Origin of the sequence: Labrys methylaminiphilus subsp. lupini (genome assembly GCF_051161885.1) — a bacterium.
Lineage (GTDB): Bacteria > Pseudomonadota > Alphaproteobacteria > Rhizobiales > Labraceae > Labrys.
Window position 1 is genome coordinate 172464 of the sequence record NZ_JBMDIH010000001.1, and the last position, 57121, is coordinate 229584.

Below are 57121 nucleotides of genomic sequence, written 5' to 3' on the forward strand. Positions count from 1 at the left end.
AGAGTACGAGGGTCGCCTATGAGAAGGCCCGTAACGCTGAAGGGGTCTTCGACATCAAGGAGGAGAGCAAGAATCTGGGCACGCTTCTGACCCAGATCGAGGGCCAACTGTTGAAGATGCAGTCGGAATATGCGACCCGTTCGGCCTATATCGCAGCCGACGCGCCCCAGATGCGCCTGGCCGCCCAGCGGATCGCCTCGCTCAAGGAGCAGGTGAAGGGCATGCAGGGCCGTATCACCACGATGCAGCAGCAGGGCGACGAGGGTGCCCTGTCCCAGAAGCTCAGCCGCTTCGCCAATCTCGAGCTCGAGCAGAAGATCGCGGAAAGACGCTATGCCCAGGCCTCGATCAGCCTGAACATGGCGCGCATCTACAGCGAACGGAAGATGCTGTATCTGCATCCCGTCGAAATGCCGGCCGAGGCCGAGGAACCCCGCTATCCGCGTCGCTGGCTCAATATTGGCCTGGTCTTGCTGGGCTCGATCCTGGCTTGGTTCACCTGTATCGGCCTGGTGGGTGTCATTCGTCGCCGTCTGGCCTGAGCGGGCCCGATCCGCTGCGCTCAGCGCTGCGCGATGGTACGATAGAGATCAGCCAATTCCCGGCCCTGGTCAGCCGACTGACGCAGGGGGCCTTGCGCTGGGGAGGATCCGGCGCGCCACGCCTCGGGATTTGCGTTCATGGCACCCAGAATATCGCTGAGCGCCGCATCGCTGGAGACGTCGATGATCGCGCCTTGCTCGGGCACCCGGATGCACTCGCCGATCGCTCCCCTGTCGGAAGCCACCACACGCAGGCCCAGTGAAAGCGCCTCTCGGGCCACCAAGCCGAAGCTCTCCGGCCAAATCGAAGGCGCCAGCACCGCGTCGAGTTCCCCATAGAGTGTCGCGACCTCGGCGGAGCGACAAGGCCCGCGCAGCTGAACCGGCGTGGCGCCCCAGCAGGTGGACCGGCGTTCATCCGGCGCGAGAGTGTGGTCGATCATGGTTAGAGCCAGCCGCTCGAAACGGCCTTTGCGCAGGGCCGCCTCGACCAGGATGGCGCCCTTCTGGATCGAGCGGCCGCCCAGATGTCCGAGAGCGAGGCGTCCGTCCGTTCTGGGGCGGCGCGCATGGAGCTGGAGGGGAGAGACGCCATTTTCGAGCACGCCCACCGCGGCGATGCCGGCATGACGATGGAGGGCGGCGAAGGACTGTGACACTGCGAGGACGGCAGCAGCCTTGCCCAGCAGCGCGGCCAGAGCCTGGCGGCGCGCGACCGACTGGGAGAGACGGACGCCCTCGACCGGGCAGATGTTGAACGGATCCTGATCGGGCAGTTGCAGAACGCCGTCGCGATCGATGAAGAACTGGGAGTCGCTGATCCACCAGCCATCATGCAGGGTAACGAGATAGGAAATCCCGGCTTGTTCCGTGGCTTCGACGATGGAGGCGCCCAGGCGTTGGATGCAGTGAAAATGCACGATGTCCGGCCGGACGAGATCGAGCACTCGGCGGAATTCCTGGCCATGGCTCTGGTTGAAGGGACGCCAGTCGCGGAGCCGGTCCGGCGGGACGGAAACCCGAAAGACCGGACGGCCTCTGTAACTGTCGCAGCTCAGGGCCTCATAGGTCTGGCGCCCTTCGTCGCTGGCGAAGACGCTGACCTCGATGTCCGGGCAATGATCGATGAGATAATCGACATTGTCCTCTACCACCCGCGTGGCGCCGCCATAACTTTGCGGTGCGAAGAAGGCGTTGCATATCAGTAGTTTAAGCCGTGGCGGGGATGGCTGGGCGAGGGACTCCGACTGCGAAGGCGTGAAGGTCGCCGCCAGAATTTCGGCGCCCCTGCCGATGGCATAGAGCTGCAGCGCTTTCTCGCGGGCGCGGTTTCCCATCTCCAGGCGCAGCTTCGGGGCGCCGATCAGAGCCGTCAGGCCGTCTCGCCATTCCTGTTCGTTTCCGGCCAGAAAGCCGTCGACGCCATGCGACAGTATCTCGCGATAGGTGGCTGTGGCACTGACCACGGACGGAATGGCGCAGGCCGCCGCCTCCAGCCATTTGATCTCGCTTTTGCAATCGGCGATCTCCCCGGGCGAGAGCACGGCGAGATTGACGTCGCAGGCCTGCAGCACACTCCAATATTCGTTGATGTCGTCGACGAAGCCGATCTGGGTGATCCGGGAGGCATGGGCGGCGAATTCCGGCCCGAGTCGCAGATGGCCGGCGACCACCAGGCGCAACCGCGGATATTCGTGCAGGAGGTCGAGGAGGACTGGGGCCAGCGCCCGGGTGAAGTCGAGATTGTGCGCTCTGGTGCCAGATCCGTAGAACAGGGTCACCGGTGTATCGGCGGGCTGCACTTCGCGCCTGTGCGCGAGGAAGGCGTCGTTGCGCGCGTCGAGGCCGTTGGGCAGCACCAGGGACCGGCCCAGGCGAACCACTGGCTGCATGTGCTGGGCGAGAGCGGATGTGGAGGCGATTGCCATGTCGCATAGCGCCATGGCAAAGCGATGGAGCGGCACGCCGAGCTGGAGATGGAGATGCTCCTGCGGCGTGATCTGGCCCTCATAGGTTGCCAGATCCTGTGGGAAATAACGGCTGTCGAACACGAGATCGTCGATCTCGTAATAGGTCGGCAAGCCGAGGGCACGGGCATGGAGAATGGCACGCAGCACGGCGGGCGAGGCTGTGACCCGATAGAAGAGCGCTGCCTTGGCGCCCGTAAGGGCGGCGATGAAAGCTTCGGCTTGTGTCTCGGCAAAGGCCTGGGCCTGCAAGCCGGCTTGTTCGAACTGGCGCAGTTTCTGCTCCACCCGGTAATGCCGGCATTGGCGCAGTTCCTGGTTGGCCAGGATGACGACGGCGCCTTCGGCTTGGGGCGGTAGCGCGGGCGGCAGGCGGTCGAGCGCGACGAGTGCCTCCTGGATCCCACTCAGCGCTGTCTCGATCACACCATCGGCCTTCTCGCGCGCCCCGCGACCGTAGAGCTCGAGAGCGCTGGCCTTGGCATGATCGAACCAGGCCTCCAGGGTGCGATGGACACAGGCGAGGAAATCGGCACGCTCGCTCCAGCGTTCCCGCTGCTCGCGCAGGACGTGCAGGACTTGCTCGAAGGCTTTCTCGCCGATCAGCAGCGAGACCGCTGCTTCCACGGCATCCCAGGGATGGTTATCCCGTGCGATTGCCATGCGAAAATCGGACAGGGCTTCGCCGGCGGATCGAGCCTGACGGGCTTTACCGCGCCGATAGAGCAGGGAGGCATCAAATCTGGCCGGATCGTGCCGCTCGGCTAGGTCATAGGCTCGGGCTGCCAGCCCGAGGCGGCCTCGCCGCAGTTGAAAGTCGCCGATCGCCGCAAGGAGATCGAAATCGGTGCTGTCCGCGACTTCCTCGTTTGCCTCGAAGCCCCGCTCGAACAAATGCGCTAGGGCCCCGGCGCGATTGGCGATCCCGGCCCTTTCGGCCGGTGGCAGTCCCGTCCTATAGGCCTGCCAGGCAAAATCCGTGGGATAGCAGCGCTCACCGAGATAAGGCTGCAGGAAGGCGGTTTCGTTGGGGGCACGACCGGCCGAAACACCTTCGGTGAGCCAGTTCTGGTAAAGGTCGACCGTGTCGGCCGGATCGGTCAGATCATAGGTCTGGCGATAAAACTGCGGATCGAAACCGTGCTTGAAGCTGATCGGAGCGAGACGCTCGATTCCCTGCTCCACGAAGACGCGCAACGCTTCGGTACGCGACAGGGTGATCGAGGGCAGCCAATCCTGCGCCATGGCCGTGAATTCGGCCGTGCGGAACAGAGCAGGCCAGGCGCCAGCGGGAACACCATTCGATCCGCCGATGGGCATGTCTACAAGGAAAGGCCGGCCTTCCTGTCTGCCATGTTCCAGAAAATGACGGATGAATTGATGGTCATGCACGTAAGCGCGGCCGAGATCCTCGTTGAGGAGGCGATAGGCGGTGACGTCGAAGGCGGGCGGCAGTGAGCCGAAGCGTTCTTCCCAAGCGGCGATCGCCTCGTCGAGATTACGCGGACGCCCTTCTCGCCGGCCGTGCTCGACATAGTGCGCCCACAGGCGCTCGGCACTGGGCAGATCCTGCAGATCGGGGTGGTGCGCGGCATAGAAAACGGGGTCGAAATCCCGCGCGATCACGGGGCGTTCCCGGAACGATTTCAGCAGGGACCTGAGCCGTTTCACCGGCCGCGACCTCCCATCCGCCTCACCGAACTGGAATACCGGTCATGCCGCGGGGCTGGGTGCGTTCGGGCCATCGCTCCGATTGACCGATGTCGATCTGCGTTTCTCACAGCCGATGATCTTCCACGGAAGCGTAGGTGAGGGCGCCGATCGACCAGATGATCAGCAGGGACAAAAAGCACATCAGCGGGTAGATGAGACGGTAGGGATATTTGGCGAATTCGGGCAGGCTCGGCGGCACGAACATGCTCAGATAGGTGGCCTGCCGCCGTGCCCTGATTTCGGCGCGATCCAGCGCTGCCTGAGCCCGGGCATATTTGCGTTCGTTGAGCAGGCGGTCCACGTCGAGTTCCTCGTACTTGGCAAGTGAGGCTGCCAGGGTCTGGGAGTCGCTGCCCGTCAACTGTCCACGCAATGTGGCGATCTGCTCGTCCAGGGAGGCGATGCGATTGCGCAGGACGCGCAGACTGGGGGCGTCGGACTGAAGCTCGGCGGCCATCACAGCCTCGTCATTCTTCAGCTTCAGCCGTTCCGTCATCAAGGGCATCAGCAAAGTGGTGATCTGGGTGCCGGATTGACTCGGATCGATCAGGGCGTCCTTGTTGCGGAAGTCCTGCAACGCCTTGAGGCTGTCCTGCAACTGCTTGAAGACCTGGCGCGTTTCGATCTCGGCGGCCTGCGTCGCATCCCGCCGCGCCCGCTCCGACAGACGATTGATCAGCTTCTCGCTTTCGGCGAGTACGGCCTGGTTGAGCCGCAGGGCATCCTCGGCCCGAAAGGCGGTGACATCCACAGTGACAATGCTGGAGACCGGATCGACATAGGCATCCACCTTGCGCTGCCAATAGTCGGTGAGTTCGTCGATCGTCGAATGCTCGGACAAGCGGGCAATTCGATCCACCTCGGGGCGCTGGAAGATCTCGCGGATATTCAATTGCGCGCCGATGTCGTCGATGATGGCGCGGCTGCGAATGTAATTGGCAACGATATGGGCGTTCTGGGCGGTGGACACCGGTATCATTGAGCCGCTCGTCGGAGTGGCCGCAGTTTCCGACTCGCCGCCCTTCTCCGATAGTTCCGGCTCCATGGCCCGCACGGTGAAACGGGCTTCGGACTGGAATTGGTCCGATGCGATGGCGAAGAAATAGACGAAGGCAGCGATGCTCGGAATGAGCACCAGCAGGAGGAAGCTCCACAGATAAGGTCTCGACCGCCGCGAACCGAGGTCAGGGATGACTTCGGGAGAGGGAGCTTCATCGACGACCGTGACGTCGGTGCTCCGCCCGCGGAATACCTTGGTGGCATTGGCGAACTGGCGCAAGGCAAGCCCGGTGCGCCGGCGCTTGTCCTCCTTGACGGGGGGCGGCAGAAGCTCCTCGGCTTCGCCGTCTTTTTGCTGCTTCAGATCCGTTCTCATATCCAGATCGCGCTCATCCGTATCGCTGTTTCTGTCCAATCGAGCCTGCCGCGGCCGGCGCCGGCTTGCTCGAGGATCTTGGGGGCGACCGTTCTATTTTCGTGCATAGATCGACATCGCCGGCCCGTAACGATGATCGGGTTGCTCGTCCTCCAAGGTGATGTGCGTGAAGCCGACCGCCCTGAGGGCCGCCAGCATGTCGTCGCGATTGAGCCAGCGGTGCTGATCCATGGGACCGCCGCAGAACTCGGCATGCTTGGCGGCGCCGCGATAGGTGCGCAGATAGGTTCGCACGGCGATGCCATGAAAATCCTGGATTTGTGGCTTGCTGGCGAAGACGGCCCGTCGCGGGTCGGATGGCGGCATGAGCTCGTCGTCCACGAAATGGGTCCAGAAATAGGTGGCGTCGGTTCGCTTGGCGATCAGTTCGATCAAATGCAGAGGATCATTGGCATGGTAGAGCACGCCGGAAGCCACGATGAGATCGTAGGTCTTCTCGGTGCCCTCGAGCCATTTGACAAAATCGCCGAGCCAGATGCGAGAGCGTGACAGACCAAAGATCTCCTTGGTAATCAGGCAGCGCAGAAAAGCCGACTGATTGGCCTCGATGGCATCGACGATGGCGCCGGCGCGTTCGAGCATGACCGTATGGCCGCCCTCCAGCGGCCCGAGCTCCAGAACGACCTTGCCTTCGAGCGGACCATGCTGGTTCATCATCCAGGCGATCCGGGAATCCGTATAGGTGGCCAGCGGTCCGGCCGTAATACCCAGTTCCGGCGGAAAAGCACTGCTCCAACCTTGAATGACATCAACGGCGTTCTGATGGCTGGGCATCGAAATTACATAGCGGTCAAATATCTTTGTCGGTTTCTGTGCGGATTGGAATGCGGCAACCGATCGGCGCCTCTGCTTGCCAAGCCATTTCGATAACATTTACTTTTCCACTCGGCGGTGTTTCTAGATGCCCCACTATGATGGCCCAGCCTCCATCTCTTCATAGCGCAATTTGGCATGGATGAGACCTTAAAATCGCTGCGCCGCAATATGTAGCCCTAAATTTATGTCCAAATGATCTATCCCGGGACGAATTCTCAAAATCCCGCACTCAACCAAGCGCTGCCCTATACCACTCCAGTGAGAGTGCAGGATGGAAGTAGGGGTCGTTCCTGAGCAGGTGAAGCCATTTCGAGCGAAAATACCCTATTTCTTTTCTGTACAGCATCTCGGACGGCATCTTGTTGCTACGCGAGGCGGACTCGTGATGGTGCAACACCACGCACGGATCCAGCAAGGTTCGCCAGCCGCGCTCGTTGAGCCGCAGGCATAGATCGATATCGTTCAGGTCGATCGGGAGATTGTTCTGGTCGAAGCCGCCGATACCCCGGAACTTCTCGCGCGAAACCGCCAGGCAGGCGGCCGTGACGGCCGACAATTCATGCGGTATGGAAAGGCGCCCGAAAAAGCCAGTATCGGTGCGCGGAAGGTGTCGTTCGAAATGGGCGGCCCGCCCGCCCATGCCGAGGACGACGCCGCCATGCTGCAGCGTATCGTCCTTGTAGAGAAGTTTTGCGCCGACGGCTCCGATGTCCGGTTGCCGAGCCCAGCCCGTCAGCCGGGACAGCCAATCGTCGGACAGGATCTCGGTGTCGTTGTTCAGGAAGACCAGCATATCGCCGCGGGCTCGCTCGGCGGCCTCGTTGCAGATTGCCGCGAAGTTGAAGGAGCCGGGGCTGCGCAGGATGGAAAAGCGAGGGTCCTTCGCCACGCTGTCCAGATAGGCCAGGGTGCCCGGCTCCGTGCTGCCATTGTCGATGATGACGACCTCGAAATGGTCCTGGGTGCTGTGGTCGAGCAGGCTGCGAATGCAGGCCGACAACAGGTCGACGCGGTCCCGGGTCGGAATGACGATCGTCGACATTGGCGGCTGTCCGCCGGCAGTGATGGCGGCAGGGCTGAGCGGGGAAAGAGGAGCCGCTGGGCTGGCATGCGAGGTGGCGAGCAGAATGCGGCGGACGTGCACGGCCCGGGCGAGGGCGTCGACGGGCGGGCGAAACAGCAGGTCTTCCGCCGTCGCACCGGACGGCATGGCTTGGCGTAGCCAACCCGCACGCGCAAACCAGGCTCGCCCGACCAACGCGGCATGGCGGGCCAGGACAGGGCTCCAGTCCGGCTTGAAGCGGGGCGCCCCATCGCATTCCTCGTCGCCATAATAGAGGGCCGCGGGGTCCTCGACGGATCGCTGGGCGATCGCCGCCAGGGCGAAATCGCTCAGCCGATCATCGGCGTGCAGGACAATCACCAGGTCGTCGTCCCCGCTCTCGTCCAGGAGGGGGACCAGCGGCGTTTGCGGCGAAGCCCATGACAGGGCGATGCCCTTGAGAGGCTGGTTAGCGGCGAAGTCATGCCAGGCCGGTTCGTGCTTCGATGGATCTCCGATGATGACGAGACGGAAGCGTGCGCTGGCTGCCGCCGGTGATGGCATGTCGAGGCCCGTCCACTCGATGGCGCGGCTGCGCTCGATGCGCCAGGCTTCATACATCGCGAGGGGCGTCGCGCCGAGGGCGCGCCTGAGCCGGGCCACCTCTACGCGCCGATTGCCGCGCATGCTCGCCCACAATGCGCTCAGGACCGCCTTGGGATGGCGCCTCGCGCCCCTGGCCAGCCGTGGGAGGGGGCCGATGCGGCCCAGGCTCACCACCCGGAAGGCGAACGGACCGGCCCAGTCGGCCGGTGACAGATGCAGCTCGGTTGCGTCCGGGGGCAGGAAGCCGATCCAAATCCCGCGGCCAAAGGATGGCGCAGGCAGCATCACCTCCTCCTCGCCGCCCGGACGGATGATGCGCAGGATCGGGCGGGTCAACGGATCCAGCAGACTGGCCTCGAAGACGAGGCGGATCCAACGCCCGGCCCATTGCCGTACCGGGGCTTCGATCCGCAACCAGGGCAGGCGGCTCTGCGAGATGGTCCGGCCGTCCTGCAGGACGACATCGACGAGCGGCGTGAGCTTCATGCCGGTGGCCGCGCCTTGCGGAAATGACACCCGATGATGATGGTCATGCTTGGTCGGCCTTGAACACGAGGAAAGCATCGGATTCGTCGGGAACGGTCGTTGTTGCCGCCCAGGAGCGCGGCGGCGGCAGGTTCGGCGGCAGAATGTCGCGAGGGGCGGACGAATGTCTGGAATACCAAGGGCTGTAGGCCGGGTCCTGGAAAACGTGCGTGCGGTATTTTTGGCGCAGGGCCTCCTTTTCGCGCTGAAAGCGTTCCCTGTTCGCCTTTGTCTCGTCGCTGCCCCGTGAGGCGGATTCGTGATGGGTGAGAGTGGCGAAGGGCGTCCATACGGTGCGGAGGCCGGCGGCCGCTGCGCGCAGGCAGTAGTCGACGTCGTTATAGGCGATGGCGAAAGCCGTCTCGTCGAACTCGCCGACCCGGACGTAGCATTGGCGCGAGATCAACATGCACGCGCCGGTGACGGCACTCAGGGTCTGGCGCACCTTGAGGCGGTTCATCGGCCCCGACGTGTCCTGCGCTGCATTGGCGTACCAATGGCCGGCCAGCCCACCCAGCCCGACGATAACCCCAGCATGCTGCAGCCTGCCCGTGGGATAGAGCAGGCGGGCCCCGACAATGCCGGTTTCAGGATAGTCGAGGCAGCTCACCATTTCCTTGAGCCAGTCGGCGGTGATGATTGCGATATCGTTGTTGAGAAGAAGGATCGCCTGGCCCCTCGCATCCCGCATGCCGCGGTTGACCTGGCGCGAGAAATTGAAGGGTTCGGCCGATATCAATGTCCGGAAGTTCCCATGCTGTCGGCGCATGGTCTCGTAGAGCGACAGCGTCTGCGCGTTCGTGCTGCCATTGTCGACGATGATGATCTCGAAGTCGGCGTAATCGGTACGCTCATAGAGATCGGCCAGCAGGCGAGCGAGGAGGGCGGGGCTGTCGCGATTGGGAATGACGATGCTTATGAAGGGCCAAACACGGCGATCGGGTGAAAGCTCGACACGGTGGAGATCGGGCACCAGTGCCGGGCCGACGGGGGCGGCGACACCGTTGCTGGTGTAATGCGCGGCCAGGGCCCGGCGGGCATGGCTGACAGCCGTGGCCGTGAAGGTGGCGGAATAGGAGGCCCGATGCCGTCGCCACAGATAGGCGGGGTAAGGCAGATGGATGATGGCTTGCCGGGGGAGCTCCGAGAGATAGCGCAACAGGAGTTCATAGTCCTGCGACCCGTCAAAGCCAGAACTCAGGCCGCCCAGCGCCTGCAGGCGCTGGCGGCGATAGAGCGAGAGATGATTGATGTAGTTGACCCCGGACAGCAGCACGGGGTCATAGGCCGGCTTGAAGAAATACCCCATCGGCTTCAGCCTGGCATCGGTGATGGTTTCATCAGTGTAGATGAACTGCGCATCGGGATGGCGCCGGATGGTATCGTTGAGATAGTCGAGGGCCAGCGGCGCGAGGGCGTCGTCATGGTCGATGAGGCCGACCCAGTCCCCGCGCGCCGCCGCGAGCCCGAGATTGGTCGCCCCGGCGATGCCCAGATTGTGCGGCGTGCGCAGGATGTGGATCTGGGGTTGCCCCGCCATGCGTTCGAGCCAGGCAAGAGTGGCCCTGCTGCTGGACGCGTCGTCGCACAGGAGCAGTTCCCAGTTGCGGGCGCGCTGGCTGCGCAGTGAGTTCAGGAGGGTGTCGAGAAAGGCGGGCGGCGTATCGTGCAGTGGAACCACGAAGGAAAGCAGTGGTGCCGGCAGCCCTTCGTCAGGCTGCTCCATGTCGGCGAGGCCCGCTTCCGCCAGGTGCAGGACGGCCTGGAAGTGCTCCTCCGGCGCGAGCTGGCGCGGCGGCGGTGGCGCGTTGGCCAACTCGTCGAGTTCGATGAGATGCAGGCGGTCGGCGGCAGTGCCGAGCTGGCGGCGGAGGGAGGCCAGCGAGCGGGCGGTACGAATGTTCAGGGTGAAGCTGCCTGGCTCCGCAGCCGCTCCGGGATATTCCTCGCAGGGGTCGAAGCGCACACGACGGAAGCCCCTGATCCCCCCGGTCCTGAAGGCATAGACGCCATGGCGCTCCGGCGGTAGCGGCAGCACCTGCTCGGGCCGAAAACCATAACCGGTATCGATATACAGATGCGGTTCGAACTCGGGGCCGCTCGAGATGATCTCGATGGCGATATATCTGGCCGGCCAGGGGCCGAGCTTGAAGATGAAATGAGGATCGGCCTCGCGTACGCTCCACTGCGATCCCCCGACGCGAGCCAGCCCCTTATGGCCTTTCATCACGGGCGTAAACACGATGCCGCTTCCTCACATGGCCAGTCATTCATCGCGAACCGGAGAGACATGTCGTTGCTGGTCTTTGGGCTTTTGTGGTTGTTGGCGACTAAATCGGGAGAATACAGTAGAGGAATTGGCGGGAGAATATTGAACGATAGACTGTACTGTTCCTTGCGGCAAGGAGGCGAAAAGGGGAACTTGAAAAGCAGGTAAACAATGCTTTCGTCGACGGTATAGCGTTCAAGAACTCATCGCGGATCCTATAGCTGATTCTAGAATAAAAGCGATCTTCCCGTCATTGATCAGACATTTGACGTTTTCTCAGCGGCGGTGCCATAATCGAACCGCGATGTCCTGCTGCAGGGATGTGTTGGCGTGAATGCAGCGCCTGATATCGGCATAAAAACAAAAACGACATTTGGGAGGGACGAATGGCTTCGAGAAACGGAGTTATTGGTGCTGCGTTAATGGCAGTCGCGCTCGCTGGGGTGGCGCTGCCGGCCAAGGCGGGCGAATTCGATGGCGTTACCGTCAACATCATGACGCAGACGGGCGCCATCCAGGAGCCGCTGCAGCGGCGCGCCCCGGAATTCGAGAAACTGACCGGCGCCAAGATCAACGTGATCGCGGTGCCTTTCTCCGATCTCTATCAGAAGGTGCTGACAGACTGGGCCAGCGGCACCAATTCCGTCGATGCGGCGGTGTTCGCGCCTCAATGGATGGTGGACTATGTCTCCGGCGGTTATCTGGAGGACATCGGTGGCCGGGTCGCCAAGGACAAGGCGATCGCCTGGGACGACATCGCCCCTTTCTTCCGCGACTTCTCGTCGAGCTATGGCGGCAAGACCTATCTGGTCCCGCTCGATGGCGATTTTCATATGCTGTATTATCGCACCGACATCTTCGAGAAGGCCGGCCTCAAGCCGCCGACGACCTGGGACGAATATCTGGAAGCGGCCAAGAAGCTGAACGGCATGGAGGTCGACGGCCAGAAGGTCTACGGCTCCTGCATCGCCAAGAAGCGCAACGCCCAGAGTTACTGGTTCGTCACCGACGTGGTCGGGTCGATGACGCAGTCGAGGGGGACGTCGCAGGGCACCTTCTTCAACACCAAGGACATGGCGCCTCTCGTCGATAACGAGGCCTTCCGCAAGGCGCTGACCTTCCTCAAGGAATCCGGCAAGTATGGTCCGCCGGACGAACTGAACATGGACGTGTCGGATACCCGCCCGCTCTTCACCTCCGGCAAATGCGCCCTCAATCTCGACTGGGGCGACGTCGGCGTGCTCGCCATCGATCCCGCGACCTCGAAGGTGATCGACAAGACCGGCGCCACCCTCATGCCCGGCTCCAAGCAGGTGCTGAACTGGGAGAGCGGCAAGCTGGAAGCTTGCTCCAAGGAGACCTGCCCGAATGCCATCGACGGCGTGAACCATGCGCCCTATGCTGCCTTCGGCGGCTGGAGCGGCGGCATCAATGCCAAGGCGCAGGATAAGGTCAAGGACGCGGCCTACGCCTTCTTCTCCTATATGACCGCGCCGGCCCAGTCGAATGTCGACGTCACCATCGGCAAGACCGGCTTCAATCCCTATCGCCTGTCGCAGCTCAGCTACAATGATTCCTGGAAGAAGGGTGGCATGAGCGAGAAGGCAGCTTCTTTCTATCTCGGCGCCATCAAGGACAGCCTCAACAGCCCGAACATGATCCTGGACCTGCGTATCCCGCAGAACCAGAAATATCAGCAGGTCGTGCTGGACGAGGCGATCGCGCGCTTCCTGGCCGGCGAGATCGACGAGGAGGCCACGATCAAGGCGGTTGCCGACGGCTGGAAGGATCTCAACGAGCAGATCGGTACGGAAGACCAGCTGAAGTTCTACAAGAACACGCTGGGCGCGAAATAGGGGGCAACCTCTGGTGGCAGGCTTTAACCAAGCCATGTGGGACGCGACAATCCCTCCCCGACTTCGGGGAGGGTGGGCCGGCATAGCCGGCTCGGGTGGGGTAGGATGGCGTGACCTTGCTGCTTTACTGGTTCAGTTCGAGCCACGCTCCCCCCTTTCGTCGATGCTGTGCATCGACACCTTCCCCGAAGTCGGGGAAGGATTGTTGCGCCTTATCTTGAGAGCTAGGGATCGGTACCCACGCCAGCCTTCCGAGGAGCGAGGAAGTCGGCCGTCCCGACATCATCTGAGCGCTTAGAACCCAAGCCAGGATAGCCATGGCCGTCAACCTCTCCATCCCTGATGAAACGGACCGGTGGGAGCGCCTTTCCCAATGGGTCGATCGCCATTCCGGCCGCATCATGGTGCTGCCTGCCGTGCTCATCCTCCTGGCCTTCGCCATCTTCCCGCTGATCGCCTCGGCCTATCTGTCGCTTTCGCGCTTCAAGCTCGCCGGCGGCAGTTTCACGCTCACCTTCATCGGATTCTACAATTATCTGCGCCTGTTTCTCGGCGCCCAGCAATATCATTTCCTCGGCACGCTCAAGGCCTTCGGCTGGCTGGAATGGCTGTTGTTCGCAGCCCTTCTCGCCTTGCTCGGGCTCTGGCTATTTCGCTTTGCGACCAATGGATTCGCACTCTTCGGTTTCCTCGGGCGGCTGATCGCTTCCAGCCTGATCGCCGGAATCTTCTACGTCGTGCTTGCGACCACGGTGGCGGGCGGCATTCCCGGCACGCTCCTCAACACGCTGCTCTATGTCGTGGTGGGCGTTTCCGTGCAGTTCCTGATCGGGCTCGGCCTCGCTTTGCTCTGTGCCCAGCCGATCCGCGCCCGTAGTTGGTTCCGGGTGATCTTCTTCATTCCGGTGATGGTGACGCCGGTGGGCGTCGCCTACATCTTCCGCATGCTGGCCGACATGCAGAAGGGACCGTTCGCTCCGCTCAGCCAGCTCTTCGGCGTCAGCCAATGGTCCTGGGCGACGGAAGCCTGGTCGGCGCGGCTGATGGTACTGGTCGGCGATACCTGGCAATGGACGCCCTTCATGTTCATCGTGCTGCTGGCGGCGATCGAGAATCAGCCGCGCGACCAGCTCGAGGCCGCTCATCTCGACGGGGCCGGCCCCTGGCAGATCTTCAGGGACATCACCTGGCCGGCGATCGCGCCGGTGGCGGCCACGGTGGTGCTGATCCGCCTGATCGAGGCCTTCAAGATCATCGACATGCCGAACGTGCTCACGGCCGGCGGCCCGGGCCTGGCGACCGAGTCGCTGACCCTGCACTCCTTCATCGCCTGGCGCACCCAGGATTTCGGCGGCTCGGCGGCGGTCGGCTACCTCTTGCTGTTCGTGTCGACGATCACCTGCGTCTCCTTCTTCAACTTCGTGGTGCGCCCCAGCCGGAGGTATCAGGGATGAGTGCCGACACAGACGACCGCCCTCTGCTGCGCCGCTTGTTCGAGCGCCGCAGCCTCGAGGAACTGGCACCGATCCCGAAGGCCTTGACCTATGCCGCGCTGCTGGGCTGGACCTTCGTGGTGCTCTTCCCGCTCTATTGGGTGCTGGTCACCTCGCTGAAGGTGCAGATCCAGGTCGATGCCGGCCCCTATTACCTGCCCTTCATCGACTTCCAGCCGACGCTGGATGCCTGGAACTTCATGCTGTTCCAGAACAACACGCTCTGGCCCTATGTGAACTCGATCATCGTGGCGTTGGTGAGCACGATCCTGGCCCTGATCATCGGCTCGCTCGCCGCCTATGCCCTGGTGCGCATCCGTTTCCAGGTCAAGCTTGCGGCAATCCTTGCCTTCATCGTACTGGCAGCCAGCGTCGTCGTCGCCGTGACCCTGTTTGCCGTGCCCTGGCCGGCAGCGGTGGTGGCGGCCCTGGTGCTGTTCTTCGTGATCCTCGGCACCATCGGCCGGCGCTTCAAGGCGGCGCTCGGCAACAACGACATCGAATTCTGGATGATTTCCAACCGCATCATGCCGCCGATCGTGGCCGTGCTGCCAATCTATGTGATGTTCCAGAACCTGAAGCTGCTCGATACCCAGATCGCGCTGATCTCGACCTACACCGCCATCAACCTGCCCATCGTGGTGTGGTTGACCCGCGATTTCTTCGCCGGCATTCCGCTCGACCTCGAGGAGAGCGCCGAGATCGACGGCGCCTCCAAGCTGCGCGTGTTCTTCACCATCGCCCTGCCGCTGGTGCGTTCGGGCCTGGCCGCCACCTTCATGCTGGTGCTGATCCTGGCCTGGAACGAATATCTCTTGGCCCTGTTCCTCTCCAATGCCAATGCGCAGACCATGCCCGTGCTGGTGTCGGCGCAGAACACCACCCGCGGCCCGCAATGGTGGTACATGTCGGTGCTGATCGTCATCATGATCGTGCCCGTCATCGCCATTGCCGCATTCCTGCAAAAGCATATCGCGCGAGGCCTGATGGTCGGCGCCGTCAAGGGTTGAAGATGCAAGTCACGCTCAACAACGTCCACAAATCCTTCGGCGCGGTCGATGTCGTCAAGGGGCTCGATCTCGAGGTCAAGGACGGCGAGTTCCTGGTGCTGCTGGGCGCCTCCGGCTCCGGCAAGACCACGGCCCTGCGCATGATCGCCGGGCTGGAGACGGTGACATCGGGCTCGGTACGGATCGGCGAGCGCGACGTCACCCATGTCCTGCCGAAATATCGCGACATCGCCATGGTGTTCCAGTCCTATGCGCTCTATCCGCACAAGACGGTGTTCGCCAACATCGCCTACCCTCTGACGGTGCGCAAACGCCCCAAGGCCGAGATCGAGGCGGCGGTGAAGGACGTGGCCCGTCAGGTGCAGCTCGATCATCTACTCGATCGCCTGCCCCGCCAGCTTTCCGGCGGCCAGCGCCAACGTGTGGCGCTCGCAAGAGCCATCATCCGCCGCCCCGCCGCCTTCCTGATGGACGAGCCCCTGTCCAATCTCGATGCCAAGCTGCGCGGCCACATGCGCGCCGAGCTCAAGCACATGCAGCATGAGCTCGGCATCACCACGATCTACGTCACCCATGACCAGGTGGAGGCGATGACGCTTGCCCATCGCGTGGCCCTGCTCGACAAGGGCGTGCTGCAGCAACTGGATACGCCGGCCACCATCTACAACCGGCCCGCCAATCTCTTCGTCGCCGGCTTCATCGGCTCGCCGCCGATGAACTTCCTGGAGGGGGAACTGAAGGAGGGGCGTTTTTCCTCCGAGGCCGGCGCTTTCAGCACCACCAACACCACCTCGGCGCCGCGCGCGGTCGCCGGCATCCGGCCCGAGGATTGCCGGGTGACCGAGCCTGATCTCGGCAAGTTTGCCGGCGAGGTCTTCGCCATCGAGCTGATCGGCGATCACTCGCTGGTCACCTGTCGCTGCGGGGGGGCCAACGTGACGGTGAAGGTCGACAAGGATTTTCAGCGCGAGATCGGGGAAAAGGTCGGCATCGGATTTGACGACAGGGCCCTGCATCTCTTCGATGGCGAGAGCGGGGAGAGGCTGGCGTAGGAGGAGAACAGGCTCTCTCTTTACCCTTCCCTCGATGGGGAGGGTAAAGATGTGCGCCCCCTGATCGACGTCCACCTCACACAGGAGCACATAATGGCCACCGTAAAACTTCTCAGCGACGACGAGGTCGCGGCCAACCCGGCCGCGAAGGCGGTGTTCGACGATATCAGGGCGACGCGCAAATCCGATTTCGTCAATAATTTCTGGCGTGGTCTCGCCAATGATCCGGTGCTGCTGAAACGCACCTGGGAGGAGGTCAAGGCGGTGATGGTGGGCGAGGGTGCCCTCGATCCGCTGGTGCGCGAATTGATCTATATCGCGGTCTCCTCGGCCAATGCCTGCCAATATTGCGTGCATTCCCATACGGCTGCCGCGCGGGCCAAGGGGATGAACGACGCACAATATGGCGAGCTGCTCGCCATCATCGGCCTGGCCGGCAAGACCAATCATCTGGTCACGGCCATGCAGATTCCGGCCGATCCCGAGTTTCTGGTGACGGGCTGAGATCGAGTTTTCAGCCTTCGTTTTCCGCATTCAGCTTGTCCGGCCGAAGACCGGGCTAAAGCGTTTTGCTCTAGTGATCGACGCCGGAAGCCTCCCGCAGGATCGCATTGATGCGGTCTTGCCACCCGGGCCCATCGCCCTGGAAGTGCTCCAGCACGTCGCGGTCAATCCGCAGCGAAACCAATTCCTTGGCATTGGGCAGCGCCGGCCGCGGCGCGGCAGCCGCCGGAGCCTTGGGCGCTGCGGGCTTGAAGACCGCCTCGGCATTCTTCCAAGGATCGCCCGGGCGGCGTGTTCTGTTGTTGCTCATGGGCTGAAACTGTTTCTGTTGGCGAATGGTGGGATCTGTCTATCTGCCGCCAATAGGAAGGTCGAGTCCATAGCCGGGGCCTGATGCGGCAGCGCAAATGCGTTTGGTCATCCACAGCCACGACAGGTCTTCCCTCTCGTCTCCGGCCATGCCAAGAATGCCGCCCATCGATAAGTCGGACTAATTTCCAGGGAGCGAGCCGGCATGGCCAAGACGCGTTGGGGTATCCTATCCACGGCAAAGATCGGCACGGGCAAGGTCATTCCCGGCATCCAGCGGGCGAAGGGCGCGGAAGCTGTCGCCATCGCCTCGCGCGACCTTGCCCGTGCCGAGGCCGTTGCCAAGGAACTCGGCATCCCCAAGGCCTATGGTTCCTATGAAGCCTTGCTCGCCGATCCGGATATCGATGCCATCTACAATCCCCTGCCCAACCATCTCCACGTGCCGCTCACCCTGCAGGCCGTGGCGGCGGGCAAGCATGTGCTGTGCGAGAAGCCGATCGGGCTGACGGCCCAGGACGCGGCACAGCTCCTGGTGCTGCCGCGCGACCGGCTGGTGATGGAAGCCTTCATGGTGCGCTTCCATCCGCAATGGCTGCGGGCCAGGGAGGCCGCGCGCTTGGGCGAATTGGGTGAGGTCAGGGCCATTCAGGCCTTCTTCTCCTACTACAATGTCGATCCGGCCAATGTGCGCAACCAGCTCGACATCGGCGGTGGTGGCATCCTGGATATCGGCTGCTATCCGATCGTCGCCGGCCGTTTCATCTTCGATGCGGAGCCGCGGCGGGTAATCGCCCTCATCGATCGCGATCCGGCGACGGGCGTCGACCGCCTCGCCTCGGCCATTCTCGATTTCGGCGAGGGGCGCCGCACGGAGTTCACAGTGTCGACCCAGCTCACTCCGCTGCAGCGGGTCGACATCGTCGGTACCAAGAAGCGTTTCGAGATCACCATCCCCTTCAACGCACCCCAGGCCGAGGCCGTGACCGTCTATACCGATGACGGCTCCAGGCTCGGCGACGCCTCGGCGGTGGCCGAGACCATCGCCCCGGTCGATCAATATGCCGAGGAGGTCGATGCCTTCTCCGCCGCCATCCGCGGCGAGATCACGCTGCCCTATGGCCCGGCCGACGCCGTGCAGAACATGAAGATCATCGATGCGCTGTTCCGCTCGGAAAAGAGCGGGGCTTGGGAGACGGTGTAGGGATTTTAAGGGGCGGGCGAGATGATCGGGTTGAAGATTAGGCTAAGCGTGCGAGCCCCCTCGCCCCGTTCTTACGGGGAGAGGATAGAGGTGAGGGGCTCAGCAATGCGCAGTTTTTCAAGGTTTGCGCCGCCCCTCATCCTTACCTTCTCCCCGTAAACGGGGCGAAGGGGTGGCTGGCGTTGCGCTTCTCGCCCTGAGTTAGCGCCTATCGGCAAGATGTCTGCGATCCCAGGGATTTATCGTCGCCTTTGCGAAAGAGGGATCTGCCTGAGATTGCAGATCTGCGTGCGCGTGCGGATCAGACGGCCCTGATAGCGCGATCCCGCCCGATACCAGCGGCAGCCATACCAGGGCGGGCGCCGCGTGGTCGTCTCGATATGCACGGACTTGTAGCGGCGGTGGGAGAAGTCGTGGCCGCCGATGAAGACGTTCTTGCCGAAGCGGACCTCGGCAAGAGCAGGCCCGCCGGCGCCGAGGAGCGCCAGCAGGATGGTGACGGCGAGGACCCGCAAACGGCCCATCGCGACAGGCTTACTTGGTGCCGAGCAGAGCGGCTTCGAGGATGTCGAGGCCTTCCTTGAGCACCTTGGGCTGGATGGTGAGCGGGGCGAGCAGGCGCACCGTTTCACCATAGACGCCGCAGGTGAGGATCATCAGGCCGCGCTCGAGGCACTCGGCCGCCAGGGCCTTGGCCGCGGCAGGATCGGGCTCGTTGCCGCCATGGCTGGTGACGAGTTCGAACGCCGTCATGCCGCCGAGGCCACGGATGTCGCCGATCGGGCGGCCGGTCTTCTTGCGCTTGATGGCCTTGAGGCGCTTGAGGATGAGCTCGCCCTGCTTGGTCGACTTGTCGAGCAAGTCCTCGGCCTCGAAGGCTTCGAACACGCCGAGCGCGGCGGCGCAGGCCACCGGATTGCCGGCATAGGTGCCGCCGAGGCCGCCGGGCTCCGGTGCATCCATGATATCGGCCTTGCCGACGATGCCGGCGAGCGGGAAGCCGCCGGCCAGGCTCTTGGCGGTGGTGATCAGGTCGGGCTCGACGCCGGAATGCTCCATGGCGAACCACTTGCCGGTACGGCCGAAGCCTGTCTGGATCTCGTCGGCGACCAGGAGGATGCCGTGCTCGTCGCACAGCGCGCGCAGGCGCTTGAGGAATTCCGGCGAGGCGATGTAGAAGCCGCCTTCACCCTGCACCGGCTCGATCACCATGGCGGCGACGTTCTTGGGATCGACATCCGTCTTGAACAGCCACTTCAGCGCCTCGAAGGTGTCGTCGACCGAAATGCCCTTGTGCTCGATCGGATAGGGCACGCGCCACACACCGCCCGGGAAGGGGCCGAACTTGGTCTTGTAGGGCACGACCTTGCCGGTCATCGCCATCGCCAGCAGGGTGCGACCGTGGAAGGCGCCGTTGAACACCACGACGTCGGAGCGGCCGGTATGGGCTCTGGCGATCTTGATGGCGTTTTCGACGGCCTCGGCGCCGGTGGTGACCAGCATCACCTTCTTGGGGCCAGAGATCGGCGCGATCTCGATGAGCTTCTCGGCGACCTGCACGGCCGGCTCGTAGGGCGTCACCATCAAGCAGGTATGGGTGTAGCGCTCGAGCTGCTCCTGCACCCGCTTCATCACGGTGGGGTGACGATGGCCGGTGTTGAGCACGGCGATGCCGCCGCCGAAATCGATGAAGCGGCGGCCTTCCACGTCCCAGATCTCGGAGTTTTTGGCCTTGGCGGCGAAGACCGGCTGGCCCGCGCTCATGCCGCGCGTGAAGACGCTGGCGCGCCTTTCCAGAAGGTCTTCCGTCTGGGTGCGGTTGGCGCCATGCGCCTTGGTGGCGGGTGCATTCATGGATCGAACTCCGATTGCTTGATCAATGCGCTGTGGGCGCATGCTATGGCGCTGTGCGACCGGCTCGTCAATCTCCGTGCGGGATCATCGACGGGCTGTTGTCCGATCGGTTCGGAGCCCTTCCGTGACGACGCTCTTGGATTGCGGCTGATCAGGCGCTTGGCTGGAATCCTGCCACGTCTTGCCGCAAGGCGGCAGGTGCTTTATGCCTGCCGCGGCGGTGCGGATTTGTAACCACTGAAGCCTTGAGACACCAGTCACCCGGCGCATTGCAGCAGGCAGGGCTGCGGGTCGGGATCGGGCATGGAAAGGGCGCGGCGTGGTGGTGGGTCCAGGCAATCAGTCTTCGAGCGAAGACGCACCGGGCGGCGGCGAGGAGATGAATGCCGGCGATGGCGCCGAGGCGGCCTTCGGCGGCCGGCTGCCGCCTTTGTCGATGCTCCGGGCCTTCGAGGCGGTCGGGCGCTTTTCTTCCATGCGCAAGGCCGGCGAGGCGCTCGGCGTCAGCCACACCGTGGTGTCCCGGCATGTGCGCCACCTGGAGGCCTGGTTCGATCTTCACCTCGTCACCTCCGGGGCGCGCGGCGTCAGGCTGACCAAGGCCGGCGCCCGCCTGTTCGAGGTGACGACCGCGGCTTTCGGCCAGCTCGCCGAAGTCACCGTGGAACTGCGGCCGGCCCAGCGCCTGCGCGGCCAGCTGCGGCTGTGGTGCGCCCCGGGCTTGGCAGCACGCTGGCTCACACCGCGGCTCGATGCCCTGCAGTCGGTGCTGCGGGACACGATCATCATGGTGCGTGCGACCTCCGACCAGCCCGATTTCGAGCGGCATGAAGCCGATGCCGCCATCATCTTCGCCGAGGAGGCTCCAGCATCGCCCGTGATGGCTGCACTTCTCCAGCGCGTGCGCATCTTTCCCGTCGCCAGCCCGGCCTGGCTGGCGACGCAGGCGCCGATAGCCAGCCTGGCCGACCTTGCCGGCCAGAAGCTCATTCATGAAGACAATGCCAGCCAATGGCACCGCTTCTTGCGTCTCGCCGGCTACCGAGCCGCCACGCTCAAGGGGCCGTGGCTGTGGTCGGCCTCATCCACCCATGATGCGGCCTTGGCGGGCCAGGGCGTGGCGCTGTCGACCAGCCTGCAGGCAGACGGGGACATCGCGGCGGGGCGGCTGGTCGAACTTCTGCAGACCGACGTCTCGCTCGGTGGCTATTGGCTGATCGCCCCCGAAACGCGCTGGCGCCATCGCACCATATCGACCCTGCTCAAATGGCTGCGCCAGGAGATCGGAGGTCGTTCCGCCGCAGAGAGAGACTAGAGGCGTCTCGTCCTCACACCAAGTCGCGAAGATGCTGACTTTTCCCGGGATCGCAGGCGTCCTCGCCTGCCCTTCCCACCCATCAGTCGAAGCACTTTCAAGAGCACATACTTCGACAGGTCCGCGTTTTCGAGACTTGGTATCAGACGCCTTCTGCCCGCCCAAAAGTGTTGCAAATCGGGCACGGCTGGCAAGATTCGGGTAACCATCCCGTTAAAAAGACACCCTTATGGAGAAGTTTTGCAGGCTCGTTGCAATTCCGCCACAAAAATGATTACCGGTCGTTAACTTTCTCACGACACAACGAGCGCATGAAGACACGAACCCTCACATCTGCCCTGCGTTTCCTCGCGATAGCGGCGGTAACCTCGGCTCTTGGCGGCTGCGCCCTCTTTTCGACCTCGCGCGTGGCCAGCACCACGAATGAGCGTGAGTGTCTGGCCCGTGCCATGTATTTCGAGTCCAACCGATCCAGCGATGACGGCATGCTTGCCGTCGGCACGGTGGTGATGAACCGCGTCGAGTCCGGCAAATATCCGCGCTCGATCTGCGGCACGGTCGGCCAGCGCGTGCAGTTCGCCCCGGGCGTGCTGACGAAGCGGATGAACGACTCGGGCCGCGAGCGTGCCTTCCGCGTGGCGGATCAGGTGATCAGCGGCAAGCGCTATCCGGGCATGTCGAAGAATGTGCATTTCTTCCACACGGCCGGTTACACCTACCCCTACAACAACATGCATTACGTCGCTGTTGCCGGTGGCAATGCCTTCTACGAGAAGCGCCGCCGCGGTGGCGATGCGCCTTATGCTCCGCCGGTGATGGTGGCCCAGGCCGAGATGCCGCCGCTGCCTACGACGGTGGCCGCTGCCGAGCCGATGCCCTCGCCACAGCCGCGCAAATATTCGCGGCCTGCTGCCCGCCCTCTGCCGACTGTGGCCTATCAGGATGATGCCGGTCCGCAGGCCGATCCCGTCATCGACATCCTGCCGCCGACCCGTCCTCGCCTCGGCCCGGTCAAGCGCCGCGCCGAACCCCAGGTGCAGGTCGCCCAGAATGACCCGGATGCCGGCATGATGCCGGAGGCCTTGCCGCCGGTGCGGCCGCGCGGTTCCATCGGCAAAGCGCATATCGGTGCAAGCCAGGCTGACGGCTCTCATGTCGCGTTGCCGCCGGTTCGTGGCCGCTCGCAGCCGCAGTTCAACTTCCAGCAAGGGCCGTCCGGTGCTGAGGCCGCTGCACCTGCGGCCAAGCCGAGGCGGCCCATGGTGGCCCAGTCGCGTACCGTTCCCACGATCCGTATCCAGCCCGAAGCCGTGCAGGCGGATATGGGCGGCATGCCCGAGCCGGCGCCTGCTCCCAAGGCCAAGCGGCGTTCGAGCCTGGAGCCGGAACCGCTCTACTGAGGCGCATCGAGATCTGTCGAGCCTTCCCCATACAGGGAAGGCTCCCGAAGGGCGGGTGAGGGGTCTCTCCGCCCTTTTCCTTTATGAGACCCTGGCCGGTCAGGCGATGGTAGCGTAGCCCTGTTCCCGCGCCTCGCGGTCCCAGGCCAGCGTCTTCTCGAAATCCGCTTGTTCCACCGGCGCGAAGCCGTTGAGCCGAAGCGCCTCGCCGAGCGGTGGGAACCAGGGCTGGTGATGGGCGGCCGCAAAGGTGGCCTTGAGCCGCACGATGGTCTCCGCCGGCAGGCCGGGAGCCGCCACGAAGGAAGGGATCGGTGCCAGCCCGGTGGAGCCGATCACGCGGATACCCTCGGTCAGGTCCGGGCGATAGGCGCGAATGAGCTCGTGCCAATAGCCGTCGAGCGGGCCGACATCGATCTCCCCCGCCAATACCTTGTCGAGGATACCGCGCGCGGTGACGAGATTGCCGACGACCTCGCGATAGAGGACCGGATGATCGGGCGAGCGATAGCGCAGCAGGTGATGGCGTAGCGCGTTGAAGCCGGAATGGGAGTGCTCGACCGTCCAGCCGATGCGATGGCCGAACGTATCCTCGATGCGCCGGAAGGGGCTGTCCGCCTTCACGATCAGATCGGAGCGATAGAGCGGCTTGCCGCCGGCCCATTCGGCGGCCGGGATGGGCGCCGCAATCGGGATCACCTCGGAGAGCTGGAAGGCGATCGGATAGCCGCACATGAAGACGCAGCCGAGATCGTCACGCTCCCACAGCACTTCCAGGGGCTGCGGGGCGGGGTAGGGCTCATAGTCGAAGGCCACACCGGCGCTCGCCATCACATGGCCGAGCAGGGTCTTCCAATGGTCCTCGACCTCCGGCGTGACCGAGTACATGCGGGCATTGGCGATAAAGCGGGTCATGCAGGCACCAGTTGAAGTTTCGTCGTTGCGAGTTGGAACTCACAGCCCTCCAGGCTGGATGGCAAGGCCGGTACCGATCATGGAATCGCGGGTGACGAGCTGGGCCAATGCCATCTCACTCCACCCCTTGGTGCCGTCGGGCCGCTGGGGCAGTACGAGGTAGCGCAGTTCCGCGGTCGAGTCCCAGACCCGGATTTCGGTGTCATCAGGCAGGGTGACGCCGAATTCGGCCAGCACCCCGCGCGGATCGATCACGGCGCGCGAGCGATAGGGCGCGGATTTATACCAGACCGGCGGCAGGCCGAGCACCGACCAGGGATAGCAGGAGCACAGAGTGCAGACGATGAGGTTGTGGAGCCCCGGCTTGTTCTCCACCACCTTCATATGCTCGCCCTGGCGGCCGGAATAGCCGAGCGAGGCGATGGCCGCCGTGGCGTCTTCCAGGAGCCAGGTCCGGAATTCCTCGTCCCGCCAGGCATGGGCGACGACATGGGCGCCGTTGCGGGGGCCGACCTTGTTCTCATAGGTGTCGATGAAGACGTCGAGGGCAGCCGGGTCGACATAGCCCTTCTCGACCAGCACGGCTTCGAGCTTCTTCACCCGCTCGGCCATGGGGGAGGGCGGCGCGCCATGGTGATGGTCGTCATGGTCGTGATCGTGATCGTGCGTGCTCATGGCGAATGTGTCGCAGAGATCGCAAGGAGAGGCAATGGTGCGGTGGACGGGCGGACGTCAAGTCCGCTTCTTCCCAATCCCCCGCACTTGCGGTGCACCCTTCCGGTCGCTAGATCAGGGGCAGGTGTGAATGGCCCGGAAGGCTTGGAGACCCGATGCGCGCAATCCTCGACATCATCCTCATCCTGCTGCAGCTCTATATCTATATCGTGCTGGCTTCCGTGGTATTTTCATATCTGGTGGCGTTCAACGTCGTCAGCCGCCGCAATCCCACGGTGGCGGCGATCGGCGATGCCCTCTATCGCTTGACCGAGCCGGTCTTCGCACCGATCCGGCGCCGCCTGCCCGATTTTGGCAGCATCGATTTCGCGCCCTTCGTGGCGATCCTGATCGCGATCTTCATCGAGCGGATCATCGCCTATTACATCTATCCCAACGTGCTTTGAGCGATACCGGTTTCGGCAAACCCTGGCGAATCACGTCGGATGGGCTGCTCGTCGCGATGCGCTTGACGCCTCGGGGCGGCAAGGATGTGATCGGGGCCGTGGAAATCATGTCGGACGGCAGATCTGTGCTGACGGCCAAGGTGCGGGCAATTCCCGCCGGTGGAGAAGCCAATCAAGCCCTGGTCAAGCTGGTCGCCAAGGCTGTGGGCGTGCCGACGAGCCGCGTGTCGATCACGCATGGAGCGACCAGCCGGATCAAGCTGGTGCTGGTGGAGGGCGACGGCGCCGCACTGGAACAATCAATTCTCGCCAGGATGGGCAGATAGTTGCGGAACAAATGACCTCACCTTGCGTTAACCAGGGCAATTTTGCACAGGCAAGGGTAGGGGATTTGGCCATATGGCGATGATTTTGCGTTCACTTCTGGCCGTGGGCGGCATGGTGCTGGCGCTCGATGCCCAGGCGGCCGAAGCTCCTGAGGTCGCAGCCTGCAAGGCAAGCGGCCTGCTCGCCCTTCAGCAGAAGTCGCCCGACATCGCCGATCTCGTCATCGACCAGGAAAGCATCGCCGTCTCGGCGGCGGATACCAAGGTCGGCGATGTGCCGGTCAAGGTCGTCGTGCTCGGGGAGGCCTATATCAAGCGGGCCAAGGAGACGGGCCGGCCCGACCGTTTCGTCTGCCTCATCGGCGAGAAGGGCAAGGTGCTCCTGACATTCTTCACGGCGAAATAGCCGCGACCGCCCTAGCTCCCTCTCGACGCGATGTCTCATGCCGGCGGCTTGTCCCAGCGCTTGCGGATCAGGCCTTCCTGGGCCACCGAGGCGATCAGGCGGCCATCCTGCCAGATCTCGCCGCGGGCAAAGCCGCGGGCGCCGCCGGTGAAGGGGCTCTCCTGCGCGTAGAGCAGCCATTCGTCCATCTTGAACGGGGCATGAAACCACATGGCGTGGTCGATCGATGCCGGCTGCACGTCGGGATCGAACACGCTCTTGCCATGGGCGACGAGCGTGGTGTCGAGCAGGGTCATGTCGGTGGTGTAGGCCAGTACGGCCTCGTGCAGGGCCCGATCGTCGGGCAGCTTACGGGCGGCACGGATCCAGATATATTGCCGAGGCTCCTGGGGCGTGCGGGCGATATAGCGCTTCATGTCGACAGGCCTGAGCTCGATCGGGCGCTCGCGCTCCCAATAGTCGCGGACCATCTTGGGCAGATGGCCGAGGAATTGATCCTTGAGCTCGGCGATGCTTGGCAATTGATCGGGGGTAGGCACATCCGGCATGGTCGCCTGGTGGTGCCAGCCTTCTTCGGGGCGATGATAGGAACAGGAAAGCGAGAAGATCGGCTGGCCATGCTGGATGGCGATGGCGCGGCGGGTGGTGAAGCTCTTGCCATCACGCAGCCGGTCGACCTGGTAGATGATCGGCACGCTCGGATCGCCCGGCCGCAGGAAATAGCCGTGCAGGGAATGCACATGGCGGTCGTGCTCGACGGTGCGGGTCGCTGCCACCAGGGCCTGGCTGATCACCAGGCCGCCAAAAACGCGCTGCCAGCCGCCCTGCGGGCTCGTGCCGCGGTAAAGATTGTGTTCGAGCTGTTCGAGATCGAGTATCGAGAGGAGATTCGCAAAGGGATCGGACATGAAGCTTTCCTTGATGGAGGCAGAGCATCGGTCCTTCCTAGAGCAAAGCGCGTTTTGGTAGAAACGCCCTTTTACTCTAGCTCTTTGGTCGGACGCGTCTTTGCGATTTGAGATGGTTCCGTCAAATCGCAAAACGCTTTGGAAAGTCAAGCGTGGGGTTCGGACATGGCCAGCAAAGCCGATCTTGTTATAGCCGGTGGCGGCTTTGCCGGCCTCGGCCTCGCTTTGGCACTGAAGACCGAGCTCGGCGCGAGCTTTTCGGTCATCATCGTCGATCCCATGCTCGGCAAGGGTCCCTCGCGCGATCCGCGCTCCTCCTCCATCGCCACCGGCGCGCGGCGGTTTCTGGAGAAGCTCGAGGTCTGGGAAGCCGTGGCCGGTGAGGCCCAGCCGATCCTCGACATGGTGATCACCGATTCCAAGCTCGACGATCCGATCCGGCCGACCTTCCTGTCCTTCGGCGGTGACGTCGAGCCGGGCGAGCCTTTCGGCCATATGGTGGAGAACCGGCTGCTGCTCGATGCCCTGGTGGCGCGGGCCGAAGCCTTCGGCATCGAGCTGCGCGGGCAGGGGGCCACTGTCAGCCGCTACAAGCTGACCGAGGACGGCATCACCGCCGAACTGCCTTCCGGCGACGACATCGCCACGCACTTGCTGGCGGCGGCCGATGGCGGGCGCTCGCGGCTGCGCGAGCAGGCCGGCATCGCCATGCATGGCTGGGATTACGGCCAGTCCGGCATCGTCACCACCGTCGAGCATGAACTCGACCATGAAGGCCGGGCGGAAGAGCATTTCCTGCCCGCCGGTCCCTTCGCCATCCTGCCGCTGACGGGCCGGCGCTCCTCTTTGGTCTGGACCGAGAAGACCGAGGAGGCGACCCGCATCCTCGGTCTCGACGATGTCGGCTTCCATGCCGAACTGGAGCGCCGCTTCGGCCTCAAGCTCGGCGAGCTCAAGGTGATCGGGCCACGCGCCGCCTTCCCGCTGTCGATGCGCATCGCCCGCAATTTCGTGGGCGACCGGCTGGCCCTGGTCGGCGATGCCGCCCATATCATCCATCCCATTGCCGGGCAGGGCCTCAATCTGGGTATCCGCGATGCCGCCGCTCTTGCGGAATGTGTCGCCGATGCCGCCGCGCTCGGCCTGGATATCGGCAGCCCGGACGTGCTGGAGCGCTATCAGCGCTGGCGGCGTTTCGACACCGTCTCGATGGGCATCGCCACCGACGGTCTGAACCGCCTGTTCTCCAACGACCACGATGCCATCCGCTTGGTGCGCGATGTCGGCCTTGGCCTGGTGGAGCGTTTTCCGGCTGCCAAGAAGCTGTTCATCCGCGAGGCTACGGGCCTGACCGGCACGGTGCCGCGCCTGATGCGGTAAGGGACGGAGCGCGGACATCCTGTCCGCTTGTTCCCCCAACCCAAGCGCAATGCTCGTTGGAAAGAAAGAGGCGGACAAGATGTCCGCGCTCCGAAAGCGCCCAGTTGCTCCCTTTTCACCAATCTGACACTGTCGCTGCTCGGTTGCGAATGAGGGCTGCATGGATCTGGAGTTTGCCGGCAAGGTCATCGCCGTGACGGGGGCTTCGCGCGGTGTCGGGCGGGCCATTGCCGAGCGCCTGGCGGCGGAAGGGGCGGCGGTGGCGATCGCGGCGCGCTCGGCGCAGGAGCTGGCCGATGCCCATGCCGCGATCGAGGGCCATGGCGGGCGCTGCCTGGCCTATGCCTGCGACCTTTCCGTGGCCGGAGAGGCGGCCGCCTTCATCGGCGCCGTGATCGAGATCTTCGGGCGCCTGGACGGCCTGGTCTGCAACGCGACCATGGCGACCGGGCAGGGGCAGGAACGCGAGGCCTGGCAGGCGGAACTGGCGCTCAATCTCGGCCATGGCGTCGAGGCCCTGGACGCGGCGCTGCCCGTGCTGGCGCCGACCGGCAGCATGCTGTTCATCGTCGGGGCCGATGCCGACAGCTGGCCGCAGGCGGCCTGCCGCGCCGGGCTGGCGGCTGCGGCCGAGCGGCACGCCGTGCGCGTCAACCTGATCGGCCGCAAGAGCGAGGCGCTGGCCGATAGCGCCGCCTTCCTGCTGTCGCAGCGCGCAGAGGGGATCAAGGGCGCGTTGCTCTAGGCCGCCAGGGCCTCCTGCTGCAGCACGGTTTCGCGCAGGAAGGTGGCGAAGCGCTTGGTGGCGACGCTGGCATTGGCGGGCACGACCAGGGCGATGTCGAGATGCGGCAGCTCCGGGAAGCCCTCGTCTTCGCCCAGGCGGCGCCATTCCTTGGGAATCGAGGAAATGCCGAGAATGGTGATCGCCATGCCGGCATTCACGGCCGAATGGATGCCGGGCATGTGGCTCGACGTATAGGCGATGCGCCAGGGCCTGTTCATGGCGTCGAGGGCGGCGAGCGCATCGGGCCGGCAGCGGCAGCCCTCGGGGAACATGGCGAGCGGCAGGGGATCGATCAGCTCCGGCCGATGGTCGCGCGCCGCGCACCAGGCCCTCGGCTCGCGGCGCAGCACTTCGCCGAGCGGGCGGGCAGGATCCTGGGTGATGATGGCAAGATCGACCTCGCCGCGCTCCAGCATGGGTTCGAGGCGGAAGGAGAGATCGCAACGCATTTCGAGCTGCACGCGCGGGAAGCGCCGGGAGAAGGCGCCGATCAGCGGCGACACCATCATGTCGACGAAGTCATCCGGCACGGCCAGGCGCACCCGGCCTGCCGCCTCGTCGCCGCCGATGGCGGCGAGCGCCTCATCCTCCAGGCTGAGGATGCGGCGGGCATAGCCGATCAGGATCTCGCCGGCGAAAGTCGGCGTCACCCCCTTGCGCGAGCGTTCCAGCAGGCGCTTGCCGATGCGCGCTTCCATGCGCGAGACGATCACGCTGACGGCGGCCTGCGTCTTGCCCAGCGCTTCGCCGGCGGCCGTGAAGCCGCCGCGATCGATGATGGTGACCAGCGTTTCCAGGCTGTCCGTATCGAAATGGCGCATATCCGGCGTTCCATAAGAAAATGAAATCCTGCCATAAGATACATTCGTTTTCGCTTATGTGAAGCGTGACCTATCTTCGCGGCAAGTACGCGTATCAGCCCCGAGTATGTCATGAGCGACATCGTTTCCGCCCCCCGCCCCACCCCCCTGCCGGCGCTCGATTCCGTTGGCCTGGGCGCCATGATCGCCTCCGTTCTGGCGATTGCCTGGTCGCCCATCCTGATCCGGTTCAGCGATGTCGCGCCGGCCGCCGCCGCCTTCTGGCGGCTGGTGTTCTCCCTGCCGGTGCTGTTCGTGTGGGCCGAGGCCGAAAGGCGGCGGGCCGGCGGCACGAGCATGGCCTCCCTGCTCACGCGGCCGGGCCTGTTGGCGGCCAGCCTGGCCGGCGTGGCTTTTTCAGCCGATCTTGCCTTCTACCATGCCGCCTTGCCGCTGACCTCGGTGGCCAATGCCAGCTTCATTTCGAACCTCGCCCCCGTGGCCTCGGTGGTCGCCGGCTTCGTGCTGCTGCGCGACCGCATCCGGCCGGCGGTGCTGGGAGCGCTCGCCATCGCCCTCGTCGGCGTGGCCATCACCAGCGGCGCCCACCGCACCGGCCTCACCATGGGCAGGGGCGACCTCCTGGCTCTCGGCGCAGCGCTCGCCTATGCCTTCTATCTCGTCGCCCTCCGGGTGGCGCGCAACACGCGCCTGGCCGCCGATGCCTCGCTGGTTTCGACGGTGGTCGCCGCCCTCGGCCTGGTGGCGATCATGCTGGTCGAAGGAGGCACCTTCCTGCCGCAGTCCCCGCAGGGCTGGGCGGTGGTCATCGGCCTCGGCCTGATCTGCCAGGTGCTCGGCCAGGGGCTGAGCGCGGTCGGCATCGGGCGGCTGCCCGCCGGCGTGGTGGCGATCATCCTGCTTTCGCATCCGGTCTTGTCGGCGATCATCGCCTATTTCGTCTTCGGCGAAGCCCTGAGCCTCGATCAGCTCGTCGGCGGCATCCTGATCCTGGCCGCCGTGATGATGACGCGCATCAACATGAAGTGATGGGGCTACGTCCTTTCGCGGACTCGACAGCACATCGAGCCCGGCATAGTTTACCTTGAGGCATGCGAAGCGGTGGGCCGTCGCTTGCCAGTAGGTGATGCATGCGTTTGTTCTTTGCCCTGTCCGCCGTGATGATCCTCGCGCAATTGCCGGCCGCGGCGCAGGCTGCCGCCCCGCAAGAGCTGGAAGACGCGATCTTCGACGACGTCAAATTGTATCGTCCGGCCGACAAGCCGGCCAATGTCATCGTGCTGCTGTCCGATGCCGACGGCTTCGGCAATGACGAGGAAACCCTCGCCGCGGAGTTCCAGCAGCGCGGCGATCTGGTGATCGGCCTGGACTGGCCGACGACCCGTCGCACCGCCGGCGGCCGCCATCGCATGACCTGCCCCGAACTCGCCGGCCATATCGAAGACACCACGCTGCGCATCGAACGCGAGCAGGCGATCACCCCCTATGTCACGCCGGTGCTGGCCGGGGCCGGTCTGGGCCGGGATGCCGCGCGCTCCCTGGCCCTGCAGGCGGACAGCCATCGCCTCGCCGGCGTGATCGCGGTGCACACCACCACGATGAAGCCCGATACGATCTCGGCCTGCCTGGTCGACAAGGCGGCCCTCGCCAGCGCCGACGTCTCGGCGGCGACCACCGCCAGTTTTGTGGCGCTGCGGGAAATCGAGGATGGCGACGAGAGCGCCGCCGAAGAGGCGGCGGAGGCCCTGGGCAAGGACGCCGGTCCGCATGGTCCGGGCGATCTGTCCGACCTGCCGCTCTATGTCTCCGAACCCGAGCAGCCCGCCAGCCGCCTCGCCGTGGTGCTGACGGGGGATGGCGGCATGGGCCAGCTCAACGTCGATCTGGCGACGGCGCTGACGCGGCGCGGGGTCGGCGTGGTCTCCATCGATTCCAGGCGCTATTTCTGGGCCAAGCGCGATCCCGATGAAGTCGCCGCCGACCTCAAGCGCATCATCAAGCATTACCGCGCGGCCTGGCCGGTCGAGCGGGTGGCGCTGGTCGGCTATTCCTTCGGCGGCGATGCGCTGCCGCTGGTCTATAACCGGCTGTCCAAACGCATCAAGAGCATCGTCGCGGTGGTCTCCCTGCTGTCGATCGCGCCGGTGACGGACATGCGCGTCGAGTTGAGCGACGACGACTATCCCAACGAGATCCCGCTCCTGCCCGAGGCGGCGCGCATCGACGCGCCGAATGTGCAATGCATCTATGGCCAGGACGATCGCATGGCCGCACTGGCCTGTCCCGCCCTGGCCAAGGCCCGTCCGGATTTCGCCATCCTGCGCGAGGCGGGCGGCCACGGCTTCAGCGGCGATGCCGAGCGCCTGGCCGATCTCATCGTGGCGCCGCTGCTGTCAGCCCCGGCGGTGGAGCGCCATGCCAGGGCCGGCGTGAGCGGTAATCACGGGCATTGAGGGCAGGCCTGGGGCGCAGATGTCCTCGTCCATAGGCGCTACTTTGCGATGAGAGTACGCTCTTTACCCTCCCCTGGAGGGGGAGGGTCGGCCTGGAAGGCCGGGGTGGGGTGAAGAAGCTCCGGCTTTGAGGATGAGACGACATCTTCTTGTAAGGAAGTCCCCCCGAGGCTTCGCCTCGACCCTCCCCCTCCAGGGGAGGGTAAAGAGTCCTCGCCTCAGCTCTCCACCTTGATCCGCCCCCCGACGCCGGTGGTGACGGTGCCCTTCTCGCGCAGATAGACCATCACCTCATTGGCGAGCAGCTTGCCGTCGGTCGCGCCGATCAGCACGCGCCCGCGGCCGATGGCGTCATAGCCGTCGCCGCCCGCCAGCAGGAAATTGTTGGAGGCGACCTTGTAGCGCCGCGCCAGATCGAGCGTCTCGCCGTTGACGCTGACCGAGGCGATGCGCGCGCCGACGGGCGCCTTGGCATCCACCACGATGGCGAGGCCCGAAACCTGCGGGAAGCGGCCGGCATAGTTCTGCAGCTGCGAGACGCCGTTTTCGAGCGCGGCCTTGATGTCCGAGCCCTTGAGCTCGACCAGCACGGTGGTGTTGCCGAAGGGGAGTTCGGAGAGGATGTCGCGGCGGGTCAGCCGGGTGCCGGCCGGATAGAGCTTGTTGGCACGGATGCCGCCGCCATTGGTGATGGCGCAATCGGCGCCGGTGCGGGCGCGGATGGCATCGGCGATGAGATCGCCCATGGCGGTTTCCTGGGACCGCACGCTGGCGGTGCGGCTGTCGAGCTCGACGGCGGTGGTGGCGATTTCAACGTCGAGTTCGCGCGACAGCTCGGCCTCGAGCTTGTCGACGGCGGCCTGCACCTCAGGATCGGGCTGCACCGACAGGCTGTCATGTACGCGAAAGCTCGGCAGCCAGGCGAGCTTGCGGCTCTCGCCTTCGCCGCTCGCCGTCACCACGAAATCGATGGCGGTGACGAAATTGCCCTCTTCGTTGGACTCGACCATCACCGTGCGCCCGTCATAGGTGATGGCAAGATCATGGTCGTGGCCCGTCAGCAGCACGTCGACCAGCCGGGAGCGCACGATCTGGTTGTCCATGTCGCGATCGGTATGGGCGACGCAGACGATGAATTCGGCGCCGGCCTTGCGCAGGATCGCCACCTCCCGCTTCAGCGTCTCCAGTTCGGGCGCGAAGATGAGGTCGCCGCTCTGCGACATCTGGGGCGTCGCCGCCAAAGCGAGGCCGGTGACGCCGACCTTGATGTCGCCGAGCTCGTGGATCGAATTGTCCTTCATGCCGGGGATCGGACTGCCGTCGGCCCGGCGCATATTGGCGCCGTAAAAGGCAAAGTTCGCCTCGGCCATGTGCTTGAAATAGACCTCCGTGCCGAAGTCGAACTCGTGATTGCCGGGCACGAAGATGTCGGGCCGGATCATGTTGGTGAGGGCGACGATGTGTTCGCCCTGGTCGAAGCCCGACATCAGCGAGGGCGAGAAGCAATCGCCGGCATGGCAGAACAGCATGGGCACGCCGCGGGCGCGCTCGGCCTTCACCACTGCCGCGAGCTTGGCAAAGCCGCCGCGGCCCTTGGTGTCGCCGGCCTTGTAGATGTCGTTGACGAGCAGCAGAGAGAAGGTGGTGCCCGCCGGCGCCGCCTCGGCGGTCTCGGCCGCGCCCGACAGCATGGTGACGGAGAAGCCGGCGGCAAGGCCGAGGCCCAGCGTCTGGCGGCGATTGAGGCGAGGCATGGCGGGTATCCCGAAAGGCGGTGGAGGAGGGAGGGTTCCACAGGGATGTGACGGGGGCAAGTCGCGTGGGCGGAAGGATTGGAGGCAGTCAGCTATCGAGCGGAATGAAGGGGAAGCTGATATTCAGTTTGGTAGACTGGCCTTACCAGAAGGTTGCTTTCACGCACCAAGCCGGAATGACTGCATTGGGGTGGTTTCCTGCCTGTCCGCTTTTGGGTACGGAGCTCGGCAAGCGGCCATTCAGGTAGCCGCCGCACATCGACCGCGAAGCGCTCCCACCCAATTCAGAACGGCCGGTAGCAGACACCAATTTTCTGTCTGCCAGTGTTTTTCTAGCGCCGAGCCGCAGTCGCTAGGCGACGGAAGACTGCGCTTGTAGAAAGTGTAGGATCAACCTTCAAAATTTGATCCAATGCATCGGTAAGGTCGTGAGGAATGACAGCTCCTTCTGACGTACCGACTGTGAGATCAAGCAGCTTCAAGAGAGCTCGCGCCTTTGCTGCGTCATTGATGACAGCGAGCTTTTTTGCTTCGCCTTCGTCGCCATAAAGGCCGTAATTGAGCATCGACCAACAATCGAAGGGCACAAGAAAGCGGGTGATTGTGTCCACGGCTTCGGCGAATGCCTCGCCTGATGTCGCGGGAAGATCAGCAAGCGCGCTGCTGACCCCAGGCGTCACCAGCGACCGCTCCTGCGGCCAAACCTCGCGAAGGAACGGCGCAGCGCTTGAACGAAAGAGGGTTGCTGCGGTTGCGGGGGCCACTTGCTCTTCGCCATCCTCTGGCGCGTTGGTTACTCCCTTCGCTGAGAGTTCACGAACGAATTGCTGAATCGCATTTGCCGCTGATGCGCGCACTTCATCCTCCAGCGTTCGTAGCATCTGCTGAATGCGTTGGTTAGGTACTGCAGGCGCACGGCCCTCGCGGAAAGCGTGAAGGGATTCGATCACGAGACTGAAAACCAGCCTGCGGCGCGTTTCCCGACCCAGCCGGCGATCATTTGCGCGTTCGGCCATCGCCGCGCCGATGCTTTCCAGGACTTTGGTGAAGTGCGGGCGTCTTGCAACGGCTCGCCATAGCGCCAGCGCGGTGCCATCATCCTTAAGCAACGGCTCGATGAGATGTTCCTGTGCCCAATCGGGGTCAGCGTGAAGGAAGTGAGGCAGGTATTCGATCAAACGGTATCGCACGAGCAATCCGCTCCGACCATCGGTAGCGATCAATGTGTCGCGCATCTGGCGCAATCCGCTCCCGTCATGAAATGGATTCTGCGGACCTACGTGCGTTCGCCAAGCTGCAAAGAAAACACCTGTAAGCTTCCCTGCAGGCGTATTCAACGCCGCGCTTCCGTCCCGATCATTCTCGTTGCCTTTTGCGTCAGCAATAACCGTCAATTCTTCATCGCTGTTCTCTTCAGGCCCGTGGTTAGTTGCGTTTACGGCGATAGGCCAAAGACGAAGCCAGATCGGCAAGGCTAGCGGCAACTTAGCGGCGTACTTCTCCCAGGCATCCAGCCAAGCACAAATTCCGTCGATCGAACTCGAAAACGTTGTGTCGGATAGCTGGTTCAGCAGGCCGAGAACCCTGCTAGCCTCTCTGCCCAGTTGCGCATCCTGTGCAGCATCGCCTTCCTGCTGGCGCGGTCTATGCGCCCAACCAAAGCGGTTCCAGACCTTCGGGAAGTCATCGCCGCCGTTATTCGTGGTCTCGAAGTCAGCAAGTACCTCGTCGGCATTGCCCTGCTGGTTGATCCAATCATTTGCGCGTTCCGCAGGGTCATCATCCCAGCCACGACGCCCGGTTCCCAAGGCTGCTTCGAGCGCCTTCAGCCGTTCGACGCCTGAAACCATTTCGAATTTCGCATCCGGTTTCGCTTCACGACGAGTAATGGTAACCCCTCCGGGAAAACCTTCATCGATTGTCATCTCCGCGAGTTCAGCGAATTGCGCCGTCCGAGCATCAAGCCAAGTCTTGGCTCGATCTGGTAAGACACCTCTGCCGACTTCGATGCGCCGTAGTTCCCGCAAGGACCAAAATAGCCGCGCATTCTTTATCTCCGCGGCATCCACCTTCTTCGGCCAATGATGCCGTGGAGGGCCTTTCTGAATCCTAGCCACGATGGCGTCTTGTGCTTCTGCGTTCATGTCGCGGAAGCGGACGGCGCGAAGCTCCGCGATTTCCGGGAAGCCTTGCACATCCCAAAACCGATCCTGATCAAGGGCAGTGAGGAAGGCCGACACCCCATCAGTGGGGGTGATCTGTTCGTTCCGAGACATCGCAGCCCACAAACGAAGATGCACCGGCGAGCTATTCAGCCTCCAGCGCCGAGCAAAGCTCCGCGCAGCAGCGAGGTCAAGTTCAGAAATCCTAGCGACGACGGCATGCAGGAGTTTCACTGACGGCGCGATGCCATGGTGGTAGGCGTCTGGGTCACCATCCTCGCGCGCTCTTGGGGCGTCAGCCACGTAGTACGCGCGTCCTAAGTCGCCAAGTTGCCATAGGCGCCTTTGTCCATCCCATCCCAGCCTGCGAGCAGTATCGAGGCCGTGATTGACCGCGGCTTCCAGCGCATTGGCGAGCGACGTCAGAAAAGCGACATCATTGAGGTTAGCCAGTTCGAGTACATTCAGATCAACCAGATCTCCGCTCGTCAGGCCGGCGGACAGGATGTGCTCGACCATTTTCGGCTTGCGCGGTTTCTTGATGTAGGTCCATCGCCACGCATCAATTGGCTCGACTTTGAGTCGCGGTGCAACGAGATCAACAATTGCCGCGATCGCCGCACCCGACCGATCTCCTGCCCGTAGCCGCTTCTGAATGCCGTAAATGGCAGTTCCGTTGTGTCCGTCCGAATGAGGCGCTGCCCAGCTTTCTTCGATCAGCCGCCATGCCGAGGCCCATGGTTCTGCAAGATCGCGCGCACTTGGGCCGGTCAATAAGTCCTCAACCGCGATGCGCTCGACTCGCTGCCCGGGTCTGAGTTTCAGAGCCCAGTCGATTGTTCCTTGCTCAGCAAGGCGCTTGTTCAGAAACGCGATTATCGTTCGGAACGTCTCGCGGTCTTGCGGGTCAAGATAAGCCCAGGGCCGGATCATGGCTTCCGTCCCCGCTCGGCTTCAGCGCAAACCTTTACAACTGCATCGAGCCAACCGATCTCTGCCTTCGCGTCGGAAATCAGCGCTGAAAGACGCACGCGTTCGCCTGCGTTGCTTCTTCGGAAGAAATGGTCAAAAAGGTCGCGGTCAGAGTCCTTAGACGCAGACCGCGGTACTGTTACAATTCTTCGCAGTTCGGCATCGACAATTTCTTTCTTCCCATTGATTGCAGACAAAGCAGCCCATCGTTCTAGGGTTGTCCTTAGCGCGTTGTGGCCGTTCGTTGAGTCGTAGTGGATCGGCGTGATACCGCGCCCATTCCAGTCCGCAAGTGCAACCGCGTCCGGCGAGCTCGTGCCGAAAAAAGTGAAGCGCTCCTTCAAGTCGTCAAAACGCTTGCCGTCTGCTGCGACCGCATTGAGCAGATAACGCATAGGCGGATCGTTGGCGCTGTAGCCGACCAGCACCAAATGATACAGGCGCGCGGCATCGTAGATGAAATCTGGAACAACGCGGCGGCGCAGATAGAACTCGCCGAAATCCTGATCCGATAGAACGAGTTCAGAAGTTCTTTCCGGCCTCTTGTCCAGCGCGCCATGGATATGGAGAACACCAGAGAACTCAGAATTCCGCGATGGCCTCGGGATCGAGCCGAGCGAATAGGTCTCAACCGGCGACCGAAGGCGTTGGGCGGCGATTTGAAGTAGCAGATCGAAGTTTGTTGTCACGATGGTTTTGGCTCCGCCGCGATCGGCAAGGGCTATGAGCGCCTTGTGGATCGCTGCTGGGCTTGCTGCACCCGAACGCAGGATTGCCGCGACTGTCCGCCTCACTTGGCTATCGCCACTTGTCTGATCGTCAAGTCGGCGCTCAAGCATGCCGAGGACAACATCATAGTCCCCGAAGATGAATCGCTTCACTTCAGCTGTCTGCCGATCCGTCAGGCCAGCACAATTGGCCTGCCACTGGTTGCAAACTCCCGCTGGCAGCCCCTTTAAGATGCTGTGCGTCGAAGCATCGAGTTTGGCGTAGACATCGAGAACAAGTTGACGAAAATCCGGAAGTCCTGCGGGCCGGGAGATACCTGCACCGCAAATGAACAGCACTTCTCCGCGCGCATGAGACAGAAGGAGCCGCTCCGGTATTACGGGGAGCCCAAGGCCCAATTGTATAACTCTATCCTCTACAGCGGTATTGGCTGCCACAGCCTCTAAGCCTTTAACTCACGAATCATTTTCTTCATTCTATTTTCCTGTTTCCTGATTGAACAGTTAACTTCTGCCTGTCGCCCTCCGGCCTCATCAACCCAAGAAGCCAGTACCTATGCGAATGACAAGGTTCAGGCAGCGGCAGCGAGTATCCCGAACGACCGCAGCGGGGTCGGTTGCTGAACGGCGGCTATCTTCGTAGTGGCCCCAAGAGCCGACGGTCTGCTCTCGGCCCCAATTTGAATGTTTCGGGGCTCGCATCCAAATCGTCGTTCCAGAGGGTGAATTGGTATGGCGGCAACGCCTCTCTCTTTGCTTGCCGCTTGCCGATACTACAAAGGCTCGAAACGGAAACCCTTTTCCGCGCGTGAGAGGCGGCCGACGCCGGGCGAGTCGAGATGGGCCCCTGCAACGCAATAGCCATTGTCGGCGGCCAGGGCCATGAGGTGCATGCGGCTTTCGCGCGCCTGTTCCTGGTCGGCGTCGAACTCCCAGGTCAGCTCCGGCCTGTCGAATTGAAGCGATGGCACGTGGATGGTGTCACCCCAGATCAGGACCGTATCGCCCTCGCTGGTGACGCGAAAACACGTATGGCCGGCCTCGTGGCCGGGAGCAGCCAAGGCCTCGATACCAGCCCCCAGGAATTGCCCCGGTTCGAAGGGTTCCGCTCTCTCGTGGAACCGTTCGAGCCTGGCCTCGTCCCGGAACAGGCCGAGTTCCTCGCGGGGTACGAAGAGACGGGAGAGGTTCGGGAAGGCATCCTCGCCATTGGGCAGAATGAGCCCGTGAATATGATCGAGATGCGTGTGGGTAAAGGCGACGGTCTGGATACGGTCGACGGCAATGCCCGCCTCGTGCAGGGCTTGAGGCAGAAAGCCCATGCTCGGGTGCCAGGCGTTCGATGATCCGCTGTCGATCAGCGTAACCGCCTCGCCGTCATCGATGGCGAAGGCGTTGACCGATAGCCTCAGTCCGCCCTCGACGAGATGAAGCTGTGGCGGCAGGTCGGGGCCGAAGGGGCGGTCGCCCGGCTGGCGCAGCCGGGTGACGGGCATGTCGACATAGCCGTCCCGGAGGGAAATCAACGCCAAGCGACCGAATTCATAGGCGGCATGATGCTCGCCGGCGGCAACGCGCTTCATCGATGTCTCCTGTCAATGTCGCCCTCTCGCATGGCGTCGGGCGTTGTGCCGCGATACGACGAGCAGCCGTTCCAGCGTGCCAGGGAGCCTGGAGATGGGCGCTGGCCGATGTTCCCAGCTACTTCTTCAGCCGATCCAAAATCGCTCGGGCCACCGGCTCGTAATTGCCGTCGAAATGGTGCCCGCCCGGCCGTTCGATCAGCGTGGCCTTGCTCATTTCGGGGAAGACGCAGGCGGTGCCGTTCTCGACCACTTCCTCCTTGCCGTAGAAGCACATGGTCTTTTCGAAGGGCAGGCTGGGCAGATAGGGCTTGAGGTCGACGTCCGAGGAGGAGGCGACGCCGAGCCAGCCGGAGACCGAGATCTCGAAATCGGCGGTCGGCTCCAGGCCCAGCATGGCGAGCAGGTTGATCTTCTTCTGCATGGGCGGCGGCAGTTTCTGCCAGACGAAGGGGATCACGTCCGCGCCCAGCGAATAGCCGATGATGGCCACGCGCTTGGCGCCCCACAGCTTGGTGTAATAGCCGATGATGCGGGTGAGGTCGCCGGCGATGACATCAGGCTCCTTGGTGCTCCAGAAATAGCGCAGCGAATCGACGCCGACCACGGCGACGCCTTCCTTCTGCAGGATCTCGCCGATGGTCTTGTCGATGTCGCGCCAGCCGCCGTCACCGGAGATGAAGATGGCAAGGCCCGTCGGCGGGCCGGAGGCCGGCAGCTCCACCAGAGGCAGGTCGCTGAGTTCCTGGTTGGGCGGCGCGCCCATCTCGACGGCGGCTTTCACCACGGCATCGACAACGGCGTCAGCCCCGCCGTCGGCGACGACCGATTGGGCATCCTTGGTGCCGGCGACGAAGGCCTGCGTCGTCGGATCGGGGGCGGCGGCGCCGACATAGGTCCAGCGTCCCGGCACCTTGGCGAGCGGCTTGTACTGCCATTTGCCGTCGGCGGCCTTGGAGACCGGCGCGCCTTCGCACATGCGCAGCTTGGAGGCCATCTCGTCGGAAAAGCCGGTGGAGACGGCACCGGCGGCGGTGTTTTCCGGGGCCTGGGCGAGATTGATGTAGGCGAAGGTGCCGCCGAGCGTGCCGAGGCCGACGACCACCGGCCAGCGCCAGGTCTGCATGCCCAATTGGCGCTGGGCCTCGCGGGCCGAGTCCTCGATGTCGCCGAAGGCATAGTGGCAATCTTCCTCGTCGCCCTTGGCGAGGCCGTCGATGAAGGCCTGGCTGTCGATCAGCATCACGGCGGCGCCCTGGTCCACCAATTTGTCGGCCACGGCGCGGTAGGCCGGCGTGAGCCCGTCCTTGTCGGAGAGCAGGGCGACGAATTTGGTGGGTTCCTCCTCGGGGGCCAGCACCGTGACGGTGCCGAGGACCTCCTCCTGCACCTTGACCTCACGCGGGGCCGACAGCGCCGATGCCGTGGAGGCCAGCAGGGCGAAACAGAACAAGGCGATGCGGCGCATCAACTGGCCTCCTCGGGCAAAGCGCGTCTCGGGCTCGAAGCGATCAAGCCGGTAACATCCATGAGAATCTGCGGTAGGGCCAGCCCCCCCGGAAAGGCAAGATATTTCGGTCGCCAATCCGGCTTGAACTTGTCCTTATAGGCCCTGAGGCCTTCGAAATTGTAGAAGCGGTCGCCGCGCTTGTAGACGAAGGAGCCGATGCGGCTCCACAGCGACGCTAGGCGGTGGCGCGCCAGGCCGGAGAGCGGCGCCATGCCGAGATTGAACCAGGCAAAGCCCTCGCTTTTGGCCTGGGCCAGAAGGCCGATGAACAACAGGTCCATCATGCCGGCCGGGCCTTGCGGCAGATAGCGCATCAGGTCGACCGTATATTCCTGCTTGTCGGCGCCGCGCCAGATATTGGCGAAGGCGACGATGCGCCCGTCCTGGCGGATCACGGCCTGGTCGTAGCGCCTGATATAGTCTGAGGACCAGAAGCCGAGCGAAAAGCCCTTTTCTTTGTTGCCCTTCTCCTCGAGCCAGGCGTCCGAGACTGCCTGGAGCTCGCCGAGGATGGCGTCGACTTCGGCGGCCGGCACGATCTCGAAGGAGGCGCCGGAGCGCTCGGCCTTGGCGCGGGCCTGGCGCAGGCGGCGGCCCTCGCTGCCTTCGAGCGTGAACTTCGTCAGGTCGACCCAGGCTTCCTCGCCGAGCTTGGCGAGCGAAAAGCCGGCGTCGAGATAAGCAGGCAGATGGCCAGTGGTGACCTGGTAGAACACCGGCGTGCCGCCATTGCGGTCCACCAGTTCCTTGAAGCGCCAGACCATGGCGTCGACCTCGTCCTCGGGCGCGACGGGATCGCCCATGGCGATCCAGCTTCGCCCCTGCACGCCATACATGGTGAAGCCCTTGCCGCTGGCCGACAACAGGAAGCGCTTGTCGCCGAGCAGGGCCAGGTGCGCATCCGAGCGGGTGGAATCGCTGATCAGGGGCACCAGCGTTTCCAGTTCCTCGGGCGTCGCCGGATCGAAGGCGGCGCGGCTGGGATGCATCAGGATATAGGCAGCGATGCCGATGGCGACCACGGCCATGGCCAGCGTGGCGCGCAGGAAGCGCGGGGCATCGGCGTTGTAGGCGAAATCCCACCACAATTTGTGCTGGTAGTCGACATTGGCATAGACGAAGAAGCCGAGCCAGACGGTTGCGCCCACCGCCACGAGACAGGCGATGATCCATTCGAAGGAAGGCCGCACCGAGAACAGATCGGCCTGCCGATAGAACTCGTCCCTGTAGAGCACCAGCAGCCCGGCGACGATGCTGCAGATGATGGCCTCCTCGACATCGAGGCCCTTGAACAGTGCGGAGACGGCGCCCGCGATCAGCAGCAAGACGGCCAGCCGCTGGGCATTGGCCATGCGCCGCACCAGGCCATAGGAGACGATCAGCAGCACGAGGCCGGCGATGCTGGCTGCGAGCTGCGACACCTCCAGGAAGGGCAGCGGCACCAGGTCGCTCAGGATATCGATGCGATAATGTTCTTCAGGGGTGGCGCTGGAGAACAGCAGGATGACGCCGCCGATGAACACCGCGACGCTGGCGATGCGCGGGATGATCGGCCGGGCGATCGCATGCACCGTCTTGGCGATCCGGCCCACCGAATGCTGGCGCTGGCGGATTTCATAGGCGCCGAACAGCACGCAGGCGATGGCGAAGGGAATGACGTAGTAGACCAGCCGGAACAGGATCAGCGAGACCAGCATGTCCGCGGCGGGAATCTGCGGCTGGGCCAGGATCAGCGTGGTCTCGAACACGCCGACGCCGCCCGGCACATGGCTGATGACGCCGAGCACGGTGGCGATGGCGAACACCACCAGGAAGCTGACGAAACCGGCGTCCGGACCGGCCGGCATGATCAGCCAGAGCGCGCCGGCGGCGGCCACCGTATCCAGCAGGCCGACCAGGATGGCCCCGAGCGTCGCCTGCGGGCCGGGCAGGGGCATGGTGTGCTCGCCGATGCTGATCGTCCGCGGGCGGATGGCCGAGATGATCAGCCAGAGCGCAACGCCGCCGATCACGGTGAGGCCGATGGCGAGGTTGAGGCCGGGCGCAAGCCCGTCCAGGGGCGCCAGCACGGAGGGCTGGAACAAGAGGCAGACCGCGGCGACGGTGGCGATGCCGAGCCAGAAGGTCAGCGTCGTCAGGGCGCCCACGGCCAGGATCTGGCTCGGTTTCAGGCCATGGGCCTGGTAGAGGCGCCAGCGCACGGCGCCGCCGGTCAGCACGCCGAAGCCGAGCGTATAGGTGAAGGCGTGGCTGATGAAGGAGGTGAAGGCGATCGCCGGCAAGGGCACCTGCCGCGCGCCGACATGGCGCAGGGCCAGCAGGTCATAGCCGATCAGGGCGCCATAGGAGAGCGCGGTGGCGACGAAGGCGAGCGCGACCTGGCTCCAGGCGATGCGGGACACCGCATTGTTCACTTCGGACCAGGTGATGCCGGCGAAAATCTGGTAGAGCGCGGCCGCGGCGATGGTGAAGACCACCAGCCCGACCAGCAGGCCGGCCTTGCTCCAGTCGATGTGCTTGAGCAGGCCGGTCTTCGGGCGCTCAGCCGTTGGGATGGCGGCCGCCGAAACCTTGGGGCCGTCGTCGCGCGCCACGGCGCGGTCGAGCGAGCCCACCACTTCAGCCATGCCTTGTTCCCGTTTCAATGCGATTGTCCCAGCTACTGAATCGTTTCTATACGATCAGAGCCTCCTGTCAGCAGTAGAACGGGTTCGAAGTGGCCACCGTGCCCGGTATCCACTCCTGAATTGTTCAGTCTAAGATCAGGAGACGGGCCGTTCATGCTGACAGAAGATGGCATTCCAACGGCAGTCGCGTGAAATATGGGTCACAATCCGGCCATCGCCTCGGGGGGAATGATGGCGCCGCGATGGGTGATCACGCGCGCGGCGAGCCGGTGGCCCTGCAGCGCCGCCTCCTCGTTGGAGCGCTCGCGCCGGCGGGCGGCAAGATAGCCCGCGTTGAAGCTGTCGCCGGCGGCCGTGGTGTCGACGGGCGAGACCGCTTGCGGCACCGGAACGTGGCCATCGATGCCGTCCCGGCGCAGGAAGGCGCCGTTGGTGCCGTCCTTCACCGCGATTTCGCCGATGCCATGGCCGGCCAGGCGCGTGAGCGTGTCCTGCGGCGTGGCATCGCCCCACAGCGCCTGCTCGTCGTCGAAGGTCGGCAGCATGATGTCCACCAAGGGCAGGAAACGGCCGAAAGCCTGCCGGGCCCGGGCGGGATCGCCTCCCCAGCCGCGTGGCCGGTAATTGCCGTCGAAGGCGATGCTGGCGCCAGCAGCCTTGGCCCGAGCAAGGACTGCGCCGAAACGCTCGAGGCCCGCGGGCGTATAGAGCGACAGCGTAATCCCGGAGAAATAGACGATCGCGGCGGTCTCGATACGGGCGATCAGCGCCTCGGCCTCTGGGAGTTCGAACAGGCTGCGCGCCGGCGCGCTGTCGCGCCAGTAGTAGAAGCGTCGCTCGCCCTTGGCATCGGTCTCGATGACATAGAGCCCCGGCACGCGGCCGGCCAGGCGCGGCACGCCGGCCATGTCGACCTTCTCGCCGGCGGCCAGGTCCGCGATCGCCTGGCTATAGGGATCGTCCCCCAGCGCCGTGGCATAGGCGACGTCGAGCCCGAGGCGGGCCGCATAGACGGCGGTGTTGAAGGTATCGCCGCCATAGCCCAGGGACATGCCGTCCCCGCGGCGCGACAATTCCACCATGCATTCGCCGATGGCGACGAGATCAGTCATATCGTTTTCCTTGCGGATTGCGGGGCGGCGGCCAAAGCGTTTTGCGATTAGACGGAATCGCCTGGAACCGCAAAGCCGCAATCGCCAATCCGTTGGCTTGGCTGGGGCTTACATGCCCGTTCCCGGATTGGCGCTGAGGAACTCGCCCATCCGTGCCAAAGCCCGCCTGATGTTCTCGGCTGAGTTGGCGTAGGACAGCCGGATATAGCCCTCGCCATATACGCCGAAATCGGGCCCGCCGATGGTGGCGACGCCGGCCTTCTCCAGAAGGGCGGAGGCGAGGGGCTTGGCCTTCCAGCCGGTCGCCCGGATGTTGGGGAAGGCATAGAAGGCACCCTTCGGCACCACGGAGCTGACGCCGGGCAGGCCGTTGAGGCCATCCACCACGATCTTCCGGCGCCGATCGAACTCGGCGACCATGGCATGCACCGCATCCTGCGGGCCGGTGAGGGCGGCAAGCCCGGCCCATTGCGCGCTGGCATTGACGCAGGAATAGGAATTGACCGCCAGCTTGCGGGCGGCATCCCCCCAGGGACTCCTTCCTGAAGAATCCTTCGGCCAGAGCGAGAAGCCCATGCGCCAGCCCGTCATGGCATAGGTCTTGGACCAGCCGTCGAGCAGGATCAGGCGGTCGCGGATGGAGGGATAGGTCAGCAGCGAGACATGCTGCAGGCCGTCATAGCTCATCTGGCTGTAGATCTCGTCGGAGAGGATGGCGACATGGGGATGGGCCTCCAGCCCCTTCACCAGCGCGTCGATCTCGGCCTTGGGCGTGACGCCGCCGGTGGGGTTGGCCGGCGAATTGAGAATGAGAAGGCGGGTACGCGGCGTGATCAGCGCCAGCGTCTCGGCGGCCGAGAAGGCAAAGCCGTTCTCCTCGCGGATCGGCACCGGCACCGGCGTGGCACCGGTGAACTCGATCATCGAGCGATAGATCGGAAAGCCGGGATCGGGATAGAGGATTTCCGACCCCGGCTCGCCGAACATAAGGATGGCCATGAACATGGTGACCTTGCCGCCGGGCACCACGATGACCTCGTCGGGCGAGACGGCAACGCCGGTGCGGTGCTCGACATCGGCGGCGACAGCTTCGCGCAGCGGCAGGATGCCCGTGGCCGGCGTATAGCCATGATGACCGTCGCGCAGCGCCTTGATGGCGGCCTCGACGATATGGTCAGGCGTGGGAAAATCAGGCTGGCCGATGCCCAGATTGATGATGTCGCGCCCCTCGCGTGCCAGATCCGTGGCCCTGGCGAGGACAGCGAAGGCGTTCTCCTCGCCGATGCGGGAAAAGGCGGGAACGAGATCGGGCATTTGGGTCATTCCATTGCGGCGGGATGTCGGCTGAATTGCATTGCTAGCACCAGAATCACGAAACTGGGAATCGGCAATCGGCCGCATGAGCTTTGCCGTTGCGAATAGTCTGACAAAAGTGTTAACTCGTGAAGTAGAGCGTAAATGCTGTCCGCGGTAGAGCGCGGGCAGGGCACGAAAGACAGGGAGGCTTGCCATGGCTGACACCAATAACAAGACGAGAAGATTGCGGTCGCAAGCCTGGTACGACAATCCGGACAATCCGGGTATGACCGCGCTCTATATCGAACGCCAGCTCAATTTCGGCCTGACCCGCAAGGAATTGCAGTCGGGCAAGCCGATCATCGGCATCGCCCAGACTGGCTCGGACCTTTCCCCCTGCAACCGCCATCATCTCGTGCTCGCCGAGCGCGTGCGCGAGGGCATCCGCGAGGCGGGCGGCATCGCCTTCGAATTTCCGGTGCATCCGATCCAGGAGACCGGCAAGCGTCCCGGCGCCGCGCTCGATCGCAACCTGGCTTATCTCGGCCTGGTCGAATTGCTCTACGGCTATCCGATCGATGGCGTGGTGCTGACCATCGGCTGCGACAAGACCACGCCTGCCTGCCTGATGGCCGCGGCCACCGTGAACATCCCGGCCATCGCCCTGTCGGTCGGCCCGATGCTCAACGGCTGGTGGCATGGCGAGCGCACCGGTTCGGGCACGGTGGTCTGGAAGGCGCGCGAGATGCTCGCCACCGGCGAGATCGACTACGAGAATTTCATGGACATGGTGGCCTCCTCGGCCCCCTCGACCGGCTATTGCAACACCATGGGCACCGCCACCACCATGAACTCGCTGGCCGAGGCGCTCGGCATGCAGCTTCCCGGTTCGGCCGCCATTCCCGCGCCCTATCGCGAACGCCAGCAGATTTCCTACGAGACCGGCAAGCGCATCGTCGACATGGTGCATGAGGACCTCAAGCCCTCCGACATCATGACGCGCGAGGCCTTCGAAAACGTCATCGTGGTCAATTCGGCCATCGGCGGTTCCACCAATGCGCCGATCCACATCAACGCCATCGCCCGCCATATCGGGGTCGAGCTCGACATCCGCGACTGGCAGACCGTCGGCCACAAGGTGCCGCTGCTGGTGAACCTGCAGCCGGCCGGCAAATATCTCGGCGAGGACTACCAGCATGCCGGCGGTGTGCCGGCGGTGGTCAACGAACTGATGAAGCACAAGCTGATTCACGAGAATGCGCTCACCGTGAACGGCAAGTCGATCGGCGAAAACTGCAAGGACGCCAAGATCGAGCTGCCCGACGTGATCCGCAGCTTCGACACCGCGCTGGTGCAGGATGCCGGCTTCATCGTGCTCTCGGGCAATTTGTTCGATTCGGCGATCATGAAGACCAGCGTGATCTCCAAGGAATTCCACGACCGCTATCTCGCAGATCCCAAGAACCCTGGCGCCTTCGAAGGGCGGGCCATCGTGTTCGAAGGGCCCGAGGACTACCACCACCGCATCGAGGATCCGGCTCTCGGCATCGACGAACACTGCATGCTGTTCATCCGCGGCACCGGGCCGATCGGCTATCCCGGCGCGGCGGAGGTGGTGAACATGCAGCCGCCGGCCGCGCTGATCAAGCGCGGCATCACCTCGCTACCCTGCATCGGCGACGGGCGCCAGTCGGGCACCTCGGGCTCGCCCTCCATCCTCAACGCCTCGCCGGAAGCAGCCGCGGGCGGCGGTCTCGCGATCCTGCAGACCGGTGATCGGGTGCGCATCGACCTCAACAAGGGCGAGGCCAACATCCTGATCTCCGATGAGGAACTGGCCAAGCGCCGGGCCGATCTCGCCGCGGCGGGTGGCTTTCACTATGCGCCGAGCCAGACGCCCTGGCAGGAAATCCAGCGCGCCATGGTGGATCAGCTCGGCGACGGTATGGTGCTCAAGCCCGCAGTCAAGTATCAGAGGGTCGCCCAGACCTATGGCATCCCCCGCGACAATCACTAGTTGGTGACAAAGTGTCACCGACATGATTTTGACGGGATGCTCGCATAGAAGGCGGGGCCGGTCGCTGCCGGCCCTTCCCAAGTGGGTTCCTCCTGATCGAGCCACAGGCTCGATCAGGAGGAACCCACGGGATTTCAAATGCTTGCGAAATTTCCCGATATTGCTCATTCGTGAGTAATATCGGGAAATTTCGCTTGGACCTGCCAGGACCCGTGCCATGACCTTGAAACGCCTTGCCGCTCCCCTTGCCGCCGGATTGCTCCTGACGGTTGCCGTGGGTGGCAGCGCTCAGGCTGGCCTGTTCGATTTCCTGTTCCGGCCCCGCCAGGAATCGCGGCCGGCGCCAGCACCCGTGCCGCAGCAACAGCAACAGCAGCAACGCGCTCGTCCGGCACCCGCGCCCGTGGTCAGCGCGCCCAAGGCGCGGGGCTACTGCGTGCGCACCTGTGACGGCTATTATTTCGCCACCGGCTTCATCCGCTCCCAGCGCGACGAGGACATGCAGAGCTCGATGTGCGAAGCCTCGTGCTCGGGCGGCCAGATGGTGCTCTACAAGGCCAGCGGTTCCAATGACGGCAGCAATGGCAACACCAAGCCAGCGATCGAATCGGCCGTCGACAGTGCAGGCGCGCTCTACACCGCGCTGCCCACCGCTTATGCCTTCCGCGACAGCGAAAACCCGGCCTGTACCTGCCAGTCCAATGCGCGTGGCCTGCCGCAGATCCCGATCTCGGTCGATCCCACTTTGCGCAATGGCGACATCGTGGTGATGCCGGATGGCCTCAAGGTGTTCCGCGGCGCTGGCAATGTGCCTCACCCCGATACGGATTTCAGCTCGGTCGCCTCCTCCAAGGCCCTGTCCGGCGTAGTGCGCCAGCAGGTGCTTTCGCTTGAACAACGCATCGCGCCGCCGCAATAATGCGATCATCTGATCATTTGATCGTTGGGATGATGGATCGGAATCGGCACGGGCCGCTTTCCTGATCGCATAGGCGCGAAGGACATTCGATGGACTTGTCGACTTGGAAGGGCGTGCCGCGCCCGGAGCGCGTCGTGCTCGATGGACGTTATACCCGCTTGGAGCCACTCGATCCGACGCTCCACGGCGCCGATCTCCTGCATTCGGCCCAGGAGCCGGGGGCCGACGGGCGCTTCCGCTACCTGTTCGAGGGCGTACCGGGGAATGCCGCCGACTTCTCGGCTTGGCTCGACAAAGCGTCCTCGACGGCGGATCCGATGTTCTTTGCGGTGATCGACAGAGCGAGCGGCAGGGCCGAGGGCCGACAGGCCCTGATGCGGATCGAGCCCGTGCACGGCGTCATCGAGATCGGCAGCATTCTCTGGGGGCCCGCGATCGCCCGCACGCGGGTGACGACGGAAGCTCTCTATCTCTTCGCCCGCCATGCCTTCGAGACACTTGGCTATCGGCGCTTCGAATGGAAGTGCCATAATCTCAACGAACCGTCCAAGCGGGCGGCGACGCGCTTCGGCTTCACCTTCGAGGGCGTCTTCCGCCAGCATATGGTGGCCAAGGGCCAAAACCGCGATACTGCCTGGTTCTCGATCATCGACGGCGAATGGCCACGTCTCAAGGCGGGCTACGAAGCCTGGCTGGATCCAGCCAATTTTGACGCTCAAGGTCAGCAGAAGAGCAAGCTGAGCTTCGGCTGAAGGCTTGCCGGGCGGAAATGGTCCGATTCAAAATCGGGTTCCTTGGTCGCTAAGGTGGATTCGAGCCGTTCCAGCTTCGATTTCTTCGTCACGATTGCGCAGGGGATTGACGTCGTGCACCAGGCGGGCTGCGGTCGCGAGAGCGGTCATCCCCCTCTTTTTCACCTCCAGGGGTAAGCCGGTCTGGTCGAACGCCTTGTCCATGCTGCGGATCCAGATGTCGCGCGTCTCGGCTGTCACAGCCACATGGGCATGGATGGCCCTCACATCCGAATGGCCGTGAAATTCGACATAGAGACGCGGTCCCCCGAAGAAGCCCATCAGGAAGCGGGTCTGCTCGACGCGGGAATGAGCGACGCCATGGCCGTCGAGATGCAGCATGTGGAGTGCGGCCGCCGCCGGATCCTGCTCGATGATATCGTAAAACAAGTCCACAAGCCGGGAGATACCGTCTTCGCCGCCTAATTGCCGGTAAATGGAGGGACGCTGCTGTTGCATCGTTTCGACCTGTCGAGCGCTGCACGGGTTGCGTCGACATCGTGATGGCAATGTGTCGGCTCGGCAATCTGCCATCACGTCGCGGTTGGCAAGGGCCGGAAGTTCGCCTCCAGCTCCTTGCAGCGTTCCTGGCGCCTCGCAGCGACGGGATTGGGCTCAGCCAATCCGCATCGAGAGTTCGACATCCTCGCCGAAGGGGGTCGACAGATAGCCTCGGGCCGGCGAGCGCACGCGGGCGAGATAGTCGGGGCTGTAGTCGGCATTGTCGGCGACGATGAGGGCGCCAGGCCTGAGCCGGCTCTCCACCAGATCGAGGATCTCGGGGTAGAGGGCCTTGGCGCCGTCGAGCAGGACCAGATCGATCGCCTCCGGCAAGCCGGTGCTCAGCGTGCGCAGTGCGTCTCCCTCCCGGATTTCGACGAGATCGAGAAGACCGCCGGCGGCAAGGTTTTGCCGGGCCCGTTCCAGCTTGGACGGCTCGAACTCGCTGGTGATCAGACGGCCGCCGCCATTGTCCCGCAGCGCCGCGGCCAGATGCAGGGTCGAGATGCCGAACGAGGTTCCGAATTCGACGATCGTCTGTGCCCGGCAACTGCGGGCCAGCATGTAGAGCAGCAGGCCGGTTTCGCGCGAAACGGCGAGCGGCAGGTCCTTCAGCCGGCCATAAAGGTCGAGATATTCGGTCTTGCTGCGCATCAGGCGCTCGCGTTCCGGGCGGGAGAGCGCGGCCACGGCGGGGATCGCTGCCGGCGAGGTGGCGTCGGCCTCTTCGAACAGGCGGTCCAGCAGGAGCGCAAGCGGGGCGGCGGTCAGGGTGGTCATGGCAGGCTCCAGTTTGGGAAAACGCATTCTTGCGCCGGACTAGAAATACGATTAATTCGTCGCGTTCACTATTCGCATTGGCCTGCATCCCGATGACCGATCGTCGAAGCTCTTCTGTTTCCTTACGAAAACAGCCTCGGCAGACCCGCTCGACCGAGCTGGTCGCCGTCATTCTGGAGGCTGCCATTCAGGTTTTGAGGAAGGAGGGCGCTCAGCGCTTCACCACGGCGCGGGTGGCCGAGAAGGCCGGCGTCAGCGTCGGTTCGCTCTATCAATATTTCCCCAACAAGGCGTCGATTCTCTTCAGGCTCCAGAGCGACGAATGGCGGCAGACGACCGAGTTACTGCGCGCCATCCTGCAGGATGGCGACAAGCCGCCGCTCGAAAGGCTGCGTGTTCTCGTCCATACCTTCATCCGCTCGGAATGCGACGAGGCCACGGTGCGCGGGGCGCTCGACGATGCTGCGCCGCTCTACCGTGACGCGCCCGAGGCGGAGGCAGCCAAGGCAGCGGGAGACGGCATCGTCGAGGCCTTCATGCGGGAGGCTCTGCCGAAGGCTTCGGAAACGACACGAACCTTGGCCGGGGACCTGATCGCCTCTACGCTGAGCGCGGTCGGCAAGCAATTTTCGGAAAGCCCGCGGACGCCGGCGGAGATCGAGGCCTATTCCGATGCCATGGCCGACATGGTGTGCGCCTATCTCGAACGGTTGATGGCGAATTGAGGGGGAGCCCGGGAGAGCCGACAATCCCGGCGAGGCTTCGAGGGCGGATGAACGTCCTTGCTTTGGAACCTCTTGCGGGTCGGCATCGATTGCGCGAATGCTCGATCGGGCGGATTCGGATGTGCATCATCGCCGGTCCCCCTCGATCCCCGATAGCTGCACGATTTCGAGCCTCGTCATGAAATTTCGTCGCGCCGCCAGAACCGAGATCCCTGCGATCACCGTCCTGCAGCAGGCGGCCTATGCTCCCTTGAAACAGCGCATCGGCATATCCCTGCCGCCGCATGATGCGGATTTCACGGCCCTGTTCGAGGCGATGGAGATCTGGGTGTCCGGTTCGTCCGAGGCCCTCGAAACTGCCCTCATCGTTGAGCCGAAACCCGATCATCTGCTGATCTGGAGCCTTGCCGTGGCCCCTGCGCTCAAGGGCCGTCGCCTGGGTTCGGCCCTGCTCGATTTTGCCGAAGACCGGGCCCGGCGCGACGGGCATGGGCTCGTGCGGCTCTACACCAATGAGCGCTTCACCGAGAATGTCGCCTGGTACCAGCGGCGCGGCTACGCCATCGAGCGGGTGGAGGAACGCCCCGATCGCCGCATCGTGCATTTCAGCCGCGACGTCACGGCTCTTGTTCCGTAGTTCGGCCTCAGCGGCCGGCTACCAGGACCGGGTCGCTGCGATAGACGGACGGGAAGAGCTGCCGGAGGGCGGCGACCTTGGGCAGGTCGTTGATGACGATATAGGGCTGGGTCGGATGGCGGGTCAGGTAATCCTGGTGATAGGCCTCCGCCGCAAAGAAGCCCGGCAGCGGCGCGATGCGTGTCGCGATCGGCCGGGCGAAGGCCTTGGCACCGTCGAGCTGGCTGACATAGGCGGCGGCGATGCGGGCCTGTTCCGCGCTGGCGGTGAAGATCTGCGAGCGGTATTGCGTGCCGCTGTCGGGACCCTGCCGATTGAGCTGGGTGGGATCATGCGCCACCGAGAAATAGATCTGCAGGATCTGGCCGTAGGAGATGAGGCGGGGATCGAAACGGATGCGCACCGCTTCGGCGTGACCGGTCGATCCGGTCGAGACGGTGTCGTAGGTGGCGGTGTCGGCCGTGCCGCCGGCATAGCCCGAAACCGCCGAGGTGACGCCTTTCACATGCTGGAACACGCCCTGCACGCCCCAGAAGCAGCCGCCTGCCAGCACCGCTGTTTCCGAGTCTGCTGTCGATCGGGTGTCGAGGCCGGGGGCGGCGACCCTGCGCGGCGATTCTTCGGCGTTCGATGCCGAGAACCACAGGCCGGTGCCGAGGCAGGCCGTAAGGGCTGCCGCCAGGATCAGGATGCCGCGTCGTTTCATCATCGTCCTCCACTCGAGCAAAACGCGTTTGAGCGTGAACGCTCATTTGCTCTAGCTCCTTGTTTCCAAGCCAATCCAAAGGATTGGCTGGAGCGCCTTTGCGATCAGGAATGATTCATTCAAGTCACGGAACGCTTTGCCGAAGCAAGACATCATCGCGTCTGGAGGATTATACGCGCGGGCAGGGTAGGTTCGTTACGCTTCACGCCGATTTGAGGTCGATGCCGCCGCGGATACCGGTCGCGTGATCAGCCGCGGAAGGCCTGCAGGAGCTCGGAAAGCGTCGGTCCGATGGCTGCCAGTTCCTTCAGATGGGTTTCCGATAAGGCCTGCAGCTTCTGTCGGCCTGCCTCGCTGAGCCGCACCAGCACGCGCCGGCCATCGGACGGATCGGCCATGCGTTCGACCAGGCTGAGCTTGCCGAGCCGGTCGACCAGTTCGACGACGCTGTGGTGGCGCAGGATCAGGATCTCGGCCAATTCGCCGATCGAGAGGGCACCGCCCTGCGACAGGCCGGCGATGGCGAGCAAGGCCTGATGCTGCTGCGAGGTCAGGCCCGCCGCGCCCGCCGCCTCCTCGCTGAAGGCGAGGAATTTGCGCAAGGCATGCCGAAAGCGTGCGAGGGCGGCGTAGTCCGGATCTTGTTGCCGCATAGGGTCCATCGCTCCACGATTCTCCTGTCTGCCGCACTCTCTACGAAAATCCGTTGACTTGCGCAAAATATATCGTATTGCGATACAAAATTCAGCCGGGCCAGGCCCGACAGATGGATATCAGAGACATGACCACTTCGACTCTGGGCACCCCGGGGCATGATGCCGAGGCGGGGACCCGCGGGTTGCCGGCGCGCCTGGGCGATTTCACCACGGACAGGCGGGTGATCCTCCTGATGGCGATCGCCGTTTTTGTCGGCACGGCTGGCGTGGGCGCCGCCTTCGTGCTGCTGCGCCTGATCACGCTGTGCACCAACATCGCCTATTATGGCCGTTTTTCGCTGGAGAGCCTGCCGATCTCCGGTACGCCGCTCGGCTGGGCGGCCGTGTTCGTGCCAGTGATCGGCTGCCTGATCATCGGCCTGATGGCACGCTACGGCTCTGAGAAGATCCGCGGCCATGGCATTCCCGAGGCGATGGAGGCGATCCTGATCGGCAAGAGCCGGATCAATCCCAAGGTGGCGGTGCTGAAGCCGCTGTCCTCGGCAATCTCGATCGGCTCGGGTGGTCCCTTCGGCGCCGAAGGGCCGATCATCATGACGGGCGGGGCCATCGGCTCCCTCATCGCCCAGATGATCCATCTCAGCGCCAATGAGCGCAAGGCGTTGTTGGTCGCCGGCGCCGCGGCGGGCATGACGGCGGTGTTCGGTACCCCGATCGCAGCGGTGCTGCTGGCAATCGAGCTCTTGCTGTTCGAATGGAAGCCTCGCAGCTTCCTGCCGGTGGTGGTCGCGGCCGCCGTGGCAGCCGCGGAACGCGGACTGCTGCTCGATCCCACACCCCTGTTCGGCTTCACCGGGCACATGGCGTTGTCCCTGCCCGGTTTCCTCAGCTGGGTCTTGATGGGTATCGTCGCCGGCGTGGGTTCGGGCGTCCTCACAGCCATGGTCTATGCCAGCGAGGACTTCTTCCATCGTTTGCCGCTGCATTGGATGTGGTGGCCTCTGTTCGGAGGCCTGGCGATCGGCATTGGCGGCCTGTTCGACCCGAGTGCCCTCGGCGTGGGCTACGACAATATCCGCCATCTGCTCTCCGGCGAGATGGCTCTCAAGGCGGTGATCCTGCTCCTGGTGGTCAAGTCCCTGATCTGGTCAATCTCGCTCGGTTCGGGGACATCCGGCGGTGTCCTCGCGCCCTTGATGATGCTCGGCGGCGCGCTGGGAGCGCTGGCAGGCCTTGTCCTGCCGCAGGCCGATCCGGGTTTCTGGGCCCTGCTCGGCATGGCGGCGATGATGGGCGGCACCATGCGCGCGCCGCTGACTGCGACGCTCTTTGCGGTGGAGCTCACCGGCAATCTCGGCGTACTCCTGCCACTCCTCACGGCCTGCGGCATGGCCTATGCCACCACCGTGCTGACCATGAAGCGTTCCATCCTGACGGAGAAGATCGCTCGTCGTGGCCATCATATTTCGGGCGAGTACCACACCGATCCGTTCGATCTCGCCCGTGTAGCCGATCTGATGGTGCGTGAGGTCGACACGCTACCGGCAGCGATGACGGTGGCGCGGGCGGTTGCCTTCTTCACTGGCGGGGAGCCCCGCCACAAGAGCTATCCGGTCGTCGATGCCGAGCGGCGCGTGGTCGGCATGGTTTCTCGGGGCCATATCCTCGATTGGTCGGTGCATGCCTCGGAGGATGACGACATTCAATCCCTGTCGCTGGAGGAGATACTCGAGGGGCAGGAACTCGAGATCGGCTACGCCGATGAACTCGCCGGCGCGCTCGCCGATCGCATGGCGATTGCCGATATTGGCCGGGTACCGGTGCTTGATCGCAAGAGCGGGACCCTGGTCGGCTTGATGGCGCGCAAGGATCTGCTCCAGGTCAGGGCGCATCGGCGAGCCGAGGAGCACGACCGCGGCGTGATGATCCGGCTAAGAGCCCGGGGCGCGCGGGGGATCTGAGGCCGGCTGGAACGTTCAACCCGCTTGAAGTCATTGCGAGGAGCGGAGCAACGCGGCAATCCAGGCCTTTTGGGATCTGGATCGCTTCGCTCCGCTCGCGATGGCGGTTAACTTTGTTCGCCGATCGGGATGAGGGCGGGTTTCAGAAGAACAGATCGTATTCGCGCGGACTCAGCACCGAGAGGAAATCCTCGTGCTGGCCATGGACCAGATGGGCATAGGTCTCCAGATAGCGCTTGGAGAAATACTCCTTCAACAGGCTCGCCCGCGCCAGCCGGCGCGCGGCTTCGAAGACGTCGGCCGGCAGGCCGGGATCGCGCGTGAAGCCGGCATGCTTGCCGACAACGGGCGCATCCGGTTCTAGTTTCCTGGTAATGCCGTAATGGGCGGCGGCGAGGATGGCCGCCAATACCAGATAGGGATTGGCATCCGCACCGGCGACGCGATGCTCGATGCGCCGTCCCGCGCCCTTGTCGGTGGGTATGCGCAGGGCGACGGTGCGGTTATCCTCACCCCATTTGCGATTGACCGGTGCGAACAGCCCGCCGAAGCGGCGGAAGGAATTGTGGTTGGGCGCAAAGAAGGCGAGCGATTCAGGCATCAGGCGCTGCATGCCGGCGATGGCATGGCGGATCGTCTGTTCGCCGGTGGCGGGATTGGCGAAGATGTTGCGGCCTTCGGCATCGGCGAGGCTGACATGCACATGCAGGCCCGATCCCGCCTCGTCCTCATAGGGTTTGGCCATGAAGGTGGCGTCCCAGCCTTCGGCACGGGCGGTACCGCGGATCAGTCTTTTCAGCAGCACGGCGTGATCACCGGCGAGCATGGCATCATCAGTATGATGCAGATTGGTCTCGAACTGGGCCACACCCATCTCGGCGATGATGCTGCCCATCGGCACATTCTGCGCCCGCGCCGCATCATCGGCCTTCGCCGACCACAGTGCCACTTCCTCCAGCGTCAGCACCGACAGGTTGGTCGGCGGACCGAGCGGCCGGCCGGTGCGCTTGAGGATCGGTGGGCGGATGCGGCCATCGGCCTCGCGAGTGCCGTCGGTGAGGAAGAACTCGTATTCGCAAGCAACGGTGGGATGGAGCCCGTCGGCAGCGAGGCGGGCGAGGATGGTCTTAAGCAGGTGGCGCGGATCGGTCCATAACGGTTCGCCCGAAACGGCATAGGAGATGTCGAGCATGACCTGCGCCGTCGGCACGGCTGCCCAAGGCATTGGCTTGAGCGTGCCTGGTATCGGCACGCCCTTGGCATCCGGGTCGCCATCGTCCCAGCCGATGCCGCCGGAGCCATAGCCGTCATGCCTGGCATCGAGCACATAGGGCGCGGCGGAAAAGCCCATGCCGGAACGGTAGAGGCTGTCGATCTCCTCGATCGGCAGGCGCTTGCCAAAACCATAGCCGGTCAAATCGGGGGTAAAGGCTTCGATGAAGCGGGTATCGGGATGGGCGGCAAGAAAAGCGGCGACTTCGGGGTGACGGGAAGCGCTGGTGTCGGCGGGCATGGGGAGGGGTCTCACTGATGCTCCACAGAACGCGCCCGCCGCTGTGTCGTCAAGCCCTCTCAGGCGGAGGTAGAGGGGCGCGCCGCCTCCAGCAGTGCGGTGTAGCGGGCGAGCGCGTCCTGCGGCAGGGCGCCGCGCCGGC

At 64.0% G+C, this 57121-nt stretch carries 48 protein-coding genes (2 of these 48 only partly in view); 22 read left to right on the plus strand and 26 right to left on the minus strand.

The features are described from left to right. On the plus strand, positions 1–542 hold the end of the coding sequence (locus ACN6KF_RS00810) for a KpsE/RkpR family capsule polysaccharide export protein (RefSeq protein ID WP_434955001.1). Its footprint begins 715 nt before the window's first position; only the last 542 of its 1257 coding nucleotides appear in the window; its start codon lies off the left edge, out of view; its stop codon occupies positions 540–542. A 20-nt stretch (positions 543–562) separates the two neighbouring features. Here the strand turns inward: ACN6KF_RS00810 and ACN6KF_RS00815 are convergent, their stop codons facing one another. From ACN6KF_RS00815 to ACN6KF_RS00835, 5 genes are all read right to left on the minus strand, one after another. After that, entirely contained in the window at positions 563–4180 is a 3618-nt protein-coding gene (locus ACN6KF_RS00815; protein ID WP_434955002.1) for a glycosyltransferase, read from the minus strand. Between the two features lie 106 nt (positions 4181–4286). Further along, positions 4287–5597, minus strand: coding sequence for a KpsE/RkpR family capsule polysaccharide export protein (locus tag ACN6KF_RS00820; RefSeq protein WP_434955003.1), 1311 nt, complete (start codon positions 5595–5597; stop codon positions 4287–4289). A 93-nt stretch (positions 5598–5690) separates the two neighbouring features. Further along, positions 5691–6431: a class I SAM-dependent methyltransferase gene (locus ACN6KF_RS00825; RefSeq protein WP_434955004.1), complete on the minus strand. Its 741-nt coding sequence runs from the start codon at positions 6429–6431 to the stop codon at positions 5691–5693. A gap of 271 nt (positions 6432–6702) precedes the next feature. Further along, positions 6703–8607 carry a glycosyltransferase family 2 protein gene (locus tag ACN6KF_RS00830; RefSeq protein WP_434955005.1) on the minus strand — a complete coding sequence of 635 codons (1905 nt, stop codon included), beginning with the start codon at positions 8605–8607 and terminating at the stop codon, positions 6703–6705. Positions 8608–8650: 43 nt separating this feature from the next. Then, a complete protein-coding gene (locus ACN6KF_RS00835; RefSeq protein ID WP_434955006.1) occupies positions 8651–10888 on the minus strand; it encodes a glycosyltransferase family 2 protein in 2238 nt (745 codons plus the stop codon). Positions 10889–11337: 449 nt separating this feature from the next. Here ACN6KF_RS00835 and ACN6KF_RS00840 point away from each other — a divergent pair, with 449 nt between their 5' ends. From ACN6KF_RS00840 to ACN6KF_RS00860, 5 genes are all read left to right on the plus strand, one after another. After that, a complete protein-coding gene (locus ACN6KF_RS00840) occupies positions 11338–12771 on the plus strand; it encodes an ABC transporter substrate-binding protein (RefSeq protein WP_434955007.1) in 1434 nt (477 codons plus the stop codon). 317 nt (positions 12772–13088) lie between these two features. Beyond that, the gene (locus ACN6KF_RS00845; RefSeq protein ID WP_434955008.1) at positions 13089–14225 is read left to right on the plus strand and encodes a carbohydrate ABC transporter permease; all 1137 of its coding nucleotides are present in this window, start codon (positions 13089–13091) and stop codon (positions 14223–14225) included. Continuing rightward, complete coding sequence (locus ACN6KF_RS00850) at positions 14222–15274, plus strand: carbohydrate ABC transporter permease (RefSeq protein ID WP_434955009.1); 1053 nt, start codon at positions 14222–14224, stop codon at positions 15272–15274. Before ACN6KF_RS00845 ends, ACN6KF_RS00850 begins: the two co-directional genes overlap by 4 nt. A 2-nt stretch (positions 15275–15276) precedes the next feature. Beyond that, positions 15277–16326 carry an ABC transporter ATP-binding protein gene (locus ACN6KF_RS00855; protein WP_434955010.1) on the plus strand — a complete coding sequence of 350 codons (1050 nt, stop codon included), beginning with the start codon at positions 15277–15279 and terminating at the stop codon, positions 16324–16326. 93 nt (positions 16327–16419) lie between these two features. Continuing rightward, positions 16420–16830 carry a carboxymuconolactone decarboxylase family protein gene (locus ACN6KF_RS00860; protein ID WP_434955011.1) on the plus strand — a complete coding sequence of 137 codons (411 nt, stop codon included), beginning with the start codon at positions 16420–16422 and terminating at the stop codon, positions 16828–16830. Positions 16831–16900: 70 nt separating this feature from the next. Here ACN6KF_RS00860 and ACN6KF_RS00865 read toward each other — a convergent pair whose 3' ends face one another. Next, positions 16901–17140, minus strand: coding sequence for a BrnA antitoxin family protein (locus ACN6KF_RS00865; protein WP_068293266.1), 240 nt, complete (start codon positions 17138–17140; stop codon positions 16901–16903). 204 nt (positions 17141–17344) lie between these two features. Here ACN6KF_RS00865 and ACN6KF_RS00870 point away from each other — a divergent pair, with 204 nt between their 5' ends. Next, positions 17345–18343: a Gfo/Idh/MocA family protein gene (locus tag ACN6KF_RS00870; RefSeq protein ID WP_434955012.1), complete on the plus strand. Its 999-nt coding sequence runs from the start codon at positions 17345–17347 to the stop codon at positions 18341–18343. Positions 18344–18582: 239 nt separating this feature from the next. On the opposite strand, the gene ACN6KF_RS00875 is transcribed toward ACN6KF_RS00870, so the two are convergent. Both ACN6KF_RS00875 and gabT read right to left on the minus strand, forming a co-directional pair. Then, positions 18583–18867: a hypothetical protein gene (locus ACN6KF_RS00875; protein WP_434955013.1), complete on the minus strand. Its 285-nt coding sequence runs from the start codon at positions 18865–18867 to the stop codon at positions 18583–18585. A gap of 10 nt (positions 18868–18877) precedes the next feature. Continuing rightward, a complete protein-coding gene (gene gabT / locus ACN6KF_RS00880) occupies positions 18878–20197 on the minus strand; it encodes a 4-aminobutyrate--2-oxoglutarate transaminase (RefSeq protein ID WP_434955014.1) in 1320 nt (439 codons plus the stop codon). A 319-nt stretch (positions 20198–20516) separates the two neighbouring features. On the opposite strand from gabT, the gene ACN6KF_RS00885 reads away from it, so the two are divergent. Both ACN6KF_RS00885 and ACN6KF_RS00890 read left to right on the plus strand, forming a co-directional pair. Then, positions 20517–21512 carry a LysR substrate-binding domain-containing protein gene (locus tag ACN6KF_RS00885; protein ID WP_434955015.1) on the plus strand — a complete coding sequence of 332 codons (996 nt, stop codon included), beginning with the start codon at positions 20517–20519 and terminating at the stop codon, positions 21510–21512. Between the two features lie 311 nt (positions 21513–21823). Then, on the plus strand, positions 21824–22912 hold the full coding sequence (locus ACN6KF_RS00890) for a cell wall hydrolase (protein WP_434955016.1): 1089 nt from the start codon (positions 21824–21826) through the stop codon (positions 22910–22912). A 99-nt stretch (positions 22913–23011) separates the two neighbouring features. Here ACN6KF_RS00890 and ACN6KF_RS00895 read toward each other — a convergent pair whose 3' ends face one another. Further along, positions 23012–23827, minus strand: a complete 816-nt coding sequence (locus tag ACN6KF_RS00895; RefSeq protein ID WP_434955017.1) for a phosphate/phosphite/phosphonate ABC transporter substrate-binding protein — start codon at positions 23825–23827, stop codon at positions 23012–23014. A 39-nt stretch (positions 23828–23866) separates the two neighbouring features. Continuing rightward, positions 23867–24502 carry a nitrile hydratase subunit alpha gene (nthA, locus tag ACN6KF_RS00900; protein WP_434955018.1) on the minus strand — a complete coding sequence of 212 codons (636 nt, stop codon included), beginning with the start codon at positions 24500–24502 and terminating at the stop codon, positions 23867–23869. Positions 24503–24657: 155 nt separating this feature from the next. On the opposite strand from nthA, the gene ACN6KF_RS00905 reads away from it, so the two are divergent. The 3 genes from ACN6KF_RS00905 (at position 24658) to ACN6KF_RS00915 (ending at position 25680) form a co-directional block, all read left to right on the plus strand. Next, entirely contained in the window at positions 24658–24948 is a 291-nt protein-coding gene (locus ACN6KF_RS00905) for a YggT family protein (RefSeq protein WP_434955019.1), read from the plus strand. A gap of 56 nt (positions 24949–25004) precedes the next feature. Further along, complete coding sequence (locus tag ACN6KF_RS00910) at positions 25005–25274, plus strand: DUF167 family protein (RefSeq protein WP_434955020.1); 270 nt, start codon at positions 25005–25007, stop codon at positions 25272–25274. A gap of 73 nt (positions 25275–25347) precedes the next feature. Further along, on the plus strand, positions 25348–25680 hold the full coding sequence (locus ACN6KF_RS00915; RefSeq protein WP_434955021.1) for a hypothetical protein: 333 nt from the start codon (positions 25348–25350) through the stop codon (positions 25678–25680). Positions 25681–25715: 35 nt separating this feature from the next. Here the strand turns inward: ACN6KF_RS00915 and tesB are convergent, their stop codons facing one another. Then, entirely contained in the window at positions 25716–26588 is an 873-nt protein-coding gene (gene tesB, locus ACN6KF_RS00920; RefSeq protein WP_434955022.1) for an acyl-CoA thioesterase II, read from the minus strand. A 165-nt stretch (positions 26589–26753) separates the two neighbouring features. Here tesB and ACN6KF_RS00925 point away from each other — a divergent pair, with 165 nt between their 5' ends. Continuing rightward, the gene (locus tag ACN6KF_RS00925; protein ID WP_434955023.1) at positions 26754–27968 is read left to right on the plus strand and encodes a ubiquinone biosynthesis hydroxylase; all 1215 of its coding nucleotides are present in this window, start codon (positions 26754–26756) and stop codon (positions 27966–27968) included. A gap of 160 nt (positions 27969–28128) precedes the next feature. Then, entirely contained in the window at positions 28129–28713 is a 585-nt protein-coding gene (locus ACN6KF_RS00930) for an SDR family NAD(P)-dependent oxidoreductase (RefSeq protein ID WP_434955024.1), read from the plus strand. Here the strand turns inward: ACN6KF_RS00930 and ACN6KF_RS00935 are convergent. Further along, positions 28710–29576, minus strand: coding sequence for a LysR substrate-binding domain-containing protein (locus ACN6KF_RS00935; RefSeq protein ID WP_434955025.1), 867 nt, complete (start codon positions 29574–29576; stop codon positions 28710–28712). The genes ACN6KF_RS00930 and ACN6KF_RS00935 overlap by 4 nt on opposite strands. 111 nt (positions 29577–29687) lie before the next feature. Between ACN6KF_RS00935 and ACN6KF_RS00940 the strand changes: the two genes are divergently transcribed. Next, positions 29688–30605 (plus strand): DMT family transporter, encoded by a 918-nt coding sequence (locus ACN6KF_RS00940; protein ID WP_434955026.1) that lies wholly within the window; start codon positions 29688–29690, stop codon positions 30603–30605. Between the two features lie 101 nt (positions 30606–30706). Further along, positions 30707–32029 (plus strand): AcvB/VirJ family lysyl-phosphatidylglycerol hydrolase, encoded by a 1323-nt coding sequence (locus tag ACN6KF_RS00945; RefSeq protein ID WP_434955027.1) that lies wholly within the window; start codon positions 30707–30709, stop codon positions 32027–32029. 218 nt (positions 32030–32247) lie between these two features. Here the strand turns inward: ACN6KF_RS00945 and ACN6KF_RS00950 are convergent, their stop codons facing one another. The 8 genes from ACN6KF_RS00950 to ACN6KF_RS00985 all read right to left on the minus strand — a co-directional run bounded on the left by ACN6KF_RS00950 (position 32248) and on the right by ACN6KF_RS00985 (position 45791). Next, positions 32248–33783, minus strand: a complete 1536-nt coding sequence (locus ACN6KF_RS00950) for a bifunctional metallophosphatase/5'-nucleotidase (RefSeq protein WP_434955028.1) — start codon at positions 33781–33783, stop codon at positions 32248–32250. A gap of 332 nt (positions 33784–34115) precedes the next feature. Beyond that, positions 34116–36878, minus strand: coding sequence for a hypothetical protein (locus tag ACN6KF_RS00955; protein ID WP_434955029.1), 2763 nt, complete (start codon positions 36876–36878; stop codon positions 34116–34118). Continuing rightward, positions 36875–38083, minus strand: coding sequence for an SIR2 family protein (locus ACN6KF_RS00960; RefSeq protein ID WP_434955030.1), 1209 nt, complete (start codon positions 38081–38083; stop codon positions 36875–36877). The genes ACN6KF_RS00955 and ACN6KF_RS00960 overlap by 4 nt, the downstream gene beginning before the upstream one ends. Before the next feature lie 335 nt (positions 38084–38418). Continuing rightward, a complete protein-coding gene (locus ACN6KF_RS00965) occupies positions 38419–39228 on the minus strand; it encodes an MBL fold metallo-hydrolase (RefSeq protein ID WP_434955031.1) in 810 nt (269 codons plus the stop codon). Positions 39229–39346: 118 nt separating this feature from the next. After that, positions 39347–40696 carry a virulence factor family protein gene (locus ACN6KF_RS00970; RefSeq protein WP_434955032.1) on the minus strand — a complete coding sequence of 450 codons (1350 nt, stop codon included), beginning with the start codon at positions 40694–40696 and terminating at the stop codon, positions 39347–39349. After that, positions 40696–43365 carry a bifunctional lysylphosphatidylglycerol flippase/synthetase MprF gene (gene mprF, locus ACN6KF_RS00975; RefSeq protein WP_434955033.1) on the minus strand — a complete coding sequence of 890 codons (2670 nt, stop codon included), beginning with the start codon at positions 43363–43365 and terminating at the stop codon, positions 40696–40698. The genes ACN6KF_RS00970 and mprF overlap by 1 nt, the downstream gene beginning before the upstream one ends. Positions 43366–43565: 200 nt before the next feature. Beyond that, the gene (locus ACN6KF_RS00980; RefSeq protein WP_434955034.1) at positions 43566–44477 is read right to left on the minus strand and encodes a sugar kinase; all 912 of its coding nucleotides are present in this window, start codon (positions 44475–44477) and stop codon (positions 43566–43568) included. A gap of 108 nt (positions 44478–44585) precedes the next feature. Then, positions 44586–45791 (minus strand): pyridoxal phosphate-dependent aminotransferase, encoded by a 1206-nt coding sequence (locus ACN6KF_RS00985; RefSeq protein WP_434955035.1) that lies wholly within the window; start codon positions 45789–45791, stop codon positions 44586–44588. 196 nt (positions 45792–45987) lie between these two features. Here ACN6KF_RS00985 and ACN6KF_RS00990 point away from each other — a divergent pair, with 196 nt between their 5' ends. The 3 genes from ACN6KF_RS00990 to ACN6KF_RS01000 all read left to right on the plus strand — a co-directional run bounded on the left by ACN6KF_RS00990 (position 45988) and on the right by ACN6KF_RS01000 (position 49461). Continuing rightward, positions 45988–47790 (plus strand): IlvD/Edd family dehydratase, encoded by a 1803-nt coding sequence (locus ACN6KF_RS00990; protein WP_434955036.1) that lies wholly within the window; start codon positions 45988–45990, stop codon positions 47788–47790. Positions 47791–48007: 217 nt separating this feature from the next. Then, positions 48008–48709 carry a DUF2865 domain-containing protein gene (locus tag ACN6KF_RS00995; protein WP_434955037.1) on the plus strand — a complete coding sequence of 234 codons (702 nt, stop codon included), beginning with the start codon at positions 48008–48010 and terminating at the stop codon, positions 48707–48709. An 89-nt stretch (positions 48710–48798) separates the two neighbouring features. After that, complete coding sequence (locus ACN6KF_RS01000; protein WP_434955038.1) at positions 48799–49461, plus strand: GNAT family N-acetyltransferase; 663 nt, start codon at positions 48799–48801, stop codon at positions 49459–49461. A 27-nt stretch (positions 49462–49488) separates the two neighbouring features. Here ACN6KF_RS01000 and ACN6KF_RS01005 read toward each other — a convergent pair whose 3' ends face one another. Then, complete coding sequence (locus tag ACN6KF_RS01005; protein WP_434955039.1) at positions 49489–49959, minus strand: globin domain-containing protein; 471 nt, start codon at positions 49957–49959, stop codon at positions 49489–49491. Positions 49960–50115: 156 nt separating this feature from the next. Next, complete coding sequence (locus ACN6KF_RS01010) at positions 50116–50781, minus strand: O-methyltransferase (protein WP_434955040.1); 666 nt, start codon at positions 50779–50781, stop codon at positions 50116–50118. Positions 50782–50873: 92 nt separating this feature from the next. Between ACN6KF_RS01010 and ACN6KF_RS01015 the strand changes: the two genes are divergently transcribed. Together ACN6KF_RS01015 and ACN6KF_RS01020 are read left to right on the plus strand one after the other, a co-directional pair. Beyond that, complete coding sequence (locus ACN6KF_RS01015; RefSeq protein ID WP_434955041.1) at positions 50874–51506, plus strand: TetR/AcrR family transcriptional regulator; 633 nt, start codon at positions 50874–50876, stop codon at positions 51504–51506. Between the two features lie 178 nt (positions 51507–51684). After that, a complete protein-coding gene (locus ACN6KF_RS01020) occupies positions 51685–52143 on the plus strand; it encodes a GNAT family N-acetyltransferase (RefSeq protein ID WP_434955042.1) in 459 nt (152 codons plus the stop codon). A 7-nt stretch (positions 52144–52150) separates the two neighbouring features. Here ACN6KF_RS01020 and msrA read toward each other — a convergent pair whose 3' ends face one another. Continuing rightward, positions 52151–52849: a peptide-methionine (S)-S-oxide reductase MsrA gene (msrA, locus tag ACN6KF_RS01025; RefSeq protein ID WP_434959584.1), complete on the minus strand. Its 699-nt coding sequence runs from the start codon at positions 52847–52849 to the stop codon at positions 52151–52153. 248 nt (positions 52850–53097) lie between these two features. Then, positions 53098–53502 carry a MarR family winged helix-turn-helix transcriptional regulator gene (locus ACN6KF_RS01030; protein ID WP_434955043.1) on the minus strand — a complete coding sequence of 135 codons (405 nt, stop codon included), beginning with the start codon at positions 53500–53502 and terminating at the stop codon, positions 53098–53100. Between the two features lie 128 nt (positions 53503–53630). On the opposite strand from ACN6KF_RS01030, the gene ACN6KF_RS01035 reads away from it, so the two are divergent. Then, positions 53631–55466, plus strand: coding sequence for a chloride channel protein (locus ACN6KF_RS01035; protein ID WP_434955044.1), 1836 nt, complete (start codon positions 53631–53633; stop codon positions 55464–55466). A 142-nt stretch (positions 55467–55608) separates the two neighbouring features. Here the strand turns inward: ACN6KF_RS01035 and ACN6KF_RS01040 are convergent, their stop codons facing one another. Further along, the gene (locus tag ACN6KF_RS01040; RefSeq protein ID WP_434955045.1) at positions 55609–56979 is read right to left on the minus strand and encodes a glutamine synthetase family protein; all 1371 of its coding nucleotides are present in this window, start codon (positions 56977–56979) and stop codon (positions 55609–55611) included. A gap of 59 nt (positions 56980–57038) precedes the next feature. Beyond that, on the minus strand, positions 57039–57121 hold the 3' portion of the coding sequence (locus tag ACN6KF_RS01045) for an FkbM family methyltransferase (RefSeq protein ID WP_434955046.1). Its footprint extends 796 nt past the window's final position; the window shows 83 of its 879 coding nt (coding positions 797–879); the start codon falls outside the window, past its right edge; its stop codon occupies positions 57039–57041.

What these genes read in the sequence shown, in the direction of transcription:
- ACN6KF_RS00830 (WP_434955005.1), bottom strand. Translation starts at nt 8,607, where the DNA reads ATGAAGCTCACGCCGCTCGTCGATGTCGTCCTGCAGGACGGCCGGACC.
- ACN6KF_RS00915 (WP_434955021.1), top strand. Translation starts at nt 25,348, where the DNA reads ATGGCGATGATTTTGCGTTCACTTCTGGCCGTGGGCGGCATGGTGCTG.
- ACN6KF_RS00840 (WP_434955007.1), top strand. Translation starts at nt 11,338, where the DNA reads ATGGCAGTCGCGCTCGCTGGGGTGGCGCTGCCGGCCAAGGCGGGCGAA.
- ACN6KF_RS01035 (WP_434955044.1), top strand. Translation starts at nt 53,631, where the DNA reads ATGACCACTTCGACTCTGGGCACCCCGGGGCATGATGCCGAGGCGGGG.
- ACN6KF_RS00925 (WP_434955023.1), top strand. Translation starts at nt 26,754, where the DNA reads ATGGCCAGCAAAGCCGATCTTGTTATAGCCGGTGGCGGCTTTGCCGGC.
- ACN6KF_RS01015 (WP_434955041.1), top strand. Translation starts at nt 50,874, where the DNA reads ATGACCGATCGTCGAAGCTCTTCTGTTTCCTTACGAAAACAGCCTCGG.
- ACN6KF_RS01040 (WP_434955045.1), bottom strand. Translation starts at nt 56,979, where the DNA reads ATGCCCGCCGACACCAGCGCTTCCCGTCACCCCGAAGTCGCCGCTTTT.
- ACN6KF_RS00905 (WP_434955019.1), top strand. Translation starts at nt 24,658, where the DNA reads ATGCGCGCAATCCTCGACATCATCCTCATCCTGCTGCAGCTCTATATC.
- nthA (WP_434955018.1), bottom strand. Translation starts at nt 24,502, where the DNA reads ATGAGCACGCACGATCACGATCACGACCATGACGACCATCACCATGGC.
- ACN6KF_RS01030 (WP_434955043.1), bottom strand. Translation starts at nt 53,502, where the DNA reads ATGCGGCAACAAGATCCGGACTACGCCGCCCTCGCACGCTTTCGGCAT.
- ACN6KF_RS00930 (WP_434955024.1), top strand. Translation starts at nt 28,129, where the DNA reads ATGGATCTGGAGTTTGCCGGCAAGGTCATCGCCGTGACGGGGGCTTCG.
- ACN6KF_RS00935 (WP_434955025.1), bottom strand. Translation starts at nt 29,576, where the DNA reads ATGCGCCATTTCGATACGGACAGCCTGGAAACGCTGGTCACCATCATC.
- ACN6KF_RS00945 (WP_434955027.1), top strand. Translation starts at nt 30,707, where the DNA reads ATGCGTTTGTTCTTTGCCCTGTCCGCCGTGATGATCCTCGCGCAATTG.
- ACN6KF_RS00865 (WP_068293266.1), bottom strand. Translation starts at nt 17,140, where the DNA reads ATGAGCAACAACAGAACACGCCGCCCGGGCGATCCTTGGAAGAATGCC.
- ACN6KF_RS00965 (WP_434955031.1), bottom strand. Translation starts at nt 39,228, where the DNA reads ATGAAGCGCGTTGCCGCCGGCGAGCATCATGCCGCCTATGAATTCGGT.
- ACN6KF_RS00910 (WP_434955020.1), top strand. Translation starts at nt 25,005, where the DNA reads ATGCGCTTGACGCCTCGGGGCGGCAAGGATGTGATCGGGGCCGTGGAA.
- ACN6KF_RS00875 (WP_434955013.1), bottom strand. Translation starts at nt 18,867, where the DNA reads ATGGGCCGTTTGCGGGTCCTCGCCGTCACCATCCTGCTGGCGCTCCTC.
- mprF (WP_434955033.1), bottom strand. Translation starts at nt 43,365, where the DNA reads ATGGCTGAAGTGGTGGGCTCGCTCGACCGCGCCGTGGCGCGCGACGAC.
- ACN6KF_RS00980 (WP_434955034.1), bottom strand. Translation starts at nt 44,477, where the DNA reads ATGACTGATCTCGTCGCCATCGGCGAATGCATGGTGGAATTGTCGCGC.
- ACN6KF_RS00890 (WP_434955016.1), top strand. Translation starts at nt 21,824, where the DNA reads ATGAAGACACGAACCCTCACATCTGCCCTGCGTTTCCTCGCGATAGCG.
- ACN6KF_RS00860 (WP_434955011.1), top strand. Translation starts at nt 16,420, where the DNA reads ATGGCCACCGTAAAACTTCTCAGCGACGACGAGGTCGCGGCCAACCCG.
- ACN6KF_RS00940 (WP_434955026.1), top strand. Translation starts at nt 29,688, where the DNA reads ATGAGCGACATCGTTTCCGCCCCCCGCCCCACCCCCCTGCCGGCGCTC.
- ACN6KF_RS00870 (WP_434955012.1), top strand. Translation starts at nt 17,345, where the DNA reads ATGGCCAAGACGCGTTGGGGTATCCTATCCACGGCAAAGATCGGCACG.
- ACN6KF_RS00990 (WP_434955036.1), top strand. Translation starts at nt 45,988, where the DNA reads ATGGCTGACACCAATAACAAGACGAGAAGATTGCGGTCGCAAGCCTGG.
- ACN6KF_RS01005 (WP_434955039.1), bottom strand. Translation starts at nt 49,959, where the DNA reads ATGCAACAGCAGCGTCCCTCCATTTACCGGCAATTAGGCGGCGAAGAC.
- ACN6KF_RS00845 (WP_434955008.1), top strand. Translation starts at nt 13,089, where the DNA reads ATGGCCGTCAACCTCTCCATCCCTGATGAAACGGACCGGTGGGAGCGC.
- ACN6KF_RS00995 (WP_434955037.1), top strand. Translation starts at nt 48,008, where the DNA reads ATGACCTTGAAACGCCTTGCCGCTCCCCTTGCCGCCGGATTGCTCCTG.
- ACN6KF_RS00970 (WP_434955032.1), bottom strand. Translation starts at nt 40,696, where the DNA reads ATGCGCCGCATCGCCTTGTTCTGTTTCGCCCTGCTGGCCTCCACGGCA.
- msrA (WP_434959584.1), bottom strand. Translation starts at nt 52,849, where the DNA reads ATGAAACGACGCGGCATCCTGATCCTGGCGGCAGCCCTTACGGCCTGC.
- gabT (WP_434955014.1), bottom strand. Translation starts at nt 20,197, where the DNA reads ATGAATGCACCCGCCACCAAGGCGCATGGCGCCAACCGCACCCAGACG.
- ACN6KF_RS01000 (WP_434955038.1), top strand. Translation starts at nt 48,799, where the DNA reads ATGGACTTGTCGACTTGGAAGGGCGTGCCGCGCCCGGAGCGCGTCGTG.
- ACN6KF_RS00825 (WP_434955004.1), bottom strand. Translation starts at nt 6,431, where the DNA reads ATGCCCAGCCATCAGAACGCCGTTGATGTCATTCAAGGTTGGAGCAGT.
- tesB (WP_434955022.1), bottom strand. Translation starts at nt 26,588, where the DNA reads ATGTCCGATCCCTTTGCGAATCTCCTCTCGATACTCGATCTCGAACAG.
- ACN6KF_RS00985 (WP_434955035.1), bottom strand. Translation starts at nt 45,791, where the DNA reads ATGCCCGATCTCGTTCCCGCCTTTTCCCGCATCGGCGAGGAGAACGCC.
- ACN6KF_RS00855 (WP_434955010.1), top strand. Translation starts at nt 15,277, where the DNA reads ATGCAAGTCACGCTCAACAACGTCCACAAATCCTTCGGCGCGGTCGAT.
- ACN6KF_RS00820 (WP_434955003.1), bottom strand. Translation starts at nt 5,597, where the DNA reads ATGAGAACGGATCTGAAGCAGCAAAAAGACGGCGAAGCCGAGGAGCTT.
- ACN6KF_RS00955 (WP_434955029.1), bottom strand. Translation starts at nt 36,878, where the DNA reads ATGATCCGGCCCTGGGCTTATCTTGACCCGCAAGACCGCGAGACGTTC.
- ACN6KF_RS00895 (WP_434955017.1), bottom strand. Translation starts at nt 23,827, where the DNA reads ATGACCCGCTTTATCGCCAATGCCCGCATGTACTCGGTCACGCCGGAG.
- ACN6KF_RS01020 (WP_434955042.1), top strand. Translation starts at nt 51,685, where the DNA reads ATGAAATTTCGTCGCGCCGCCAGAACCGAGATCCCTGCGATCACCGTC.
- ACN6KF_RS00850 (WP_434955009.1), top strand. Translation starts at nt 14,222, where the DNA reads ATGAGTGCCGACACAGACGACCGCCCTCTGCTGCGCCGCTTGTTCGAG.
- ACN6KF_RS01010 (WP_434955040.1), bottom strand. Translation starts at nt 50,781, where the DNA reads ATGACCACCCTGACCGCCGCCCCGCTTGCGCTCCTGCTGGACCGCCTG.
- ACN6KF_RS00950 (WP_434955028.1), bottom strand. Translation starts at nt 33,783, where the DNA reads ATGCCTCGCCTCAATCGCCGCCAGACGCTGGGCCTCGGCCTTGCCGCC.